The sequence below is a fragment of the Desulfosoma caldarium genome, from assembly GCF_003751385.1.
Classification (GTDB): domain Bacteria; phylum Desulfobacterota; class Syntrophobacteria; order Syntrophobacterales; family DSM-9756; genus Desulfosoma; species Desulfosoma caldarium.
On sequence record NZ_RJVA01000010.1, the window covers coordinates 400055 to 457596 of the forward strand.

The following is a 57542-nucleotide window of genomic DNA, read 5'->3' on the forward strand; positions in this document are numbered from 1 at the left end:
ATCCCATAGCTTATGGAGAATACGGCGCCGGCCGATATGCGGACGTGATCAACACCATGCAGTTCGAACGCATCCTCAGCGCCTCCGGTCCTTACGGCGGCCATATTCGGCGCCCTTCCGACGGACGGGAGCCTCGGGACATCGTCTTCGTGGGCTGCGTGGGATCCCGGGACAAGTCCGTGAACAGACCTTACTGTTCCGCCGTGTGCTGCATGGTCATGGCCAAGCAGGCCATTCTGGCGCGGGATCACATTCCCGAGGCGCGATGCTACGTGTTCTACATGGACATTCGAGCTCCCGGAAAAAATTACGATGAGTTCGTTCGCCGCGCCGTGGAAGACTATGGGGTTCAGTACATTCGAGGACGCGTGGGCAAGATTTATCCCTTGGGCGATCGGCTGGTAGTTCAAGGGGCCGACACGCTTCTTGGCGCGCAAGTGGAAGTGGAAGCCGATTTGGTGGTCCTGGCCACGGGCATGGAACCTTCTCACGGCGCGCAGGACTTGGCTGAAAAACTGCGTATTTCCTGCGATGCGCACGGCTTTTTCATGGAAGGCCATCCCAAGCTGAAGCCCGTGGAAACCAACACCGCCGGGATTTACCTGGCCGGCACGTGCCAAGGACCAAAGGACATTCCTGCTTCGGTGGCGCAAGGAAGCGCTGCCGCAGCCAAGGTCTTGGCTCTATTCGCCCGCGACAGCATCACCACCGACCCGCAAACCGCCGGCGTGCTGGAAAGGGCGTGCATCGGATGCGGCAAGTGCCTGAGCGTCTGCCCCTTTGGCGCCATAGAGTGGAAGTCGCTTCGGGACGGTTCCAGAAAAGCTCATGTGCTGGATACGGTCTGCCAAGGCTGCGGTCTGTGCAACGCCACGTGTCCCTCAAAGGCCGTGCAGCTCAAACACTTTACGGACGACCAAATCCTGGCCGAATTGGAGGCGTTGTGTGCGTGACGAGGCCCTGAACATCACAAACCAAACCGAGGCTTCCCTTCGCATCGTCGGATTCCTGTGCAATTGGTGCTCTTACGGTGGGGCGGACACGGCCGGCGTGTGCCGATTTCGCCAGCCGCCTCTGCTGCGCATCGTTCGCATTCCCTGCACAGGACGCATGGACCCTTTGTTCGTCATCAAGGCGCTGGCGCAGGGCGCCGACGGGGTTCTGGTCTCCGGCTGCCATCCCAAGGACTGCCATTACGCCGTGGGAAATTTATACGCACGGCGCCGGCTGGAAATGGTCGGACGCTTTTTGCCCTTCATCGGCATCGACCCGAGGCGGTTTCGCTTCACGTGGGTATCCGCCTCCGAAGGCCAACGCTGGCAGCAGGTGGTGACGGAGTTTTCTGAGGTCATCGAAAAACTTGGGCCCAACCCCGGCCTTCGGTCCCATGCCGGGTGATTTTCCCGAGAGGTTTCGAGAAGACATGAACACGCTCCAATCCATTGTGGAATCCATTTGGGATCAGGTGGATGTGGTCTTGGGCTGGCGCGTCGGTTACGATCCGCTACATCCGGTGCCGACCTTTGTTCGAGACCGCAAGGACATCGCGTCCCTCATCTGGAATCCTCTGTGCGCACCCAACCTTTCCGTGTTCTTGGCAAAATTTTTTCGCACCGCGTCTCAAAGGGATAAAAAAATCGGCATTCTGGCCAAGGGCTGTGACAGCCGCTCCCTGACGGCCCTCATTCAGGAAGGGCTCGTGGACCGAGATCGCCTGCTCATTGTGGGCCTGACCTGCCCGGGCACCGTGGACCCGGACGCCTTGGCGGCGGCCAGAACCCAATCCGGCCCCATCACCGCCGTCGCCTTTGCCAACGGCATGGTGGAAATCACCTCCGCCGACGGCGTGGAATGCGTGCCCCTGGACCGGGTTATCGAACGGCGCTGTCAGCGATGTCGCCACGCCCATCCCGTGCTCTACGATGTGGTACTGCACGATTTCGAGCCCAGACCCGTGCCAAAAGACCCCTTTGCTCACGTTGAAGCGCTGGAAAACCAGAGTCTAGAAGCTCGCAAGGCTTTTTGGCTCAAGGAACTGGAACGCTGCCTTCGCTGCTACGCCTGCCGCAATGCCTGCCCTTTGTGCGTGTGCCAAGATCATTGCCTTGCCGAATCGCGCACGCCCAAGTGGGTCACCCAAAAGGACACCGTAGCCGACAAATTCTTGTTTCACATGATCCATACCCTGCACCTGGCGGGCCGATGCACCGAATGCGGGGAGTGTGAACGGGCGTGTCCCATGAAAATCCCCGTTGGATTGCTGAAGGAAAAAACGGCCCAAATAGCCATGGATCTATGGCACTACGAATCCGGGACTGACCCGGGCGCTCGGCCGCCTTTGCTCAGCTACGACGCCTCGGTCACCGGCATCTGAAATCTTGTGTCCCCATGACGAACGGAATGTGAAACGGCTATGAACAACGCATCCTTTGTCTCCCATGCCGAGCTTGCCGATCTTCTCCGTCGCCTGTCGGAACAGGCCGAAGTGTGGGTCCCCACCCGGCAGGCCATGACCCCTCATCGGCCCATGTTCAGGCCTTTTCAGGCGGGCATGGACCTGGATTTTCAGCCCATGCCCGTCACGTCCGCCAAAGGCGTGCTTTTTCCCCAAGGGGAAGAGCTCCTGAAGTTTCGCAAGGAAAAATCACTTTCCGAGGCAACCGTCACAACACTGCTATGGGAAGATCCGGCCGTTTTCCGCCCGACTATCGTGTTCGGATGTCGGCCCTGTGATGCGCGGGGATTTTTGGTCTTTGATCGCGCCTTTCTTCAGGGTTCTTTTGTGGACCCGTTTTACAAGGCCCGGCGAGACAAGAACCTCGTGGTCTCCATGGTCTGTCCCGAGCCAGATGCGGCCTGCTTTTGCGGCGCCGTGGGCAGTCATCCGGCGGATACGGAGGGCAGTGACGTGCAGATGATTCCCGTCAAGGAAGGCTATGTGTTGCACGGTCTAACCGAAAAGGGGCAAGAATTTTTGAAAAATGTTGAAAACACTCCATCGCAAGCCCAGCAAGAGGAAGCGCGCCAGGTGTGGACATCGGCGCAGGGCTCAGTCGACTCAGGCGCGTCTTTAACAGACGATGCGCAGCATTTTTTCAAACGCTTTGCCGATACCGCCTTTTGGCGTTTCCACACGGAGCGATGCCTGAGCTGCGGTGTGTGCACGTATCTTTGCCCCACCTGTTATTGCTTTACCCTCACCGACGAAACCAACGGGGTGCACGGGGAGCGCCTTCGTTCCTGGGATGCCTGCATGTTTCATCACTTTACTCAAGAAGCCAGCGGCCATAATCCGCGGCCCACCAAGGCCGAACGGTTTCGCAATCGAGTGGGCCACAAGTTCAGCTATTTTCCCGAAAAGCACGGCCGGTTCGCCTGCTGCGGCTGTGGTCGCTGTCTCCGCCACTGCCCCGTGGGCATGGACATTCGCGCCATTGTGCGGGCCTTGGGTGAATCGGAGGAGGTTCATGACTAGAACGCAGCTCAAAGAACACCCCTATCGGCCGCACTTGGCCGTCATTAAGGAGATCATTCAAGAAACACCTACCATTCGCACTTTTCGTCTCACATGGAAAGACCCGGCAGTCTCGGCGCATTTTTCCTTTCAGCCGGGACAGGTGGGACAGCTTTCCGCCTTTGGTGTCGGCGAATCCACGTTCGTCATCAATTCTCCGCCCACCCGCAGAGAATACCTTCAGTTCAGCGTCATGCGCACGGGGGAAGTCACACGAGCCCTGCACCAGTTGAACGTGGGCGATACGGTGGGCGTGCGGGCCCCTCTGGGAAACAGCTTTCCGTACACCTCCATGAAAGGCCGGGACATTCTCTTCATCGGCGGCGGTATCGGTATGGCTCCTCTGCGCACGCTGCTTCTGACTATGATCGACAATCGAGCCGACTTCGGGGACATCACCGTCATTTACGGAGCTCGATCGCCCGAAGACCTCTGTTACCGCTACGAATTCGACGCATGGCGCGCGGCGCGCGTGAACCTTGTGCTCACCGTGGACCGCGAATTCCCCGGGTGGACAGAAAGGGTAGGATTCGTGCCGACCATTTTGGCCGAAGAGGCCCCTAATCCCTACAACCGGGTGGCCATCACCTGCGGTCCCCCCATCATGATCAAGTTCGTTTTGGCCGGCCTCAGGGAATTGGGCTACGAAGACGATCAGATCTACACCACTTTGGAGCGGCGCATGAAATGCGGCATCGGCTTGTGCGGCCGATGCAACATCGGCGGAACATATGTGTGCGTGGATGGCCCCGTCTTTTCAGGCACCGCCTTGCGCGCCATGCCTCCGGAACTGTAACGGGCACGGCCGACGCGGCAGCTTACAGCGTTCACTTTTCCGAAGGGAAAGCTTTGTCGGTGAAGGCGTCGGCTGCCCGCATGGAAGACTGAGAGGTTTTGAGAAGACACAGAGCCCTTTGGGCGGCGTCCAAAAGCTCAAAGGGTTTTTGCATGGTCGACGTCAACGTGGCCGTGCCGATGCGAGGTTTGATGAGAATGAGCGTTCGACCGTGGCGCAGAGGGGAACGCCGAATGAGGTCATGAAGCTTTGAGACCAGAATCTTCGCTTCCTGCGCGTCCGCGTAAGGGCACACCACAAGAAATTCCACACTGCCGTAGCGGCCGATAAATTTTTCGCCGTCCGGAAAGGTGCTGCGCAGCAGTTCCCCCACATGCCGCAGCACCGGATCCACCATGTCCTCGTGTTCCCCCGCCTCGTCCACGAATTCCAGATCCACGGCAAGCACGGACAGGGCCGCACCGCGTCTTTTGGCGCGTCGGAATTCCCTTTCCAACACGTTGTGAATCTGGAAAAAATTGAGCAGCCCCGTCGGCCCGTCTCGATCGGACAGGTCCTTCACACGCTCGTACGCCAGGCAGTTGTCCATACAAAGCGCAATCTTGATCCCCATTTGTTCAAGCAGTTCGGTGCCGTCCCCTGGACGGTAATGCGAAGGATCGGCACAGGCCAGAAGCAGAAAGCCGTAGTTGAGGTCGTGAATCCGCAAAGGCACCAGAGCCGCCGATCCCATGGGAAAAAACCTTTCGGACAACGATGGCATCCCACCTAAGAGGCACCGTAGAGGCTCTTCGCCCTGAAAGAGCACCGGCGCCAAAAGCTTCTCCGGAACGTCGCCAAACAATTGGTCTTGCTGAAGGGTCACAATGCACGTGCCCGTGTCGTCTTCCAGGGTCGAACCACTCCCGTTCATGAGTTCGGGAAAGAACCGATCTACAAGATCCGGATGGGTGAGGATGAGGGCCACGGCGTCCACAAGAAAGCGGGCTCGAATTTCCCTGAGCAGCTCGGAGGCCAGCCGATCAAAATCGCGCGTTCGAAACAGCACACGCTCGATTTCCACCATGTGCCGCCAGATCTTTTCGTTGGCCGCTGCCGTGTGAATCAGACGTTCCAGTTCTTCACGAAGACGTTGGTTTTCTTTGAGCACATCGGCTGAGGACCGCTCTTCTGTTGTCGCCCCGTTCATGTGCCACCCTTGATTTTCCTATTCTTCCCAGCCCCATTTGCCAATGAGATCCACGAAACGGCAGCCCCCTAGGCTGCTCTTGCGAATTCCTTCCGGAACCCGTTCCACCAGCACCAGATCCTGACTCAGCCGGTCCCCCACCGGCACCACAAGGCGACCTCCCATGACCAATTGATCCACTAAAGGCTGCGGAACCTTGGGCGCGCCCGCGGAAACCAAAATGGCATCAAAAGGTGCCTCCTCAGGCCAACCCATCGTGCCGTCCCCGACCTTCAGCACCACATTGCGGTACCCAAGCTTTTCCAGAATGTGGCGCGCCTTGTGCAACAAGCTCGGCAACCTCTCGATGCTAAACACCCTCTCGGCCAATTCCGCCAGAATAGCCGTCTGGTAGCCGGATCCCGTACCGATTTCCAAGACCTTTTCATGCCCTTGCAACTGCAAGGCTTCGGTCATGAGGGCCACGATGTAGGGCTGGCTGATGGTCTGCTTATCGCCGATGGGCAGCGGATGGTCCGCATAGGCCTGAGACTGCAGCGCCTCACTGACGAAAAGATGCCTGGGCACCTTGCGCATGGCAGCCAACACGCGGGGGTCATAAATCCCCCGGGTGACCAGCTGGGTGTCCACCATCCTGTCGCGAGCTTTTTGAAAATTATTGTTCATCATTCCACGAGTGTTATGTCAGGCTAAAAAAATACACGTTAACGCTTAGAACTAACTGAAAATTAAGTCAATTCCTTTTTCCATAGCCCTTCATAAAAGGTTGGCAAATCGAGCATAAAGCCGCACCCCGGCGTGCCGAAACAGGGCGCCGGAGCCACCCTGTAGAACCCGATCTCGAAGAACCCGCCGAAAAAACCATCCCAGCGGCCTTTGGACACCTTCGAAGACCACCCAAGCCGGCACAACGTCCACTTCCGTGGCAATAGACGTCAAGGGAGCCACCTGTGTGCCGGTATAGAAGGCGTAGGCGCCGTCTTTCCACGACGTGTCATAGAGAGAAAAGAAACTTTGCGGCGAAACCCCTCCCGTCAGCACGGCTTCCAGAGGCTGCGGGGCGTGGGTGTCGTCCAGGGGTCTGAGCACGTAAAGGCGGTTGGGTTCGGCTTCGCGAGTCAAAACACCCTCCGCATTGCTTCGTGTCCATGAGTCGTGCCCGAAGATGCCGAAACCTTGATACGTTCCGGGCTTCCAGTACTTTCTGAGGGCCAAAGCCAGGCTCGGCTCACACCCACGTGTCGTATCCTCCCACAAGAGAACGATGGGGGAAAGATGTTCCCGTTGAATCCACTCCATGAGCAAAGCCAGATAGGTCCAATCCTTTTCCCGTCGCGATGAGATAAAAAACTTGTCGATCCAGGGAACCACACAGGCTTCCAGACGCCCGTCCTTTAACCACGCTTGCCCTCTTTCCACACAGGCTCTCAAAAAGGCAAAACCTTTCGACCATAACCGCTGTTTTTCGCGACGCCACCGGCAAATGTTCTGCCAGTGAAATTGTTGATGCAGGCTGAGCCATCCGCTCCAGGCCAATGGGCTTTCTTCAGGGAAATCTTGAGGCAGGTCCCCATCGAGAAGGTCGCTCACGGCCCGAAAGGCGTCTTTAAAGACATGCTCACAACCCAAAGCCCTTCGAGCCCACGCTTCCCAGAGCGCGTGAAGGGCCTTGGGATGAACCAGGCGACGCTGCCACACGATCCAGAGCTGCTTCACCAAGTCACGGGGTTCGGCATGACGTTCGACCGCGGCACGCCGAGCCCCTTCCCTCGCCACTTCTTCAACAAAGGCATGGCCGTAGTGTGAGGCTGAGGTCAACACATCCACGGGTTCAAAGGCCCAGCCGCTGCAGGCTGCCGCCGAGGCATTGTGAAGGCTCAAAACCACATGGCGCCGAGCTCGACTGACCTCTAGAGCCAGACGGCGCACGTGGCGCAATTCCACCGCCGTGGCTTCCACAAGTCTTTCGAGAAACCGACTCCCATGGGATCCCAACCCGCCCCATGTAGCCCTCAACGCGCCTCGAACAGGGACCCTGTGAAACGCCGCCTTTTCAATCTCACGTTCTCTTAGAAACCCTGTGATCTGGCGACGGCGTCTCGGACCATTATGCCCTGGGGCGACTATCCGCCGACCGATGCGCAAGAAACGGCTCCGAGAAAAGCGCACGCGTTTTCTCTGCCAGTCGGAACGCCATAAAGAGGCTAGATCGCGTAGCGTCATATGGCTTGGTGTTTTCGTGCCCGCAGCGTCACGCCGCTGGCTGCGTTGCACGGCACGGTCGTGAGCCCGCAATCTTTGCCGCAGATGCCTGAGATGCCGTCGCCACAGAGCTCGAACCTGCGGTTCTCGAAACGGCACAGGCAGAGGGGCAGCCAGGGCCAAGACACGAATCAACGGATAGGTCTTGCTTTCTAAATACGCAGGAAGAACCGAAAACACCTTGCGCATTTTCTGTTGTGGAACGAGGCCGTCGTCAAGAAGGCGCTTTTCAGGAAAGGCCCAAGCATGGCACCAAAATAAAATGTCCAGGACAAGTTCCCATATGGGCGCACGCATCCTTGACCAGGATCGGGTTCCAAGGTGCCCGAGAAGGCACCGAACCTCCTCCCATGCGCCGTCGTCTACGGCTGCGATCAATTTTTCCTCCAGAGATGCCACACCGCACGGCGACATGTGAATCCCTCGATTTTTGCCAGCCCTTTCAACAACAGCAAGATCCGGTGCCGGGTCTGGGAATGCCAACGCCAAACACCTTACTTTCCAAAGGGCGGCCTGTCGGCCGTCTGTATATCCACGGCCCCCAAGGGGCGCGGCCCCTCCGCATTCTCGTCCAGCACAGATTCCTTTCAGCCACACCACAGCCTGTAGGAGCGGCGCACGGGGCGAAACTCTGTCGAGACTTGCGGCGCTTTTACAAAATCGAGAAACGGCCCCCAAAGGTCGATCGAATGGACACATCAGGGAAGCCCATGGCCAGCGGCACGCCACGCCCGCGGCTCATTATGGGAGCGCACCTCCTTTCAAGCAACCCCAACGGTTCATGAATCTTCTTGACAGGCAAGAAAGTTTGGCGTACCTAATAAATCGCTAACACAACAGGAGTAGCTATGCGGTGGTGGTCTATGACGATGCAATGTTGTTCTTCACACCCACGCGATGAATCGTTTCGAGGGTCAACGATTCCTCTGTCCATGGCCCCCTCGGGCACGCGGCTCTTGGTGCGACGCATCGAGGGCGGGCGAAAGCTGTGCGCCCGCATGGCGGCTTTGGGCATTTATCCCGGAGCGGAACTGGAAGTGCTATGCGCCGGATGCGACCGGCCATGCCTCGTCAAGGTTCACGGCAGCACGCTGAGTCTCGGCGCCGGCGTGAGCAGCAAGATTTTGGTGTGCGGCCCTTTGACCTGAAACGTACTGAGGTTTTTCCATTTTATGAAATGCAAAGCGGCCAAAGTGCCGCTCTTTTTGGGCCTTTAAAGTTAGGAAGCCCTAATTTAAGCCAAGCAGGTAAAGGATGTGTCCATGGCGACGATGCTTTTGCGCCACATGGCGCCCAATCAAGCCGGGGTCATCGTCAAGGTGAAGGCCACTGGGGAGTTGGGGCGTCGCATTCGAGACATGGGATTGGTTCCGGGAACCCCCATTCAGGTGCAAGGCCGAGCTCCCCTTAAAGATCCTGTGGCCGTTCGCGTGCGTCAGTTCACGCTCACTTTGCGCAACAATGAAGCGGACTACATTCTGGTAGATGTGGAGAAAATCCCGTGAAGCAAGCCTTTCACAAATCTCAGGAACACCTTTTCGCCCTGGCAGGCAATCCCAACTGCGGCAAGACGACGCTTTTCAACGCCATCACGGGCGCTCGACAACACGTGGGCAATTATCCGGGCATCACCGTGGAAAAGAAAGAGGGTTTTTATTCCCTCGACGGTCGGCAGATTCGCCTGGTAGATCTGCCCGGCACTTATTCCCTGACCGCTTACTCTTTGGAAGAACTGGTGGCTCGCGATTTTCTCGTCCATGAACGCCCGGAGGTGGTCATCAACATCGTGGACGCCTCAAACCTGGACCGCAACCTCTATTTGACGGTGCAGTTAATGGAACTGGGCGTGCCCGTGGTGGTGGCGCTCAACATGATGGATGTGGCCGAAGGTCGCGGCCTGCGAATTCATGCCGAAGAGCTTTCCAAGCGATTGGGAGTTCCGGTGGTGCCGACGGTGGCGCGGCGTGGCGAAGGCAAAGAAAACCTCCTTCGAGTCGCCGTGGAGATGGCGCAATCCGAGCGACATTGGGAGCCTCTTCACGTCTCCTACGGGCCCGACGTGGACCCCGTGCTCAAGGACATGGAAAAAATCATTGGAGAACATGGTTTCCTGACGGACCTTTATCCGGCCCGCTGGACGGCTTTGAAGTATCTGGAAGAAGACGAGCAGGTCAAGGCCAAGGGCCGCCAGGCGAACGCCACGGTTTCTGAGCATCTAGAAGCCTTGGCCGCCAAGCTCACCGAGCATCTTCAAAAAACCCTAGACAGCTATCCGGAAGCCATCATCGCGGACCATCGTTACGGATTCATTGCGGCTTTGCTCAAAGACGGTGTGGTCGAGCAGCGTCTCAAAGGCAATCGGATGCACCTTTCGGATCAGATCGATCGCGTTTTGACCAACCGCTTTTTCGGCCCCATAGTCATGGTGGCTGTCCTTTATGCCGTCTACGAATTCACGTTCACCTACAGTGAGCTTCCCGTCCAGTGGTTCGAAGCGGCCTTTGCGGCTTTGGGCCGTTGGGCCGAACAGGCGATACCCGAAGGGCCTCTGCGCTCTTTGCTGGTCTCAGGCATCATCGACGGTGTGGGCGGCGTCATGGGCTTTGTGCCTTTGATCTTTTTCATGTTCTTGGCCATCGCTTTTTTGGAAGATACGGGTTATTTGGCCCGAGCCGCCTACATGCTGGACCGGGTGTTTCGTGTGTTCGGCCTCCATGGGAGCTCTTTCATGGCCTTTATCATCTCCGGAGGCATCGCCGGCGGGTGTGCTGTGCCGGGGGTTTTGGCCACGCGAACCCTGCGCACGTCCCGCGAACGGCTTGCCACGTTGCTCACAGCCCCTTTCATGAATTGCGGCGCCAAGGTGCCCGTGTTGGCCATGCTGATCGCCGCCTTTTTCACCGAAAACCGCGCGCAGATGCTTTTTCTTCTCACCTTGCTGGCTTGGGTCTTTGCCCTGGTGCTGGCCAAAATCATTCGCCTCACCATCCTTCGCGGCCCCAGCAGTCCGTTTCTTTTGGAACTACCCCCTTATCGCATTCCCACCTTCAAGGGGCTCATGATTCATACTTGGGAGCGCATCTTTCAATATATTCGAAAGGCCGGCACCGTCATCGTTGCCATATCCGTGCTGCTCTGGGCCTTGATGACCTATCCGGGCCTGTCCGCTTCGGAAAAAGCCGCCTTCGATGTGGAGCGGCAAGCTGTTCTGGAAACCCTGTCCGAACACCACAAGGACCTGTTGACTTCGGAACAGAAAACAGACCTGCCGCCACAGGTCCAGGAAGCTCGGGAACAGCTCCGTGCCATTGATAAGCGCGAAGCGGCCACGGCGCTGCAATCCTCCCTTGCGGGTCGAATGGGCACGGCTCTGGAAAAGATCACGCGCTGGTGCGGCTTTGATTGGAGGACCAACGTGGCCTTGGTGGGAGGATTTGCCGCCAAGGAAGTGATCATATCCACCCTGGGCACGGCCTATTCACTGGGAGAACTGGATACGGAAGAGAACACGAGCTTGAGTGAACGGCTGCGCCAGGACCCTCACTGGAATCCTTTGGTGGCTTTTGCGGCCATGGTGTTCATCATGTTGTACTCACCGTGTTTTGTCACCGTAACGTGTATCGTCAAGGAATCCGGGTCCTGGAAATGGGGTGTGTTTTCCATGGTCTTTAACACGACGGTGGCCTTCATCGTCGCCACGGCCGTCTACCAAGCCGGCCGATTGCTGGGCCTCGGCTCATAGTCTCAGGTCAGAAGGAGCATCTTCCATGTGGCAGCACCTTGTGGTGGGTATTCTCGTTGTCGCGGGCCTCGTGGTGGTGGTGCGTTATTTTATCAAGACGTTTCGGGGCGAAACCTCCCATTGTTCCGGTTGTTCCGGCGCTTGTTCCCTCAGGACGGCACGGGAGCTTCAGGGTCTCGAATCGTCGGGACCACCTCCGACGTGCGAGCAATCTTCTTCGCCACCGTGATAAAACCCGTGTGGCCGATCATGCGGTCTTCGGGCCTGGCGCGCCGCGCATCGATCTTCCAATTGCGCTTGAGCAGCTCAAAGGTGGTCACATTGGCATAGCCGTGCCGTTTCAACTCCTGGCACACCATTTGAGCCTGCCCCACCTGTGGGCTCAGTGACAGCAGAAGCCCTCCGGTGCGCAGGCAGGCCGAGACGGCCTCCACGGCGAGCCACGGCTCGGGAAGGTCTAATACCACCCGGTCCACGGTCACCTTCAAAGGCAAGGCTGTGACGTCCGCCACGAGAAGCGTGTGGTTGTCCGGCGTCTTTCCGAAAAAGACCTCGATGTTCTTTCGGGCCAATTGGGCAAATTCAGGACGAACTTCCACGGAAATCAGGCGCCCTTTAGGCCCAACCGCTCGAAGCAGGGCCAGGCTGAGCGCTCCGGATCCCACACCGGTCTCCAACACCACATCACCCGGGCGAATGTCGCCGTAGATCCAAAAGGCCCCCATGTCCTTGGGATAAATCACCTGAGTGCGCCGCTTGAGCTTGTGAACGTAATCGCCGAGGGACGGTCGAAAGAGAAAAACCTTGGCCCCCCGGTGCGTCTCAAGCCATTCGCCTTCCTGCCGACCCACCACATCCTGCAGATCCACGTTGCCCAGATGACAAGAAAAGGATCCCGATCCCGCCCGCACAAGCCAAGTCTTTCCCTTTTGGGATGTGAGAAGCACCAGTTCTCCGGGCTGAAATGCGTTCATGGTTTCGTGCCTTTCCTTTCTATAGAGAAGCTCACTACTGCCCTTCAGATTGCTGAGGTGAGAGTCAAAAAGAACATGGTAGCGTGAAGAAGGCTGCAGTCGGCGCTACAGATCCGCCACTCATGGAATCTTCCGAAAGCTTTCCGAAGGCTTACCGCAGTTGGGGCATTTTTCCGGGGCCGCGTCCTCGGCTACCCAGCCGCAGTTTTGACACACCAGGTACACGGGCATGCGGTCGGAAATCATGTGTTGCAAGGCCATCTTATAGAGCCTGGCGTGGCGCTCTTCGGCGTTTCGGGCCGAAGTGAGAAACCAGATGGCAGCTTTGTCCTCCAGGGCCCAAGCTTCCTGAAGCAGTTTCGGGTAAGCCACCTGGTTCACAAAGGATTCGGACGCAAAAGCCGCCTGCAGGTTTTCTTCGGTCGATCCCACTTTTTCCAAAAGCGATGCATGATTCTGAGCATGCACCCTTTCGGCTTCGGCAATGGCGCGAAACAGCCGGGCTATCTGAGGGTACCCTTCTTCGTCCGCCTTCCGTGCGTAAGCCAGAAGCCGAAAATGGGCCCTGGCCTCCCCAAGGAACGCTTCCAGCATCAATGCTTTGCGCTGCCGAGGCATCGTCTTCAATCCTCGTGTCGTCTCACGGTCACTTCCCGAAACTCGCTTCGCCTCAGCCCACAGTAACGGCCATCTCTCGAGGCGCCGGAGGTTTCTGAAACAGGACCAGCACATGGCGCCACACGGCGCTCGGGAGCGTCGGCGCCCGAAGGTTTATGGGCACAAGATGCGTCTTATACCCCAAGGACGGCGGCGGCGCGAGTTCTTTCAATGTGCGGCGAAAGGTTTCGGTGCCAAGCCCTTGGTGCACGTAAAAAACCGCAAAGCCTTTCGGAAAAAGAACGCGATGCATGTCCTTCCACAAGGACTCCATGGCCTTTCGAAAAGCGCCGAGGCCGAAGTGCATGCCGAGAAAGGATCGCACGTACTCCACCACGTTTGACGTGTAAATAACATGAAAGCTGTCGCCGGTGCCGGCAAGAAAATCTTCCAGCAACGAGCAGACAATGGGAAAGTGGCGTCGAGCCCCTTCAGCCCATGCGCCATAGGCGTCGTCACAGAGCAGGAAAGGTAGCAGCCCCAGATGCACCCTGTCCGTTGGGCGCAAGAAGGCTTCAAAGGGGTTGGTCTCGCCGCCGTGCGCGGCCATGATTGGATCAAAAAACCGGCGAGCCTCGGGGCCGAGGTCGTCTCGAAGTAGAGCATACACGGCGCTTCGCGAAGAAAATGCAGGGTGCTTCGGATCCCGAGCGGTCATCCACAAATCCTTGGCCTCGCCAATGCCTTCAAAGAAGAAGCGGCAAAAGGCCTGACGGTCCAAGCCCCTGTAGGCGGCTCGTTTGAGTTCCGCCATGGCGCATGCGCCCACCGACACGTCCACCGCCACAAGAGAGCCCGCGCCGCACGACAAAAAATAGATGGGAATGTCACCGCTTCCTGCCACGCACAGGATTCTTAGGCCTTGGACAGGAAGCGGCGCAGGGGCCGCCCACGGATGTTCGGTGGGCACAAGATAAGGCGTGGAGGCTTCGTGAAAAGCCTTTTCTTCAAATGGCTTTGCTTTCATGGCTACGTGCAGCTCACCTGATAAGGCCGTTCTGCCCTAATGCTTTTGGATCCACGCTCGGTGCAACACCCTTCTTTTGCCGAAGGCCTTTCGCCACGCCAGCGCTTCTGTCGCGGCTCGCGCGCGGCTCCCTCTTAAGCTTAATTCATCGAGCGCCTTTTAGAGCTTGATGCGGAGCCTGTCCAGCATCCCGTCGGCGTACTCGATGATGTAGTCGCGCTGGGCCTGCGTGGCGTAGCCGATGCACGCACAGCGCAGGGTGTTTCGGCTGCGAATGAGCCATTCAAAACCCACCTGTTTTCGGGTGAGGTTCACCGCAAAATAGTAAGGTTGGCAATGGTTGTGGGTTTTTTGCACGTCCGTGTACAAGGCATGGGGAAGGTCCACGTAATAAATGCCTTCCATGGCCGCCGATTCCGCGTGGGCGGCGAGATAGTCTCGAATGCGATCGTAGTCGGATTCTCGAAGCTGGTCGATGACGTATTGTTTCATGTGCACCTCCCAAACACCCAGCGGGTACGCCGGGTTCTTGTCGCTCGAACCAGGCCAGGGTTATAAATGGATCAAAGCCTCGACAGCACGGGCGACCTTTCCCACATCCTTCAAATCCTTGTCAATGTTCAAGCAGAACCGAGGCTTTTTCCCGCCAAGGCCAAAGGCTCCTGCGCCGTGGCTTCAGCGGCTGTTCGTTCACCGATCAGACAAGGAGGTGTCATCATGAAAGCTGGAATCGTTTTTACAGGAACAGGCCCGATTTTGATTCTGACCAGCTATGATTCATTTGAAGATCCCAAATTCATTGAAAAAGTCAGCGCCAAAGGAATCAAAAAATTCATCGCTCGAGAACTCCCTCTGGAAAAGGTCAAAGAAAAATACGGCCACCAATTTAGCGTCGTGCTGGGCGATCTTCACCAGACGGATGATTTGCGCGTCCTCGATTACAACGGGCACAATGTCTTCTACAACTTTTCCTTTAAGGAAATGGGCGATCCCATCTATTACGAACCCTGAGACGAAGCCGCAACACGGCCTTTAAGATGCGAGGAGACGCCATCACCCGCCCACGACGGCAAGGGCAAGGGAACGCACGGAGGCGTTCCCCTTAAGGCCTTATCTCCTTCGTTTTTTCTTCGGGCCAAATTTTTTGACCCCCCCCACTCAACAAAGGCACGCTTCACCCGAAAACTTTGCGCCCCATGTGCGTTTTCACAATCGTCACCGGATTGTCATTCATGGGACGTTGGGCTGTCACACAACCCGTGTTGAATGGCCGTGAACCAAGAGGCCCATACAAGGTGAAAGGGTCCATGCTGGGAAAAACCGTGCACACTGAAGTGCATGGCACGGAGAGTGACTCGAAAGCCTTCTTTCGTGGGGTCACAGCCCGCGACGTGAGGGCCGTGGGAGAACTGCTGCACGAGCTGGGCTATGCCGTTTCGTGGCGCAGGATCAAAAGCGTGCTCACACGTCTTCTTTAGAATCCCAAAGATCACTGCCTCCTTGCGCTCTGTCCCGTCCGCAGGTCCATCGTGGGCATGATGACGCTTCGAGTCCTCGAATGCCTTCGCCTCGGGGGACGACAGGTGTCCATCGAGGAACTGGTCGTCAACGCGGAATGGCGAGGCCAAGGGATTGGGCAGGCCTTAACGGCTTATGCCCTGGCCTTTGCCAAGCGTTGGCACGCTGTCAGAATCGAAGTGCTAACCAGTGAAAGTCGACAGAACACCCAAAGGGGATTCTACGTCAAGGCGAGATTTGATCAAGTACCGTCCCGCGTCTATCGCAAACGGCTCGGCGACGAAGGCACCACCGCGTCGTCGCAAACCCGAAACACCTCGCAAGACTAGTGAGGAACCAAGCCATGAAAACATGCCTTGATGACGGCTCCCTATTTGATGAAAAGCATGTCATGACCCCAAGGAATAAAGACCAAAATTTGCATTATGGTGACCACGCTGCCCTTGGCTTCTTTGTCTGGATCATGTAGGGGCAGCCCTTGTGGCTGCCCCTAATTTGGGAAGGCACGGGGTCTACAAGGTACGCGTGGGGGCCTGCCCCACGTCGTGTCCTCGGTATCGACGGGCATACCTCAAAGGCAAGGGGGCAAAGGGCATCAAGGGCAGGCGACATTTTCACGCCGCGCCCATGCCGACGGGTAGAGATCGTTTTAAACCGCTGCACCTCGTCTGGCAGCGACGTCTGCTTCCTCCATCTCGCACCCCTTTTTGCATACCAAATCCAACGCTTATGGCTGGTCCACTCCAGTGCGGGGTCACTATAATTCCATGTGACGCCAAAAGTCTTCGTCTTTTTCCCCTTCCGTTGACAACGCAGCATGCAAGCTTATGTTTGATTCAAACAGTGGCTTTTGGTGTTTATGAACCTCAACTAAGGAGAGAGACGATGAGCGATGTGAATGCACCGAGCAAGAGGCAACAGTTTGTTTGGGTCAAGGACAAGGCCGGTAACGAATTTGTGTGCCCTGTCGATGTCCTCAAAAAGCCTTCTGAAATGAGTCCGGACGAACTCAAAGACTGCATTGACGACGCAACGAAGCCGCAACCCTATGCTGGAGGTTAGTTTAAGTCGATATTCTGCTTAGAATATATTGTTTATGACGAGTAGACCCACCCTTTGAGGTGGGTCTTAGCTTTCCATAGTGCCCTAAGTATGGAAAAGGCCATGCATGACTGAACTCCGATAGACTTCTAAGCCACGGCTTCCAGGTGGGATACGGAAAGGCTCACAGCCCCAAAGGATGCGTCTACGGTGCCTCGCAAAGCATAGGGCCGCTCCCATCCCAGGCTCTGGCAGAATCGGCGGTAGGCGTCGGGGAAGAAAACCGTTTCATAAATGGCCGTCTCGTCTTCAAAGGACACGAAGGCCATTGGATCCCCATGCTGTGTGACCACCTCCTTGCGCGTGATGGGCCATCCTTTGACCCAAACTGTTCTGCCCACCCATTGCGCCAGATCTTGGGCTCGAACCCACGGTCGAGGTCGCTTGCGGTAAGCTTCTTCATGGCACACCAACGGATGCGTGGAAAGGACGAAACCCAACGCTTCCTGTTCCTGGCGCCATAGCATGGCCGCTTCAGGCGGCGGCAAATCGGGCACACCGGTTTTCCCTTTCCTCAAGGTCCGGCCTTCAACGGCATCGAATAGCTTGTTTCCCAAAGGCGCGGCCCTTGAACCCGCAAAAACCGAGGGAGAGGCGACCGCCAGGGGGGCCACCCTGGGGTTCTTCGACACATCGCCATAGGGATGCGGAAAGGGCACGGGCCGATGCCGATCCTCACGCCCCAAAGTCTCGCCCCTGGCCCCCTGCGGTCGAGGGATCCAGGAATTCGGAGAAAACATGTTTGAGCCCCCGTCGTTTGACGGCGAACGCGCCGACCCACATCGAGCATAGATCCACCACAAAAGCTGGGCCCGGTTTAAAGGCCTGGCCACGCTGTCCAGGGCGCCGCTCTTGGCCAGCACCACCGCGTCCGAAGCGGTCAAAGGCACGCGACGCCACAGGTCGTCCAGAGATGCAAAGGGACCGTTTCGAACCCGCTCTTCCAGAAGTCGATCCACGGTATCCCGGCGAATTCCCTGAAGCATCTGCAACCCCAATCGCACCGTCCGATCCTTGCCCCAACACTTCCATCGGCTTGCGTTCACATCGGGCCCCAAGACCTTCAGGCCCATGCGTCGCGCTTCCGAAATGTAGGCAAAGCTCGTGTAGTAGCCCCCTCCATTGGCCAGCACCGCCGCCATGAATTCGGCGGGGTAATGCACCTTGAGCCACGCCGATTTGAAACTCACCAGTGCATAGGACGCCGAATGAGGCTTGCAAAAGGAATATCCGGCAAAGGAGGTGAACATCTCCCAAAGGCTTTGCACCACGTCCTCGGCCACGCCACGGCGCCGGCACCCATCTTCAAAACGCCGCCGATAATCCTCGATCTGTTCCCGGCTTTTCTTGCTCAACACCTTGCGCAATCCATCAGCTTCCGCCCACTGAAACCCGGCCAGGGCCATGGCACACAGGACCACATGTTCCTGGTACACCAGGATGCCGTAGGTTTCTTCCAGCAGATCCTTGAGGTCGGGATGGAGGGGTTCCCAGGGCTTGCCGTGAAGGCGTTCGATGTAAGCATGAATATAGCGGTTGGCAGCAGGCCGAATAATGGATGAATGAATCACCAGGTGGGCAAAATCTCCACGGCGCGTCTTTTGCTGAAGCTGGCGCATGGCGGGTGATTCCACGTAAAAAACGCCCATGGTGTCACCTCGAGCCAAAAGCCCTTGGGTTTGGGGATCGTCCAAGGGATTCAAGGAAGCATAATCGATCCGACGGCCCGTGTTTTCCGCCACCATGTTCAAAGCGTCCCGAATGACGCCCAAGGAACGGTTCCCCAAAAGATCAATCTTGACCAAGCCTCCTTCTTCTGCCTGATCCTTATCCCACTGAATGATCCTCACCCCTTTGGCGGCCCGCTGCACGGGCACTCGACGATCCACACGATCCGGAGCCAGCACTATGCCTCCGCAGTGCACGGAAACATGGCGAGGCAGCCCTTCCAGTCGAGCAGCAAGGCGAAGAATTTCCGGCCACGGCGGATTCAGAGAAAAACCGCGAAAAGCCGGATGCGATCGCACCCGCGCCTCGATGCGCTCCGGTCGCGTCCACCCACTCAAGCGTCGGCTCACTTCCGCAATGTCCGCCGCAGGCACGCCGTAGACCTTGGCCGTTTCCCGCACGGCCGCGCGCGCCCCAAATCCCACGTGGTTCGCCACCATGGCAAACCGTTCGGCACCGTAGATCTGTTCCACTTCTTTTAGAAGCTCATCCCGTTCATCCCATGGAAAATCCACATCGATGTCCGGATGGTCTTGCCGATGGGGGTTGAGAAACCTTTCGAAAACCAACTGGTGCTCCAGAGGATCCACATGCGTGATACCCAAAAGATAGCTCACCAGGCTCGCTGCCGCGCTGCCTCGGCCGCAATGCATGGGACGACGCCCCACAATGTCGGCCACCACAAGAAAGTAATCCACATAACCTTTGGCATGAATGAGCTCCAGTTCCGCGGCAAGTCTTTGTTCCAGTTCAGGAAAACTTCGCCCATAGCGCCACCGCACGCCTTTTCGACAGCGCCGAACCAGCACATCAAAGCCATCTTCCGATCCGTTGCCATAGGCGGGAAAAACGGTTTCAAAACGGCTCCAATCCGTGAAACATTGGCGCAGGAGTGTTTCCGCATTACTCACGGCTTCAGGGCAATGGGGAAAATGGCGGGCCGCCGCCTCCACAGGCTTCAACCACGCTTCCGAAGACGCCAGTTCCCGAGGATCCAAGGTGCTCAAAGTCCTGTTGGTGTCAATGGCGCGCACCAGCCGATGCAGGGAAAAATCTTCCGGATCGGCAAAATAGACCGGATGCACGGCCACCGCGGGGACTTTCATCTCCTTAGCCATGCGCAACGTTCGACGCCCCGCGGGGCCCGGAAGCACCGCCGCGTAGGTTTCTACACGAGAACGAACGGCTTTAAGAAATGCCTCATCGGCACTGACCATCGCCACATGAGCCCCTCCATGGGCGCAATCCCTTTCCAAGGAAAAGCCGGAATCCAGATGAAGCCGGGTCACCAGAGCGCAGAGCCTTTCATAGCCCGTGAAATCCTTAGCCAGTGCCAGCACGTGCCGCCCTTCATGGACCAGGTGCACACCCACCACCGGAGCCAGGCCCTCACGGCGCGCTGCGCTGAGAAAGCGCATCAGGCCGTAAAAACCGTTGCGATCGGCGCACAGCACCGCCTTGTGTCCCCGTTCCGCGGCACGCCGACACAACATCTCGGGAGAACTCACCCCTCGCATGAACGAATAAAAGGTATGAACAACCCAGAGCATGGCGCCTCGTTACCCAACACTGCTCGGGTTATTTTTGCGCTCCGTACCCCACTGCCCACATAAGGGCGTTATGCCCGTAGCGGCTTCGCACGGTATCCAAAGCGTGCTGAATCCGTTGCTCTCGAGCCTCCGAAAGCCCTGTTTCGGGAAACAACGCCAGCTGCCGCACAGGCAGCTGAAACCGGCTCCATGTGACGGCGATTCGACGCAGCGCCACCCGCCTCTGGCATACCGATCGAGCCAGAGCGCGCACCGCGTGAAAAAGGGCTCGATCCAGCACCTGCGCCTCCGGGCGCACGTGCCGAGTTCCCTGCACTTCCATCCCGTCGGCGTAGCGCACTTCCAAAAGAAGGCGACCGGGCAGGCGGTTGCGGCGCCTGAGCGTCCAGCCGGCTTCTTCCACGAGCCGCAGAAGCACGGCATCGATTTCATGCCAATCTATGGTTTCCCGTGCCAACTCATGGACCAGCCGCAAAGCCGCGTCCTTTTCAAAAGGGACCACCGGCGAAGGGTCTTCGCCACGGGCAAGCTGCACAAGGCGTGAGGCGTGATGGCCCACAACGGGCACGAGATCTTCGGGATTTAAAGCCGCCAACTGACCGATGCGGCGAATGTTCACATCCGCGAGTCGATCCGCCGTCTTGGGCCCAAGGCCGGGAAGCGCTTCGACGGAAAGGCCCTGAAGAAAGGTGCGTTCTCCGCCCGGAAACACCCGGCTCACGTCGCCCACATCCACGCAGTCGGCAGCCACCTGGCTGACGAGTTTGTTGCTCGCAAGGCCCGCTCGCGTGGGCAGTCGACGGCGATGCAGCATCTCCTCTTCCAGCCGACAGGCCGTGTCCGTAAAAGGGCCCCAAAGGCGCCGGGTTCCCGACAGATCCACGAAATAGCGCCCCAAAGCCCCGGCTTCCACTACAGGAGAAAAGGCCATGAGGTCCCGAACGATGGTTTCATGGACGTTCCGGTAAAAAGACCGATCCGGAGGCACCACCTGCAGAGCTCGACAACGCCGCACGGCCACCGCCCACGGCATTCCTTCTCGAATCCCCTCTCGACGCGCCAAAGCGTTCGCCGCCAACACCACAGCCCGTCCGCCGGCATCGGCCACCGCCAAAGGACGTCGCCTTCGAGACGGATCCCGCAGCTCTTCCAGCACCGCACAAAAATCGGGCACATGAAGATGCACCACAGCCCGTTCCATAAGGCATGCGCTCCCGGCGCCTTTTCACGGCGCGTCCCCACAAGGGGTCAAGTTCGTCGGCACCCTATGATGGTAAAGTGAACAAAAGGTGAAAGTCAAGGGGAACTGCTTACAGAGGGGCGTCAAAGGGGCGAGCGTAGCCGGTGAGTTCCACGTAGCCCAAGCCTTGCACGCTGTGGCCCTGCCGCGTGCCTCGACACGACACGGACCCCTCCCAGTACGTGACCCCGGTGCTGGACCCGGTTTCCAGTTCCTGATCCGCAAGGTTGGGACGGATTTCCAATTCCAGCGCCAACTTGGGCACCTTTAGGCGCCATTGGGCCGGATACGTCGCCTTGGATCGAGGACTTTTCCATGTCGCAATGACATCTAGAAGGATTTCGTCGCGACCAAGATGATGCGTGGTCCCCGAGGCCTGCACAAAGGTACCACTGGATGCGGGGTGCCATGAACCGTCCTTTTGGCGCAGGCCAAACACCATGAGTTCCGTGGTGTCGTCCAGCTGCAGACCGAACCAGTCCCAACCTTGCAGCCCGGGTTCCAGGGGTTCCGAACTGTATTCGTGATCCATCCAAGCAAAGCCCGTCACGTCATAAGTCTCGTCTTTTACCCGCACCGTTCCCTGAGCTTTCAGGCGGGTCAGAGAATAGTAGCAGCTGGCCCTTTCAGGGTCGGAGCCTTTAAGGCTGTAGCCTTCGATGCCGTGCAGCACCACAGGCTTTTGGGGCTCGAGGCGAAGATCCAAAGCAAAATGCCGAGCCTCCGCTCGCAGTCCGTGGTGCTTCGGCCCAATGTGCGCCCTCCAGGGATGAACCCAGACGGCGACGGTCTTCTGGGTCGCCTCGACACCCGCGACGCCGGCGGCTCCCCGCAGGGCTTTCTCCTCGTAACGAAAGCGCCCTTCCAACACATCGCTTAAAGCCGCATGGGCAAAAAAGATCTGGTTTGTGCGCCACGGAGACGATGGTCCGGCCTGTTTGGCCTGTGTGGTGTGGTCCTTTTCTGAAGACAACTGGTGGCGAAAAAAGGTCAATTGAAAGCCGAAGAGCCGTCCGGTTTCCGTCCGCACATTGCCCGTATAGTACCACCATTCGGTGCGATAGCCTTCGTGAGCTCCATGGTCCTTGGGGAATCGCATACCGCACGGGCCCCGCACCTTGAAGAATCCGGACGCCGTGTCCTGAGCCCACACCCAGTTTTCCAAAAAACCACAAAGCACTAGCAGCAGCGCGAAGGCCTCGAGCATGGCGCGCAGTTGACTGAACCTCCGCATGATCGGCTCCACAACGTTTTCGCATGATGTTCCATGGACACGTTTCGCTCGTTAGTATACCTTTGTTGTGAGATCATGGGAAAAGCGTTTAAATCACGTAAGGGAAAGGCAACTCCAGTGAAGAGGACATTGGACCCCCCTCCCTTGCCTAAAAATGTTCTTCGAGCCCTTCAAGACATCGTCGGTCATGAACACGTGCTGACGACCCTGGAAGACCGCACGACCTACAGTTATGATGCCAGCAAACTCTCCGCCCTTCCCCAGGCTGTGGTCTTTCCCGCCGATGTGCAGCAAGTCAGCCACGTGGTTCGATTGGCTAACCGGTGGCGTTTTCCCATTTATCCGCGCGGCGCCGGAAGCGGCATGGTCGGCGGCGTGGTGCCTGAGCGGGGGGGCGTGGTGCTATCCTTGGCCCGGTTCAATCGCATTTTAGAAATTCATGCCGAAGACATGATCGCCGTGGTGGAACCCGCGGTGGTCACAGGTGTCTTTCAAAAAACGGTGGCCCAATATGGGTTGTTCTATCCGCCGGATCCGGCCAGCCTGGAATTTTCCACCCTTGGCGGCAACGTGGCCACCTGTGCCGGAGGGCCTCGAGCGGTCAAGTACGGCGTGACTCGCGATTATGTGCTGGGCTTGGAAGTCGTGCTGCCCACGGGGGAGCGGATCACCACGGGCACACGAACCATGAAAGGGGTGGTGGGGTATGACCTGACCAGGCTTTTCGTGGGATCGGAAGGCACCCTGGGAGTGATCACCAAGATCGTCGTGCGCCTTATTCCAGCCCCTGAAGCCGTCATGACGGTTTCGGCCGTCTTTTCCTCCATCGAACAGGCGAGCCAGGCCGTGTGTGCCGTGCTGCAGGCCCGCATCATTCCCACATGTCTTGAACTGCTTGACGGCGCGACGCTGCGCGCTGTGGAGCCCTATTGCCCTCTGGGTCTTTCCGAAAGGGCCGATGGCATGCTCATTGCCGAAGTTGACGGCCCCCCGGAAGTCTTGCCGCGACACGTCGCCATCATGGAAGAGGTCTTTCGCCGGCACGGCGCCTTTGAGGTCTTTCGCGCGGAAACACCCCAGGACAGAGAAAAGCTTTGGGCCGCTCGGCGCGCCATTTCTCCGGCCTTGGGCCGCATTCGCTCCGGAAAGATCAACGAGGACGTCACTGTTCCCCGATCCCGCATCGCCGACCTGATCAAGTTCAACCAGGCCCTCGCACGCAAATACGACCTGGTCATCGTCAGCTTTGGCCATGCCGGAGACGGCAACATTCACACGAATATCATGGTGGATCGGTCCGACGCCCGGGAAATGGCCCGCGCCGAAAAGGCTGTGGAGGAACTCTTTCGCGAGGTACTTCGCCTTCAAGGGACCATTTCCGGAGAACACGGCATTGGCCTCACCAAGAGTTGTTTCTTCCAGTGGGAAGTGCATCCGGAAGCCTTTGACGCCATGGTGCGCATCAAGCGCGCTCTCGATCCCCACGACATCATGAACCCAGGAAAAATGTTCCTTCCCAACCGCGCCTTCTTTGGAACGGCGGCCGTCACCGGCCCAAAACGCTCCCTCAGACCATGACCGCTCCTTTGGCAAACAAAACCCCCAAAGGCACACCGCCGAGCGCCCTTGGGGGTCCCTCGATAGCTTGGGAACCTCTGATGCCGCGAGCTAGAGACACCTACGCTTTAGCGCCAGCAGCTTCTGTCGCCGACGCTTGAGGTCCCTGGTTCTTCAATTCGGCAAAGTACTTTTCCTTGACCCCTTTGAGATACGCTGCCATGGGCCGGTAGGCCAGGTGCGACCATTTGGAGAAGGGCACTTCCAGGACCAGCATGGGGACGGCGATCATCAAATGGAGTATGTACAGCGCATACGTGGCAAAAGGAATATTCATAATCCTCAGAATATGCACAGCGATGCCCGTGATGACAGTCAACTCCAAAAGCACAAGAAACATCCAGTCGGTCCCATGGGAATTCTTATAAGGTGCCTTACTCTTACGAGAACGTCCGATGAGCGCATAAGTGGCGCCGATAAGAATGGCGATGGTGGCATAGTAGCCCAGTAGACGAATGGGATGGAATACAGAGTAGATGGCGTCTCTTCCCGTCAACGGATCAAATGGTCTTTGGAATCGCAGCGGTTCCCATGTGAGCCCCAGCACGGCGAGCCCTCCCGCCAGAAGCACAGCAACCAGAATAAACGCCGTGGTGTAACCCGTCATGATGAGCAGGTGAATAATCCACTGGGTGCGGTCTTCGCACTTGGCCCATCGTTTCTGGGTCAGGAAGTGCAGAACCAGTTCCTTCGCCTCGCTGGCATAGATGCGCAGGGGAATCTTGGTTAAAAGGTCTCCCATGGTGAATTTCACGAACCTGTATACGTTGGTCAGCAGGAAAAAGGAGAGGATGGACGCCATGATGAGATCGGCGATTTCCATCCCGTGAGCGGGCCAGGCTTTTTCCAAAGAGGCGTTTTGCCAGTCGAATTCGCCATGAATGAGCAGCATCAGCAGCCCGACGATAAGCCCTGTAACGATGACAGCCATGATTTCGAATTTTTCCGACGTGTAAAACTTGCGTGAAAACCCCGTCCAGTCGTATTGGCTCGTGAGGTATCGGCGCATGACCATCATGGTCTCGCCCGGGTCCGCTCCTCGAGGGCAATTGTCGGAGCAGGTGCCGCAGTAGTAGCACAGCCATGGCTCGCTGGATCGAAGAATCTTGTCCTTGAGCCCCATCTGAGCGTACTTGACCAGTTTACGCGGAAAGGGTGTACCTGTTTCCGACATCGGGCACACGGCAGTACAATTCCCGCAATGGAAGCACTTGCTGGCGTCTTTTAGGCCGAAGTGCTTCAGATCCTTCATCAAATTCGGATCCACCTTGATACTCATTCTCTGGCCTCCTCGCTATTCTCGTGCTTACGGCGTTCCATCTAGAATCCTTTGTAGGGGTTCGGCCCCACGCCTTCCAAAGTTTCCGCAAAATCATCTAAAATTTTAGGTAGCTTGTCGTAGTCGGAGATGGCCACCGTCTCAAAACGAACGCGGTCGGATTCCAACACGAGGCGATCCAGCGTTTCCTTGACCTTGCCCAAACGAATGTTGGCCAGTTCGGATCCCTTGATGAAGTGGCACTGGTAGTCGTCCCCGTACTTGCAGCCCAGAAGCAGCACCCCGTCGATGCCTTTGGACAGGGCATCGGCGATAAAGATCAGGTTCATGGACCCCAAGCAGCGCATGGGTATGACGCGAACCCAGGCATTGTACGTCATGCGGCGTAGCCCCGCCATGTCCAGAGCGGGATAGGCGTCGTTTTCACAGGCAAGAACAAGGATCCTTGGCTTTTCTTCATCCTCCTCTGGCACTTCAATGGACTTGATCATGTCGCCGATCATGCCCACGGAGTAGTTCTTGAACGAGATGATGCGTTCCGGGCAGGCTCCCATGCACACACCACAGCGACGGCATCGTGTGGGCTGCGGCAGCGGGTTGGCTTTTTCATCTTCGTTAATGGCCCCAAACGGACACTCTTCCGTACACCGCTTGCATTGGGTACAGCGTTGCATGAAAAACTCGGGAAAACTCATGTCCCCGGCTCGAGGATGCACGGCTTTGCCCTGGCTGACCAGTTCCACGCACTGAATAGCCTTCATGGCCGCTCCAGCGCCGTCTTCAAAGGCCGCCGCCACACCCATGGGGCGGCGCACGCATCCGGCGGCGTAGATTCCGGTTCGCCTCGTTTCATAGGGAAAACAAATGAAATGGGAATCGGGAAAACCGTAGCGAAGGCCGGGCAGTTCCGGTCCCTGACGGTATTCTAGGTTGAGAATGTCGGATACCAGAATGGCGTCCTGTGGAACCTCTAGCTCTTCCTCTTCCTTCTTTTGCTCGGTTTCCGCCCCTGACATTCGGGCTCGCACCTGGGCGTAGTCTTCTCCAAACGCCGTCACAGGAACCATGCCCGTCGCCAGAACCACCAGATCCAGGTCTTCGATCAGGACGGTTTCCCCCAGCAGCTCGTCGAGAGCTTCCACCGTGACACTGGCTCCGGACGCCTTCACCTCAGGATCCTGGGATCGAATGAAAATCACGCCCTCTTCCTGAGCCTTGCGGTAGAGGTCCTCGGCTTGGCCAGGAGTTCTCATTTCCTTGAACACAATGTAAACATTGGCGTCGGGGTCATTTTCCTTGATGTAGATGGCCTGCTTGAGGCTTGTGATGCAGCACACCGAAGAACAGTAGGGGAGTTTTTCCGGATCGCGCTGGCCAGCACACTGCAAAAAGGCCACATTCCGCACGCTGCCACCGTCGCTCGGCCGCTTCACGCCACCGGCCTGAACCATTTCTTCAAACTGAACATTGGTGATGACGTTGGGCGATTGTCCGTAGCCCAACTTGGCATCCAATTGCGTCGGATCATAGGCTTTCCACCCGGCGGCCATGACAATGGCACCCACCCTGTGTTCCTTGGTGGCCCCGTTTTGCGCAATGGTTACCTTGAAAACACCGGGCCCTCCGACCGTCTTTTGAACCTTGGCCCCCGTATAGACGGTCACGTTGTCGTCTTTGGTCACGTCCTGAATGAGGCTCTCCAGGTCGTTATCTTTAATGCCCTTGTATGGAAAGGTGGCGATCTTGGTCACCGACTTCTGAAACCCACCCAGGTGCTTTTCCCTTTCCACCAAGACGGCCTTGTAGCCGGCCCTGGACACTTCCTTGGCCGCGGTCAAACCGGCCACGCCGCCGCCCACAATGAGAATGTCCTTGGAAATCTCTTCGTCGGGTTGATAAGGTTCTGGAGGGTCCATCTTGCCGATCTTGGCCGCAGACATCCGAAGGTAATCTTCCGCCATCATCTGCGTGTCCTCATCCCCCGGCTTTTGACTCCAGACCACCTGCTCCCGCAGATTCACACGATCCACGAGACACCCGGGAAAGCGAAACACGTCGTACATGACGCGGGGAGAACAGGCGGCAATCATCAGACAGTTGACACCTTGGCCGTCGATGTCCGCCTTGATCATGTCGACGCCTTCCTGTCCGCACAGGCAGGCATGGGTTTTCACCAAGGCGGCCTTGCACTCCTTTTGAGCCACCTTGGACAATTGCTCTATGTCCAAGGCATCGCCGATGCCGCATCCGGTACAAATATACGTGGCAAGCTTCTTATCCATTGAGCTACCTCCTCACGACGGATTGAATGGCTTTGAGAGCGGCTGCCGTGCCGTCGGCGACGGATTCGGCCACATTGCACGGGGTTCGAGTCGTGCCCGCGGCATAGATGCCCGGCATGGCGTCCATGGACGCCACAAAACCGTACTCGTCGTAGGGTACCGGCGTGGGCAGCGGACTTTCAGACGTATTGGGCTGCATGCCCGTGGCCAGCACCACCAAATCCACGGGAATTTCGTGCAGCTCTTCGGTCATGGTGTTTTCCACTCGGCACACCAGGTTTTTCGTGGCCCCATCCTCGGTGATCTTGGCCACTTTGCCCTTGAAAAAGATGAGCTTGTCATCAGCCTTGACGCGTTGCACAAAGTCTTCCAGCCGGTCCGTGGCCCGCACGTCGATGTAGAAAAAGTAAACTGTCGCCTCGGGAAGCTGCTCTCGAACATAGGTGGCTTGCTTCAAGGAAGCCAAACAGCAAATGCCCGAACAGAAAGGCAGATGGTTCTCATCCCGGGATCCGGCACATTGCACGAAAGCCACCGTTTTTGGCGGCTGCCCATCGGAGGGACGAAGAATCTTGCCCTGGGTCGGACCGTTCCACGCCGCCAGCCTCTCCATCTGTACATTGGTAATGACGTTGGCGTAGGCGCCGGCCCCGTAGTTTTCCAGCTTCTTGATGTCGTAAGGCTTCCAACCCGTGGCCCACACGATGCTACCCACCTTGAGCTCCATCGTCTTTTCCGCCATGTCCAATTCAATGGCGTCATAAGGACAGGCGTCCTTGACCTTTTGGGCTTCGGCACTGCCAACCAGGCTGGGATCGAGCACATAGCGCATGGGAAAGGCCATTTCGTGAGGCAGGTAAGCCGCCTTGACGGTGTCCATGTTGTAGTTGAACGGGTTCTGAATTTCCAGGGAGCAGGCCTCGGCGCATTTGCCGCATGCCGTGCATTTCTCGTTGACATAGCGAGGGCTGATTTTCACCGTAACGTCAAAATCGCCTTCCACCCCGCGAATGTGCGTCACCTCGGCCATGGTGAACACCTTGACCTTGGGATTGTCTTTGATCCGACGAAAATTGATTTCCAGGCCGCAGTACGGCGGGCATAGTTTTGGAAAATATTGGTGCAGCTGCGCCACACGCCCTCCCAGGTAGGGGTTCTTTTCCACCAGAAAAACTTCGTACCCCGCCTCGGCGGCTTCAATGGCGGCACTCATGCCGCTCATGCCACCTCCGACCACCATGATGCTTTGTGTCACCGTGTTTGCCATGCTCGTCCTCCTCGGTATATGAACGATGTCCCGTAGACCCTCGAGAGCGTGGGCTGGGAATGCCTCCGCAGAAAGGAGCGACCCACAGGGATCCGGTCGCATCATGTGCAACTATACACAAACTTAGGGCCACGAGCAAACAAAAACTTGGGAAGTGTCAACAGCTTGTCTTATGTGCGACGGGCCTTTTTCCCCAGAGCCGTTGAGCCAAAGTCCACAGTCTGGATGATGTTGTGAAAAAAAGGTCGAACACACCCTCCTTGGGCCTTGAAAAAAGGGCCACCCTCGGGTAATAGGACAGAGAACGAAATCGACAGGAAAAACGGACACGGTGTCCCCTTCACTACACAATACCCAGCGATGGAGTGGACTCATGGATGAAAGACAAGAAACCAGCAGATGGATCGAAATCGGGGCAAAGATTGCGGTCTCCCTGGCCGTGCTTTTTCCGGTGTATGCGCTTCTTTACTTGACGTTTCCCGCATCCATCATTGCCTTTTACCTTATATCGGCAGGGCTTCTCGCCGCCTTTGCGCCGTGGGACAAAATCAAGCAAAAGTTCCTTTCATGACCATTGGCCACGGGGTTTTTTTGTCCAGCACATCCTTTCCCCACTCTTCAAAAGCACGGCGCCCACGAGCCCGTGCTTCTTTTGTACGCACGCTCAAATTTTTCTCGATTCCCCGGACGTGGATAAAAGCGCCGTGGCCCAAGACAGCCCTCTTCTGGACTTGCGCTCCGAATCCCTAAGGTTTTTCTTGAAACCCATGTTTTTCCGTCGGCCTTTTCCGCTTGGCCTGCCCCGCTCCCCCCTGGCCCTCTTGCGGCACATCGAGGCGTTCTGGCTAACCCGGTGCCTCATTTCCATGGATAATCCGCCCAGTAGCGTGCGCAAAGATTGTTGGAAACGCCTTCCACACCTTCTGTTTATGAAAGCGCGACCTTTTGAACCATATATGAGGCTCCCGCAACGCCCTCACTCTTGTGAAAGTCTTTATCGAATCTCACTCGTTTGCCCGGTGCCAGAACGAGGCGCCTTCACTTCCAGGGCACGTCCAACCGTGGGTCGCCGGTGTCTTGACCGCACCCTGCGTTCGGGCGAGAATTCGGTAAAGGTATAATTGGCTTCTCGATGCCGTGGGTTCTCGCAAAGCCACGGTTCGCCACTCACAAACCTTCAGGCAAGGAGGTTCTCCATGAAGGCGTTGCATCCCAGTTCCCTGGAAAGCTTGGCCCGCCGTCATGCTCCCGAAGGTTCCTGGATTCTCAGTGTTTACCTCAACCTGGATCCCCAAGTGCGCGCCAACCGTCGAGGCGCCCACAAACTGGTCCTGGAACAGATGCTCAAGGACCTCGAAGCGACCTTAGAAGAGGATCCGCAAACGCTGGATCATTTTCGAGAGGATGCCGAGTGGGTTCGAAGCCAGGTCGGGCTTCACATCCCCAAGGGTCGAAGCCTGGTGCTGTTTTGCGACGTCTCGGAAGGGTACACCTACCAGGAGGATGTTCCGGTTCGACTTCCCAATGGCGCGTGGTATGAACGCCGCCCCTACATCCGTCCCCTACTGGACGCCTGGAAGGAGTACGAGCGCACCGGCATCGTCGTGGTGGATCGTGAAAAGGCCCGCTTTCTGGTGGCTTCCATGGGGCAAGTGGAAGAAGTGGAGGAGGCCTTTCAAACGCCGGCCGTTCGTCATCGGGCCACCTCCGGCACGGACCACATGCGCTCCCAGATGGTTTTTCAGCGCCGAGCCGCGACCTGGAGCCATTGGTTCCTAAAGGAAGTGGCCGACTCCTTGCACGACATGATCGAGGACCATGGTATTGACCGCGTGGTCTTGGCGGGCCCGGAAGACGTCACCGCCGAACTTAAGCGCATCCTTCCCAAAGGGGTTCAGGCACGCGTTGCCGCTCGAGTGCGCGCCTCCGTCACCGCAAAACCCAAGGAACTTTTGGAGGCCGTGACCCCAGTGCTTCGTGAAATGGATGCAGCCCAGGAAAGGGACCTGGTTTTCGACTGCATCACCGCGGCACGCAAGGCGCAGAGCGAATCGCCCAAAGCGGTTTTGGGACTGGATGCGGTCCTCAATGCCGTGAACCAAGGCCGTGTCTATCAAATACTCGTTCCAGCGGGCTTTACGGCCCGCGGCTTCCACTGCCCAGCCTGTGACGTGCTCATGGATCACGCCCCGTCCGCCAACGCGTGCCCCTATTGCTCCGGCGCCTTGAACGACATGGACGATGTGGTTTGGGCGGCCTGCGACCGCGTGCTGGCCATGGGCGGCAAGGTGGAAGAAATCGGCACGAACGGAGCCAAAGAAAGCCTAAAAAAAGAAGGCCCACTGGGAGCCTTTTTGCGCTAGCTTATCGGGAGCAGGGACCCCCTGACCCTAGAGTTTTTACGAACGCGGACGGCCCCGCTCTATAACTTCCACGAAGTCGTCTAAGTTGGCCACCGCAAGGAATACATGCCGCCACATTCGAAATCCACAGCCGTGGCCGAAGAGGCCACGGCCAAAGCCCACACACCTGAAAACCATCCGCACCCGACCCGCCGCCTCCATATGCACTTCACGTGTTGCGGCGGGTTCCCCGCCAGCCGAAAAGTCATCTACGCCAGGAAAAAGAGGCGCCCGGGATGGCCAGGCATCCCGGGCGCCGGCAGTCATCTTTATTTTCGAACCGACGTGAAGTCCTGCGCTAGAAGCTCCATTGCAGCACGGCACCCACCTCGTAGGCGTCGTCATCGTCTTTGAAGGTGGTGTAAGCATCATCCGCAAAGAGGTAGGCGCCCACAAGAGTCAGCTTCAAGTTGTCCACGACATTTTGGGTAATGTAGAGGTTCACTTCGTGCCCGATCTTCTTGGCCGTGTCGCCAGTTTCGGCATCGGCCAAAACGCTTTCCACCGTCGCCACGTAGTAATAGTTAAAGGTCACCTTGGTCTGGGGCAACGCCTGCCAAATGACGCCGGCGTTCAGAGCCCACAAGTTAGAGGGAGCATCCGCCGCCCGATACGCGCCCTGATAGTTCCGGTTCACGTGGTCAAAGCCAGCCACGCTCACGTCAAACAGGCCCAGGCCCAAAATTTCCGACCAGTAGTAGGACGCGCCGCGGGGATAGGCAAACGCATCATAATCGTTCTTATAATCGAAGTCCGCCGGGTCGTCATCGTCGCCGGTGGTGTAAAAAGCACCCAGATGGAACGTGAAATCATTCCACATGAAGTCGGCGGTGCCTTCCAACATCCAGCCGGTGTAGTCCTGGCTTTTGCCACCCACAAGGTCATAACTTCCGAAGTTCTTGATGCCGGTCAGGCCCAGAACCATCATGTCCGTCTTATAACCTAGGCTCACACCCAGATTGAACAAATTGTTGTCAGTTACCGCGAAGTTCTCGTTGTTATAATATAGGCCCGTGGACATATCCGGGTAGGCGCTCCAATTGGTGTTGTGAGCGTATTGGTACCAACCGACCAAGCTTGCCGTGAAGGGGCCATTGGCATAGTCCAAGGCCAAGAAGAAATCGTCCACGTTATCGTCACTTGTGGTCACGTCGGTATTCTGCGCGGCCACATATCCAAAGGTCAGCTTGACGGGATCGAGCTTGGTGGAAAACACGGCGCCCGAAAAGTCATCAAAGAACATCCAACCCTTGAGGAAACCGGCACCCTGGACACCCAACTTGGCGCGCACCGGAGTGTTCGGAATATTGAACTCAAGGTACACATTCTTCATTTCAAGGTTGGTTGCATCCGCGCCGATGTCACCACCGCCGTGACGACCGGCACCAGGTGATTCACGGCCCCACAACGTGTCCGCTTCCCATTTGGTCACCAGCTGGAGGTTTTCGCTGGCAACAAAAGTAAAGTACAGCCGGATCCTCTGATCGAACCAGTTGCCGTTGTCGTCGATGTCGTCGTTTCCATCGCTCAAGTTGTCGTTGGACTGCCACCGCAGGCGATACATGCCGCCGTACTTGAAATCCACGGCAAATGCCGGCATGGCCAGCGCCACCGCCGCCAAGACCGCGACCATCACGATGAAGTTCTTCTTCATCTCTTTCCTCCCTGCCAAAATGCGTTAAAGATGTTGTGAAACCTTTTGATCAGCCCCTTCTCATTGAACCCTGCGCCTCGGCATCACCTCCTTTTTCTTTAAGATGGCCCCGCGCCGTTTTTCAGGCGCTGCCATGGTCTTTATAATGGGGCTGTGCTTCATGTCAAACAAAAATTCTCGCGTATGATGTCCAAAATTCTTATTGCACGAAGGTCACGTTTATCGCTAGTCTTTCCGGGAAGCTGGTGCGCCGATTTTGGCGCATGCATCGCTTGGAACATTCCGGCAAAGGAAGGTGGTTCATGGTTCTTTACGCTCGTTTAGGAAAATGTTGTGTGGTGGCGTCGCTTGTGGCCTCGGTCCTTTGGGGCGTGCACGTTGGCTCCGTGACGGCGCAGGAGTCTTCGGACAAGACGGTGGCCGTGGTGCCGTTTCAGATGAACACCCCTAAGGATCTTTTCTACCTACAAGACGGCATTTGGGACATGCTCCGGTCCCGTCTTTCTTGGCCCGGCAAGGTCCGCGTCCTGGACAAGGCCACCGTGCAGGCTGTGGCAAAAACGCCAGCTGACGTCCAAACCCCCGACGCTGCCCGTGCCCTGGCGCATCAGATCAAGGCCGATTACGTGCTCTACGGCAGCGTCACCGCTCTGGGGGAATCCGTGAGCCTTGATGCCACGGTTGTCCCCACGGCCACCCAAGAACCACCCAAGCATTTTCCTTATCAAAGTCCCAGCCTGAGTCAGCTTATTCCCACAGTGAACCGACTCGCGGAAGATGTTAACCGCCAGATCTTTAACCGAACGGCCCATGCGGCGGCCACTGCCTCTACGGCAGAGTCCCCTTCCACACGGCATCCCGAACTTCTTTTTCTCGAATCGACCATGCCGGGTCAAGCCGTTTCCTACCTGAACCCTAATTTCATCGAGGTCACCCCTGAAGGTTCGTTGCGTCAGCCCGGGCTATGGCGCAGTCAGACGTTTTCCGAAGCGGTTCTTTCCATCGATGTCGGTGACGTGGACGGTGACGGCCGTGAGGAACTTGTCGCCCTCACGGCCTCTCGGGTCACAGTGTACCGGCGAGTCGCTCAAGGGCTGCAAAACGTCGCCGAATACCGCGCAGGCAAGCTCGATTCGTTCAAATGGCTCGCCCTGGCCGATGTGGACGGCGACGGCCGCTTGGATATTTTGGTCACCAACATTTATCAAAGGAACAGGGGGCACCATCCCGGCTTTGAAAGCATCAACGTTTCCGACACGGAATGGGAACCCGCATCCCTGGTGCTCAAATTCGATGCCAAAACCAAAAACCTCACCGTGGCTGCGCAAAGGCTTCCCTACTTTATCAATGCCGTTTCTTTTCCCAGCCGAGGCCGTGTGGCTCTGGCTCAAGCGCGAGGCCGCTACGGGGATCTGTTTGAACCCGAAATCTTCGAGTGGCGCCTTCACGACGGCAAATTCACCACGACGGCTCCCGTCCCCTTGCCTCCCCGATGCAACCTCATAAACTTTGCGGTCGGTGACTTCACAGGGGACGGCGCCGTGGAATACGCCGTGATCACCGCCGACCATCGACTGCTTCTGGTGGACGCTGCCGGAAATCGCCTGTGGCGCAGTCGGCAGCAGCAGTTTGGAGCCACGACCAATTACCTGCTGGGAAAAGTGGAGGACCTTCGATACAATGACGTTGAGTACTATTATATTCCTTCGCCCGTGCTGGTCATGGACCTCAATAAGGACGGCATTCAGGAAATCGTCGTCAATCGAAGCCCGGATACCACGAGCCGCTTTCTGCCGCAGGGCCTTAAGTACTATGAAGCTGGAGAAGTGGTGAGTTTCTCCTGGGATCAACTGGGGCTTGTGGAAAACTGGAAAACCCGCCAAGTCGACGGTATGGTGACGTCCATTCGATTGGGCGACTTGAACGGTGACGGCACACCGGAACTCATTGCCAGCCTGGTTGCGGGAAAGGATTTGCTGAAACTTTGGAAAACCCGAAGCACGATTTTTTCCTACGATCTTCGTGTGGGCCGAAAAGGCAAGGCGGAGACGGCTCGCAAGCCCTAAGATAACCCACTGTGATGACGCTGAAAAACCAGAAAAAACGCAGAAGAATCCAGGCGCCGGGGTGTTCTCAGAACCCACCCCGGCAGGTTTTTCACACCGCCGGGACTCCACATCTCATGACAATGCCCATCTTGAACGATTCTTTTTGTGCATGCCGACGTTAAGAACTGGGCTCCCAAGGCGAGGAGAGCGTAGCTTTGCTGTTTTTGGGAATGTTATGGTATGCGCTCGATACCGAGCATCGCAAGACGGCCGAGGCGAATATTCGGCTCGCTCTGCGGGTGAGTCAGGAGGAGGCCCGACGCTTGACCAGGCAGAATTTTCAGCACCTGGTGCGGGTCTTTAGTGAATTCCCGCGCATGACGCGGATGAGCCGCGAAAATTTCCGGCAATTCGTGGATCCCCGCGGCGAAGAACACCTGATGCGATCACTAAAACGGGGCCGCGGCGTGCTGATTCTCACAGCCCACCTGGGCAATTGGGAGTGGATGGCCTACTGCGCCCCCTTCTTCCTTCCGGCACGGTTGCACATTGTCGCCCGGCCTTTACGCCCACGAATCCTCAACCAGTGGGTTACCACAGTTCGTCAACGGTCCGGAAACCGGGTCATTCCCAAGCAGCGCGCCCTCCTTCATGCCCTGAAGGCTCTTAAAAGAAACGAAATGGTGGGATTCCTGCTCGACCAAAATGCAGGAAAAAAGACGGGAATTTGGGCTCCTTTTTTTGGCATGGAGGTGCTCACCCACAAGACCCTGGCCCACATCGCCCTTCGCACCGGAGCGCCCGTTCATCCGGTTTTTAATCACCGGCTTGCCGACGGCCGCTACCAGATCGATATCGGCCCCGAAATTCCCACACCGCAGCACGGAACCCTGAATGACAAGGCGGCGGCTTTCACCGCCGCCTTTAACCGCATCCTTGAAGATCAGATTCGACAATATCCCGACCAGTGGTACTGGGTCCACCGGCGCTTTCGGCGCTTTCGGGCCCAACGGTCTTTCTAAGATCGTGTTGGAGGACTTCCTACAGCCTCCTAGAGTTCGTAGTCGCCTTCGATGTCCAAGATGTATTCGCGCTCCTCCTTTCCTGGTTTTACGGTAAAGGTTCCACTGCCCTTGATGGTGGCCAGCTTGCCGATACCCCGATAGATGGTCCAGGTTCCCTTGGTCAGCTTGCTCTCCGCATCTCGCTCCCCTTCATACTTGCTGTAGATGGACCCTTCCTCGAAATGGGTCACGGCATAGCCCATCATCTTACCGGCTCCCCGCACACGGTCATGAAAGGTGACGCTTCGCCTGGAGACGAACTTTCCGGCCACGCCCACCTGGTATTCTATGGGCTCCCCTTCCATCTCCACCAACATCAGGGTGTGATCAAATTCATCGTGAACGTAAAGCATTTCTCGGCGGGTAACCATCAGTCGATACGTCGCTTTGCGCTTCATGAAAACCTCCTTTGGCAAGGGTTTCGACAGCTCGGGCCTCACAGCCTCACGACTCCCGTGGATGATTTACCTCCCTGTGTAGCACAGGCCGAGCCCTCTGGCTAGAGAGAAGACCCCTGCGCTGTCCGCACGGCCAGCACCTGAGCCGCGGCATTTTCCTTGACAGTCGTCTTTTTTTCGGTTAACTGGGCCACTCAACTTATGGTTAACATTAAAAGGAGGAGCCTGGAAATGCCGCTGGAATCCATTCGACGCATGGTCCTCGTGTGCCTCATGACCGCCCTCATTGCCTTGGGTGCGCAAATGGCCGTTCCCATCGGCCCCGTCCCTGTGGTTTTGACAAACCTGTTTGTTCTTCTTGCCGGCCTTCTTTTGGGACCCAGGCAAGGGACCGCGGCCGTCGCCCTGTATCTTTTTCTTGGTGCCCTAGGCTTGCCGGTGTTTGCCCATTTCAAGGGTGGGTTGGCCCACCTGGCAGGACCAACGGGAGGTTACTTGCTGGGGTTTTTAGCGGCCGCCGCGATCGTCGGTCTTTTGACACATAAGCGATCAAGTCGCCTGACGGATATTATGGCGGTGGTTGTGGGGTCGTTGGTGGTGTATGTTTTGGGCGTGCCTTGGCTGAAGGTGGTGACGGGCCTGAGCTGGTCCAAGGCGGTGAGCGTGGGGCTGTTGCCCTTTCTTGTGGGGGACGCCGTCAAGGCGGGGGTAGCCGTGGTGCTGGCCTGGTCTCTTCGCCCGGCTCTGATCCGCCACATGCGGGCCGCCTCCGCTTGAAATTTTTAAACGGAATTCATGATCGAAGCCAAAGACCTACATTTCACCTACCCGGACGGAACCCGTGCCCTGTGCGGTGTCAACTTTCGGCTGGATACACCGGTTTTTGTGCTGCTGTGCGGAGCCAACGGTCAGGGAAAGACGACGCTGCTTTACATCCTCTCGGGGCTTTACGAGCCTACGGCGGGATCCGTGCGTGTGCTGGGCCTCGATGCCGCTAGGGAGGCTCGAGCCGTGCGCCGTCGCGTTGGGCTGGTCTTTCAAGACCCGGATCATCAGATCCTCGGTGAGACCGTGGCGGAGGATGTGGCCTTCGGTCTGGAAAACCTAGGCCTTTCCAGGCAAGAAATTCGCCAACGCCTGAATGTGGTTCTGGCCCAGTTCGGTCTCGAGGCTCTCCGAGACAAACCCTGTTATGCCTTGTCCGGCGGAGAAAAGCGACGGGTGGCTCTGGCCGGCGTTCTGGCCATGAACCCTGAAGTTGTTTTGTTTGATGAACCCTTCACCCATTTGGATTGGGCAGGAAGCCAGGCGGCACTAAAAGCGATGCTGTCGCTACGCGCTGAAGGGCGCACGGTGGTGGTTTCCACGCACGATGTGGAAAAGGTGATGGCTCACGTGGAGGACGTGCTTGTCCTTGAAAAAGGAGTTGTTGCGGATCATGGCCCACCGCCGAATGTGGCCCCTCGTCTGGCCCAATATGGCGTGCGCCCGCCGTGTTCCGTCTTTTTCGGAAAAGGCCTGCAGCCGTGGCTCGCCGATTAGCCCTTCACTACGTACCCCGATCTTCTTTCGTTCACGCTCTGGATGCGCGCACAAAGTTGTTTGCTGTGTTGCTGTTGTCCAGTGCACTCCTTAGGCCCAACCGCCTCGCCTTGGCCGTGGTCACCCTGGGACTCGTGGTGGCGACGGCGGCGGCTCGTCTTCCTTGGGCTCTGCTGTGGCGAACCTATCGAGGATGGCTGCCCTTTTTCTTGCTCGTCTTTCTCGTTCAGGCTTTTTCCCTGAATCATGTTCCTTCAAAAAGTGCAATGTACGAGATTTTCAAGAGTTTTAACCCTTTGGGGGCATGGCGCGCTGTGTCCAGCTTGTTCCCTCACCGTGAGGTGTTCCGAGCCCTGGACACCGTCTGGCGCTTGGGGCTTATGGTGTCGTGGGCCGTAGTGTTCACGGCGGTGACGCCGCCTCGAGACCTGCAGCACGCCGTACTGTGGCTGCTGAGGCCTTTACCTTTTTTTTCTTCACGGCGCATCGCCGTCATGGTCGCCCTATCCCTTCGCTTTTTTGCGCAACTGCTGGACGATGCGGAACACATTCGACTAGCGGAACGGGCCCGATCGGGAGACAGGCCCTTTCGCCCTTTTCGCCGGCTTCGAACGACCCTCTCCGCCCTTTTTCGAAAGGCGCTGGCGCACAGCGAAACCACGGCCCTGGCCATGGCGGCCCGGGGCTACCGTGAAGACGTCGCCGTGGACATTCCCCCGTGGCCTACACGCCACGGTGCCGCTTTGGGCCTTTGGGCCATCGGGCTTGCCGCTCTGCAGCTTTTTTGACACAACCTATCCCTGCGATTTTCGCAGTAAGGCCATGCCGCCAGAACCTTTGCCGCAACCGTGAACACGGCCCTTGCTCCCGGCCTAGAATTTCCTTTCGAGAAGGCTCAACTTGAATTACGGCCCGGCATTGGATCTGGTGAAGGCGTTTGCGAGGGACGTTAGGGCGGGGCCATTGTGGGCCTTTCAGAACGAGGCGGAACACCGCCGAAGGCGCTGTGATCTTTGGCGGGCCTTGAGCGCCCTTTTGGTCTGGCACAGACCCAACCTGGAGGCCGAACTCGGCCTCAATTTTCCCTATGAAGTGCTTCGAGAAACGGCCGGCCTCATGCCTGATGCCGCCACATAAGGCCACACGCAATGCACTGGGCATCAGGCGAACTGTCCTTGACCCTTCTGCCTTTCCCAGGCCAATGGCGCCACCTCAATGCCTCGAAGCCTGCGGCCAAAAAAGACGCTGAAGTCCTGGATTTTCTTGGGCATGAAAAGACGAAGGTCGCTGAAAAATTCTGGAAAAAAACCGAAGAACCGGGCACGTTTGCCACTTTCTACCGGTGCTCTAACGTCCTCAAGGCTCCCGTGAAAAGGGCGTGCATTGCCTCCTTTTCCCTTCCCCGCCTCCTGCCTCACACCCTCGACTCGTGGACCTGAGTCATCGGTTGGTTTTTATTGTCGAACCGCCCATGGGGATCGGGCGGTGCCACGGCTGGTGGTGGCGATGCTACGCTCTGGAAGCCTCCTGCCTTTTCGGAATAACGGGGGACAAAGACCGTCAATTCGTGGCCACGCAGGACCACGCCCGACCCCTTTTATGGGGCTCATGGGAAATTTTTGGAAGACCTAAAAGACTCCTCCTGCGGGGGAAGAGGTCAAAACGGTCGATCACGTTTTTAATGGCACATTTGACGATATGCCACGAAAGCGGCATTTTTTTATGTTGGACTTGCTGACACGCAAGGAATTTTCCAAGAAAACGGCGCTTTTTCTCGATTGAGGACACCCCGAAAACGTCGAAACTTTTGACCGGGCCATCACAGAGCGCGGCTTGGTGGCTCGCGTCTCGGTGCGACCCAATGTGCCCCGCCGCGACGTGCCCGCCCTCTTGTGTCGATGCCGGCTCGGCGTTCACCTTTCCCTTTATGAAAATGCCTGTCGCGCCGTCATAGAATACTTCCGGTCCAACATTCCCTGTGGGGTCAGTGCCTCTATGGCGGGTATAAACCTGGACATGTTCACCAACGAGACCGGAGCTGCCGTCCCCGACAGTCGGATCGTGGACACCCTCTCTAGGGTTTTACAGAACGCGTAACAATATGCTTCCCGACGCTGGTTTCTGAGAAAGCGGAAGCCTGGTCTCCACGCGCCGCCTCAATAACGCTTTGAAAACATTTTTTTGGATCGAGGCATGGCCCGGACCGAAGACATCGTGACCCTAACAGGCAGTGGGGCCAGTCGGTACATCTCGAGAAGCAACGAACAGCGCTTTCACCGAGAACACCTCTGGATCGCCTAAAGTCTTCAGCACGCCCTGCTCTCTGGCTTTCAGGTTCTTCCATGAACCACGTCGGCCGCGGCCCCTTGTGTGCGTGGGATCAGGGGCCCGCCGCAATGGCTTCCAGGCGCTGCTGAAGCGCTGCGGATCTGGGATGACTCGCCGCCCTTCGAATGATGATGTCCGCGGGCCCAACGGCCTTGCCGTAGTAGAGTTGATTCCAGTCATTGCGAACCTTGATCACGGCTCCTTCCAGAGACAAGCCGGCATAGAGACCCTTGGCCCTGGAAAAGGACAAAATATCTGCACTGAGGTTGTGAGGCGTGGATCCTTCCATGCTCATGCCCACGGGCCCTACGGCAACCGCGGCATCGCCGCCTAACTTAAAAGTGGATGAATAGAAGGCTTTGACGCCGCGTTCGGTGCGGACCATCAGAATCACTTCGGCGGCACTGGCGCCGATTTGCAACCCGACACTGCCCCCTCCTAAAGTGTAGAACACCGGCTCGCTCCACCGGCCTGATTGCGGATCACGGGCCAGAAAAACGCCCGAGCCGCCGGACCCTCCGATAATGAATCCCCCTTTGAGAAACTGAGGAATAATGAGCACGCCTCGAGCATACTTTAGGTAGTTTTTCAGCCAGGAGAAGTTTGGATCGGAAGTCATACGGTCCAGAGTCACCCGTGCCCGCTCCACGAGGGCTTCTGGAGCGCTCATGGCCAGACTTTCCGAGACCACCGAAACATTCAGCCAGACGGCCGCCATCATGGCCACAATCAGGATCGTAAGTGTTCTTTTCATTCCAACCTCCCAAAAAGCGGGATTCCGTGTCCGTTCGTTAGCGAATCGGGGCGGTTCTTTTCCAGCACCCCCTATGTCCATTCATGGGGTGCCTTTTTATGCCATGAGCCGCCAAGGGCTCCAAGCTTTTTCACCGAAAGTTCTAATCGTTGAAGCGAACACCGTAGGTCTTTCACACCTTGTCAGAAAACACGGTTCGACAATCTGCGAGAATCTTGCATTTCCCAGGCTCTTTCGTTAGGATGATGTGCAACTGTCAAATCCATCTCATTCTGTTGTGAGCGGCAGCCAAGGATCAAAGGAGGCGCCCCATGAACGAACTGCTCGCCCCGGGTGGCAGTCTTGAAATGGTGGAAGGTGTGTTGCGAAGCGGAGCTGATGCGGTCTATGTGGGTTCAAAAGGTTTCAGTCGGCGCAAGTGCGCTTGGGAACTGGAAGATTCCCAAATTCGAGAAGCCATCGAGGTGGCCAAATCTTTTGGCGGTAAAATTCGAGTCGCCTTGAACGCCGAAATTCCCGAAGACAGGCGTATGCTTGCCTTGAAAAAGATCGCCAAGTATGCCGCATGGGGTGCCGAAGGTGTCATCGTCAAGACCCCGGCAGTCATGGAGATGGTGTCAGAAAATTTTCCTCAGCTGGTGATTCATGCCAGTGTGGGCTGCAACATTCAAACACGTTCTCAGATCGCTCAGTATAAAGCATACGGCGTGCACCAGATCGTGGCCAGCACGGAAATTAACACTGTGGAAAAACTGCGCCGATTCAAGGCCGAAGCCGATGCGGAAGGTCTGGGCACGGAAGTCCTCATTCACGGCAATCGCTGTGTGGGCGGCGTGGGCAACTGCAGCTTTCATGAGCTCATTAGCGACTCCTATATTAAAAAGATCTACTACGATGAAGACGGCAATGAAATCGTGGAATACGAAGGCTGGCCCGATCGAAGCGGCAGCTGTTTTCGGCTGTGCCTTTTGACCGACGAACAGAGGGAAAAGGTGCTCAAGAAACGCGGCCGAAGTGACCAGGAAATTCAAAGCATCAACGAGCGCATTCGCCGTCACCCCAACGTGGCTTTTGCCATCAACGGCAAGGAGCTGTGGGACTACATGGACCTAGGCCTCACCACCCTCAAGGTTCAAGGCCGAGAATACGCCGTGAGCCTGATCTGCCGCATGATCGCCCTATACCGCGCCATGATCGATGCCCATCGCACCGGAAAACCGCACAACGACCCACATCTTCTTCCATTGCAGGAAGAACTGGACGCCATCGCCCTGGACCGAGACCGAGCCCGCATGGAAAAGACACGAGAACTCCATCGAAACATCAAAGGCCTTTACGCTTGAGAACTTGTTACGAGCAGGGCCTTTTATCGCCTTTTTTGAAGCCCGCACGCAAGGGCAGCGTATCGCGGAGCACTGTGAAAGCACCCGGCGCCATGGGGCGCTTCGACACACCGAAGCGATGAGGCCACCTGCCAACAATAGCCCTGGCCGTCCTGATGGAGCGCCCCTTTGGTCCTGCCGTGCTCGTGCCTCCAAAGGCGCCGGGCCTGCTCGCCGTGTCCACATCACCTCTGACTTCGCCCCACAGAGATCGTCAATTCATTGACACCATGGCGTCCCCCACTTTTTGCCAAAATCCTGACATTTTTGTTCCGATGAACGAAAGGAAACCGGTAGGAGCTGGTTCGAGCCGGCACAGCGTCACGCAATCTTTCCATCCTTTTGCGGAAGAAAACCCCACTGAAGCTGCGAAACCCTTTCATGTGATCGTGCTGCGCGCGGCACGGTGAAATACTTTGATTTTTCACTCAGCCCGCCGGACTTTTTCCGCCTTTTCTGCACTTCAAACACCCGCGCTCATCCAAAAAGCGCCGTCAAAGCCCGCTGCCCAGGGCACGGCGCTTGACCGCGCCACCTACGACCCGCCTTGTGTTTGCTTCGCCTCTCATGAAGCCATGGCACCTTATCTCGCTGGTATGCCCGTTGCTAAATTCAGGTACGGGACGTTCCATGATAAATGGCGAATCGCTCTGATACGTCAATCAGAGCTTTCGTGCGTTCGTCGCCGGTGTGTTCCTCACGTGTTTGCGAGCATGCGCTTAGGAAGGGGCCCTTGAGAGGACAGATCCTCATGAGACAACAGACGTTGTGCGCCATGATTTTTCTTTTCTTGTTGATCCTTGGCGTTCCGGCGTGGAGTGCCACCGTTGTGCATGGCGTTCGTATCGGGCTTCATCCGACACACACGCGACTTGTGCTGGACTGTCAGGGGGATCGCTCTTTGAGGGTGGAGCGCCAATCGCCCCAAGAATGGGTTGTGACCTTTGATAGCATAGAAACGCCTCAAGGGAAAAACAGGCTTTCGCCGCAGCCTCGAGGGCGAATTCAAAAACTTCAGTGGGTTTCCAAAGGCTCGTCCGCTTTTTTGAAGGTTTTTCTTAAGGCTCCGCACACCGAAGCCAAAATTTTTACCCTGGAGGACTCTCTTCGACCGCCTGACGGCTATCGCCTGGTGATCGACTTTGGATTGCCCGGCGTGTCTTCTTGGGCCTGGGAACAAAACAAAACGTCACAGCCCCAGGAAGCCTTGAAAACGGAAAAGGCTGAAGGACCTTTGCCCATCCTTGAATCATCGTCTACGGCTCAGAATGGCGCGTCGATAGCCCGCACGAGCTCAAGCGCCGCACCGGCATCCTCGAGCCCTCAACCCATAACGGGCGCACCCTCGGCGCGAATCACCCGTCCCATTGAGCCTCAATCCCTTTACGACATGGCAGACTTGGTCTACGAGGAACTTCGAAGCGGCCTGCCCCAGACGGCGGAAGAGATTGTGGCCGCCTATCAGAGAGCGCTTCACACCGACCCCCAGAATCCTCGGCGGGCTTCCGCCTTGCTGCGCTTGGCACAGACTCTGGATGGGGCCGGAGATGTCAAAAAATCGGAACGCTTCTACCAGCGGATCATCGACGAGCATCCTCAGGATTACGCCGCAGCCTTGGCGTGGCTTCGCCTGGGAGAAATCCAGGCGAGCCGGGGCAATGTCCTCGAAGCCCTCAAAGCTTATCACGAGGCGGAAAGATTTTCATTGACAACCCCCGAACTCCTTCGAGTGCGATGGGGTTTGGCGCAGGTGTACCTGCAATCCGGCAAGGCGGCCGAAGCCCTGAATCTGCTCAAACGCCTGCTCGAAGAGCAGCCGGAAGCTTACATGGAAAAACCGGAAATCTATCGAACTCTTGGTGAGGCCGCCTTTGCCCAAAAGGAATGGGCCGCCAGTCGGTCCTATCTCATGCACTACATCAATTTGGTTTCCGACATTCCAGACAAGGATATTGTGCTGGCCCGCATCGCTGAAAGTTATCTTTATGAAGGCAACCGCACGCAGGCGGAGAAGCTCTATGCTTACATTCAAGTCCATTACCCCGATTCCGAAGGGGACCTCATCGGTCGGCTACGCAAAGCCGAATATTACGAAACGCAAGGCCCTGAGCTGCAGCAAGAAGCCTTCAAAATCTACAAAGACCTTGAACTTCAACAGATCTCTGCGCCATTGAAACACTTTGTCCAGTTCAAGCTGGCCTATGGAGACTTCGTGGAGGGGCGCCATGAAAAAAGTCTGGAACGCATCAATGCTGTCCTCAAACCGGCGGAAAAGGCGCCTGTCTACGATGACCTTCGCGTTCTTCGCCGCAAGGTTTTGCAGGCCCTTGTGAAAAAGCGTTTTGAAGCGGCAGATGCCAAGGGCGTACTGTCTTTGTATGCGGAAGATCCCTTTGCGTTTCAAGAGGGGGAAGGGTTGGAGGCGCTGGCGTGTGTGGCCGAGGCCTATGAATCGCTGGGCTTCTATGCGGAAGCCATGGCCCTTTACGAGAATCTCGTCCACAAAGATCCCAAGCCGAAATGGCAACTGGCCGTCGCCCGCATGGCCTACGAGATGGAAAATCTGGAAAAAGCCCAAACCTTGTGCCTTGCCCTGAGTGATCCCAGCGTTGTGGACGCCAAGGAAAAGCTCTTGGTCCGCATCGCCTTTGCTCGAAAAGACTTCTCGACCGTCATTCAGGTCGGCAAATCTATTGCCAAGCGCCACGGTGGCGTGGCCCAATCCCCGCCTGAGGTGGCGGCCATGGTCGCTCTTAGCTTGTTTGAGATGGGAAAGGATGAGGCGGCTATAACGTGGGCTGAACCCTGCTTTGGCAACTCGGATTGGCAGGATTCTTCACTGCTGGTGGCCCTGAGCCTAAAGGCGAGTCGTTACAAGCAGAAAAACCGTATGTACGATCAAGCTCTTCAGTTGCTTGACCAAGGGATAGATAAGGTCCACTCAGAGGATCTGCGCAACCAACTGCTCTATGAAAAGGCATCGCTCTTACTCGAACAAGACAGGCGGGAAGAAGCTGAAAAAGTCCTGACCACGCTTTTGCAATCGTCGAAAGAGTTGTGGAAAACCGCAGCAAAACAGAAACTCGATTACCTTCAGCTGCGCCCATGGAATTCCTGGATCCCGGAAAAGGACACGAACGCGTCATGATTCTCCACGACATGGACGACTTGATCACGTAAGAGGAACGCTCAAAACGATGCACGTCGCCTTGTTAGAAAGCCAGCCCACTCTCGGGGAATCACTGCGCACCGTCGTGGAAAATCTGGGGCACCGGTGCACCACGGTGCGGACCCTTTCCCACGCCTTGACTCTTGTGGAGAAAGATCCACCCCACGTGGCTTTTGTCACCCTGAACGGCCCACGGAAGGAATCTCTACATTTTCTTGAAAAAGTTCAGGCCCTGAACGATCCTTTTCCCATCATCGTGCTCAGCCCTCAGCCTTGCTTGGAAGACGCCGTGCAGGCCATGCAGCGGGGCGCTCAAGATTTTTGGGTGCTTCCGGTGGACCAGGAGCGGTTGCGCCAAACCCTTCTGTGGCTTGAAGAGCGCCGCAAAGCGGACGGTCTTGGGGAAAGAGCGCCGTCGGCGGCTCCCGGTGACGAAATTGTCACCCGAAATCCTGCCATGTTGAATTTGAAGAGAATCGCCCTGAAGGTGGCCGCCAGCAATGCCACGGTTTTCATTCAGGGGGAAAGCGGGACGGGCAAGGAACTTTTCGCCCGCTTTATCCACCGCAACAGTCGCCGAGCGCGTGGCCCGTTTTTGGCGGTCAATTGCGCCGCGCTTCCCGAAAACCTCTTGGAAAGCGAACTGTTTGGCTACGAAAAAGGGGCCTTTACGGGAGCCAACCGCCAGAGAAAAGGAAAATTTGAACTGGCCCATCAGGGAACGCTTCTTCTGGATGAAATCACAGAGATTCCCGTCCATCTTCAAGCCAAACTGCTGCGCGTTCTTCAAGAAGGGGAAATCGACCGGCTGGGGGGACGCTACCCCGTGCCCGTCGACGTCCGTGTCCTCAGCACCACGAACGTGGATGTGGCCGCCGCCGTTAGAGAACAACGCTTTCGCAAAGACCTTTACTACCGCCTGAACGTCATTCCACTGAAGATTCCTCCATTGCGCGAACGCTTAGACGATATTCCCGTCTTGGTTGATCACTTCTTGCATCGGTTTCAAAAGACCCTTGGTGCCTCCACGGTCAAGGTTTCACCGCAGACCCTGAAAAAACTTCAAAGCTACCCGTGGCCCGGCAACGTTCGAGAACTGGAAAACGTTTTGCAAAGGGCCGTGCTGCTTGCCGAAAAACCTGTCCTGGACCCCGAAGACCTGGAATTCGACCCCGTGGAAACCCACCACAACGCCCCGCTACCCCTCATGAGCCTTGAGGAAATGGAGCGGCGCATGATTCAAAAAGCCCTGACCAAGACCGACGGCAACCGCACGCGAGCCGCGGAAATTCTGGGCATCAGCGTCCGCACACTTCGAAACAAACTTCACGAATACGCCAAAGACTTCTCCGACAGGACGTGACACGCCCAGCCATTTTATTGACACTCTTACGGGGCCGGAAGATCGTCACTGTGGTGGCGCATCCTCCTGACCAGCCGGCTATGGACTCGGCGGCATGCTTGCGCCACGGGTTGATGAGCTTTTTTTATTTTCGATAAGGGTCCAGTCCCATGACTTTCAAGGGGTGGCCTTTGCCCGTCGCCCCAGGTGTGGACCACGAGGACGCGATCCCTTCGACGGGATAGGTCTTTGGAACCCCTTTCAACAAAGCCCTTTCTTCGTCGCTTCAGTAAGGGCGCAGGCGCTTTGGGGATTGTCGTGTCTGGTACGCACCTTGCTTACTTGGTGAGTGAGCGTTTTGGGGCAAATATAAAAGGAGGACGTTGCATGGCACAAGGACATCCCATTGATCGTACGGTGAGCCTCATGCAGGATCGGCTCAACCTGAACGCCCTCACCCAAAAGGTGGTGGCGGCCAACCTGGCGAACATCAACACGCCTCGGTATGTGGCCAAGCGCCTTTCCTTTGAAGACATGCTCAAGGAATCACTGGAAGAGAATGCCCTCTCCCTGGTGAAAACCTCCGCCGGGCATCGGGATCCCACGTCGGTGGAAGAGATCATGAGGGAACCCGAAATGGTGGAAGTAGGACCTGTGGATCTGGACGCCGAAATGGTGCTTTTGGCCCATAACAGTGTCGAATACCAGTTCATTTTGACCATGCTCAACAAAAAATTCAGTCTGTTACGCACGGCGATTGAAGGAGGCCGTTGATGGATTTTGAAACCGCCATGAGAATCAGCGCTTCGGGGCTTCGCGCGCATCGAGCGTGGATCAATACGCTGTCGGCCAATTTGGCCAACATTAACACAACGCGAACGCCTGAAGGCACCCCTTACTTGCGCCGAACCCTCATCTTTGAGAGTGTCCCTTCGGACGAAAGCTTTGAAGCCGCCTTGCGGGAGGCCGTGGAAGGGGAACTGGACCGCGTGGAGGTGTCGGCTGTGGTTCCCGATGGACGGGACTTCAATTTGGTCTATGACCCCAACCATCCGGATGCCGACGCCGATGGCATGGTCCGGTTGCCCAACATCAATCCGGTGGAAGAAATGGCCAACATGCTTAACGCCGCCCGTTCTTATGAAGCCAACCTGGCAGCCCTCAATACGGCCAAGACCTTGGCCCTTCGGGCTTTGGAACTGGGTCGCTGAGGCCCTTTAGGAGGCCGAGTTCATGCGTATCGAACAAACTTGGAGCCCGATCAGAAACCCTCAAGAGCCGCTCCACGGCAAGGCCGCATCGGGGCAAGGGCCTTCCTTTGTGGAAGAACTTAAGGCCGCCGTTCATAGAACCAACGAGCTGCAAAACCAAGCTGAAAAGGCCATGATAGATGGCGCGCTTCGCGGCGCGAAAAACATTCACGAAACCATGATCGCACTACAAGAAGCCGAGATCGGTCTCAAGATGCTGGTGCGGTTTCGGGACAAGGCTCTGGAAGCTTATCAGGAAATCATGCGGATGCAGTTCTAGTCGCCGGACAAGGAGGCCTGTGATCCATGGATAGACTTCGGCTCCTTTTCGCCCAAGCGCGCCAAAGCTTTACAAGCCTTTCTTTACCTCAGAAGATCCTTTCCATTGGTTCCGTTGTGCTTCTTGCGGCAAGTCTGGTGTACCTGGCCTACTCCATCAATCGGGTGGACTATGTGCCTTTGATCTCCGATCTCTCCGAAACGGATCTGGCCTCCATCGTCAATGTGCTTAAAGAAAAAAAGATCACCTACAAGCTCACAGGATCCAACGCCGTATCGGTCCCCAGGGAAAAGCTCTACGAAACTCGCCTACTTTTGGCCTCACAAGGGCTGCCTCGAGGATCCGGAATGGGTTTTGAGATCTTCGACCAGCAGCGCTTAGGTAGCACAGAATTTGTGCAGCAGATCAATTATCAGAGAGCACTTCAAGGGGAGTTGGGCCGAACCATTGCCCAGATGGAGGAAGTTCAGGAGTGCCGGGTGCATTTGACTCTACCGGAGGAAGCACTTTTCAAGGAAGACCAGAAGCCGGCTCGAGCCTCCGTCTTTTTGAAGCTCAAACCGGGAGCCAAGCTGGGCGTCAAACAGTTGCACGCCGTAGCCCATTTGGTCTCCAGCGCCGTTAAAGGACTTGACCCAGAAAACGTCACCATTATGAGCACCGACGGCAAGGTGTTTTTTCGCAAGGAGGGATCCTCGGACGATCAGTTCATGAGCCCCACGCAACTGGAGATTAAGAACCGGCTAGAAGACGACCTGCGAACCAAGGTGGAAAGCATGTTGGCCCGCGTGGTGGGGGCAGACAAAGTCACGGCGCAGGTTTCCGTCGAGCTGGATTTCAGCCGCCTGGAGATGGCTGAAGACATCTATGATCCAGACAGTGCCGTGGTGCGCAGTCAGCAAAGAGTCCTAGAAAACTCACAGGGTGCGGCGTCGAAGGCGCGAGGTAATCCGGACGCCCCCATCAACATTGAAGGCAGGTTATTGCAAACCGATAACACGCAGCCCAAAAGCTTCAGCAGGCAAAAAGAAACGGTAAACTACGAGATCAATCGCGTGAGCCGTCAAATTCTGCGCGCTCCAGGGACCATTAAGAAGCTTTCGGTGGCCGTCATCGTGGACGGCCCCTACCAGACACAGCCGGGGCCAAACGGAGGTACGGAAAGGGTTTTCGTGGGCCGAAGTCCTCAAGAGCTGAGGACTTTGGAGGATCTCGTGAAAAAGGCCGTGGGATTTGACGACGCTCGAGGTGACCAGGTGAGCGTTTCCAACGTGGCTTTTGCGGTGGAATCTGAAAGCTTCGCCTCGGTTCCCATGGAGAACAAATATCTTGCGTTCCTGAGAAAACACCAGCAGCTTCTTTTCAACGTGCTGTTGACCGTGCTGGTTTTTGTCTTTGTCGTTCGCCCCTTTATGAAGCGCTTTCAAAGAATGGGACAAGAAGAAGAGAGTGCCGAAACACCCCCCGCCCTTCCGGAAGGGGCTTCAGAAGAACTGATCGAAGGGCCACGCGCTCTACCCCTACGCGATCAGGTAACAGCTTTGATTCAGGAAAATCCCCTGCAGGCCGCGCAGGTCATTCGAGCCTGGATGCGAGAGGAGGGCTAAGCCATGGCCAAGTTGACAGGAATGCAGAAAGCGGCGGTCGTGCTTCTGGCCCTCGGCGAGGCCGGCTCAGCTCCAATACTCAGGAACCTGACACCTCAGGAAATCCAAAAGCTCGGATTGCACATGGCCCGAATGGACGATGTGGACAAGGAAACCGTGGACGCACTGCTTAAGGACTTCCTGCAACACATGGAAAAAGAACCCGCGGTTCAAATTCCAGGAAACGTGCTACTCAAAAAGCTTTTGCCAGCCGTCTTGCCACCGGAAGAAGCCGGAGCGGTGCTGAGTAAGATTGAAGAAGAAAACCAAAAAGTGCCCTTCAAGAACCTTCAGGATGTGGATAGTCGCGTTCTGGCCAATTTCATTCGCAATGAACATCCGCAGACCATCTCGGTTATTCTGGTGCACCTGGATCACGAAAAGGCCAGCGAAGTGTTGTCGCTTCTTCCGGAAAATCTGCAATTTGAAGTGATTAATCGCATCGCCACGCTGGAAACGGTTCCGCCGGATTTATTGCGCGAAGTGGACGAGGTGCTGGAAAAGGAACTGCTGTCCATGGCCGATGAAGGCTACAAGGTGGTGGGCGGCGTGCAAACCGTGGCGGAACTACTCAACCGCTGTGATCGCCGCACCAGCGACGGCATCCTTCAAGCTCTAGAAGACTACGACGCGGAACTGGCCGACAGTGTTCGTAACCTCATGTTTGTCTTCGATGATCTCGTGAACGTCAATGACCAGGGCATTCGAGAGCTGCTCAAAGAGATCACCAACGAAGACCTCACCCTGGCCCTCAAGACGGCCTCAGATGAAGTCAAGAACAAGATTTTCAAGAACCTGTCTCAGCGTGCGGCCCAAATGCTCATGGAAGATATGGAAGTCATGGGACCGGTGCGGCTCAGCGACGTGGAAGCGGCGCAGCGTAACATCCTCAATGTGGCCCGAAAACTGGAAAAAGAGGGCCGGCTCATCCTAGCCAGAGGAGACGGCGGCGATGCCCTCGTTTAAGGTGCTCAAGGGAACCGACCGTGCCGGCGTGTCCCGTTTTGCCTTTGAACCCCTTGACCCCAAATCTCTGCAGGAAGGGGGATCAAGGTCTTCCGAAGGCTCGGTGCCTTCGAAAGAGTCCATGGAAGTTTCAGGCCACAATCCATTGGATGATCTGGAAGAATTGGTGCGACAACGCTTACTCGAAGCCGAAAGGCGCGCCGAAGAACTGGAAAGGGAAGCCTATCAAAAGGGGTATGAACAGGGACAAAAGGACGGTTACGCCTTTGGAGCCAGCGGCATCGAAAAAATCCGTGAACGGTTAAACTCTCTGGCCGCCTCTCTGGAGCAAATTCCCCAGCAGGTGCTCCACGAGTACCGCGACTGGCTCATTGAAGCGGCCCTGACCCTGAGCCGGCATCTGTTGACGGAGGCTGTTTCCATCAATCCCACGGTTTTGGAAAGCCTGGTCGATCACATTCTTGAGCACATGGATCGATCCCATGCCATCACCATCGTCCTTCACCCTAACGACCGAGATCTTCTACAGAAACACGGCGTGCTAGAACGATGGCTGTCGCCTCCGCCAAAAGGTCAGGCAAGCCTTCAAGTGACGGTCGATCCCAGCATTCAGCGAGGCGGCTGCCGCTTCGAAAGTGCGATGCAGGACATCGATGCACTGGTGGAAACCCGCTTAAGAAACCTTCGGGAGATTCTCTTCAGCCATGCCCTCTGAGAACGCAGCCTCCGTCCAACACCACGATAAACTCGGCCTTTACGATGTGCTCTCCCGTGTCTCTCAAGCGCCGCGCTGGACAACCTACGGCAAAGTGTCCGCCGTGGTGGGAAACCTCATCGAGGTCGTGGGACTGGAAGCCACAGTGGGGGACATCTGCCGCATCTTTCCCAAAGACAACGCCGAGCCCGTGGTGGCCGAAACCGTGGGCTTTGTGGGACGACGCCTTAAGTTGAGCCCTCTCTCTCCCCTTCGAAATCTGGCCCCGGGAGATCGCGTGGCCCTGGACGCCAGGTCCTCTTCTTGCCTCGTCTCGTTTCAGCTGCTGGGCCGTGTCATCGACGGCATGGCCCAACCTTTGGATGGTGCCGGCCCCATTGTGGACGGCGTGCCTTATCTTCTGCGCCCCAGCACCCCCAATCCCCTCAGTCGTCCCATCATCTCGCAACAATTGGATGTGGGCATTCGCGCCATCAACGCCTTGCTGCCCATCGGCAAAGGACAACGCATGGGCATTTTTGCCGGATCGGGTGTGGGGAAAAGCACCCTGCTGGGGATGATGGCCCGCTACACGTCGGCCCCTGTCAACGTCATCGCGCTCATTGGGGAACGGGGCCGCGAAGTCAATGAATTTCTAGACTCGGAACTGGGCGAGGAGGGACGGCGTCGTTCCGTGGTGGTCGTGGCCACATCGGATCAGCCGGCCACTCTAAGAGTTCGTGCGGCGTATGTGGCCTGCGCCGTGGCGGAATTCTTTCGAGATCAGGGAATGGATGTTCTTCTTATGATGGATTCCGTGACACGGTTTGCCATGGCTGCTCGGGAAATCGGCCTGGCCGCAGGAGAACCGCCGGCCACCAAAGGGTATCCTCCAAGCGTCTTCGGCCTACTGCCTCAGCTTCTGGAGCGAGCAGGAAGCTTTGACACGGCCTCTATCACGGGAATCTACACGGTGCTCGTGGAAGGAGACGACCTGGATGATCCCATCGCCGACACCGTGCGCTCCATTCTCGATGGCCACATCGTGCTGGACCGCGATCTGGCGCACCGTCGCCACTACCCGGCCATCGATCCCTTAAAGAGCGTTAGTCGTTTGACGGATCGCATACTGAATCCCGAAATCAAGAATCTGGCCAGGCGGTTTATTGAGATTCTGGCAGACTACAAGCGCAGTGAAGACATGATTCAAATCGGCGCATATGTGCGAGGGAGCCATCCGCCCACGGACTATGCCATTCAAATGATAGACAAGCTAAACGATTTTCTTAAACAACCCGTCGAAGAACGCTGCACCATAGAGGAGGCGCATCAAACCTTGCAGGCCCTTTTTGAACCACAGTAGGAAAAAGCGCCGTGGCTTTCGTTTATCGATTTTTCAAATTTCTGGAACACCGCCGGTTGCAGCGTCGCGAAGCCCAGGTGGCCCTGGCGCGGGCCGTAGAGCAAGCATTCCGTGTGGACCGACTTCTGGCCGACACGGAAAAAGCTCTCGAAAATTGTCGACAACGCTGGGAACAGCGCACCTCGGAAGGACTGCCTGTGGGAGAACATCTGGCTTTTGAACGCTACCTCGCAGAGCTGGAACAGCGATTGCAAGAACTAAAAAAAGCCAGGGAACATGCCTGGCTAGTTGTTCAAGAAAAGCAAAAGCGGCTCATGGAACAGGACCAAGAGGTGAAAAAACTGGAGCGCCTGCAAGAGGTCGATTATGATAGGTATCGAAGGGATCAAAAGAAACGCGAACAAAAGGAACTCGATGAATACGGCACACGGCTCGATCTCGACCCCTTCGTGCGGGACCTCCTCTAACCCTTCAAACCACGTGGATTGCTCCCGTAAGGACCGCGAAAAACGTTCCTTCATGAAAGTCGCTTTGGGGCTTCTGGTGCTTGTGGCCGCCGGCAAAATGGTCGTCACGGCGGTTCGTCTATTTCCCGACAATTTTATCAACTTCGCGGGCGCTTCCCAGACCATTAGTGTTTCGGAAGTGCATGCCCAGCAACCTCCCGGCGCCACCTCTCCACCGCCCGTTTCTGCATCGACCGCTGCAGGCTCTGAAGCGACAGGGATGGATGGAGATGATAATCTCGTGACTCCTGAGACGTGGGCAGCCCTTCGAGAACAAAAGAAGATTCTGGAAATCAAAGAAATGGAGCTCAGAGAAAGGGAAGCGCGTCTTCGAGAAATGGAACAGGAAATCGAAAACCGCTTGAAAGAACTTATTGCCGTTCAAGACAAAATCAAGCAAGCTCAGAAAGAAATTCAAGCCTTTCGAGAAGAACGGGAACAAGCTCGAAACGCTCAAGTTCAAGCGCTGGCTAGAATCTATGGCAACATGAAGCCAAAAGACGCCAGCCAGCTTTTGGAAACCCTGGATGAACCCCTTGCGGTCAAGGTCATTGGCCTCATGAGCCCGGATCAGGTGGCCAAGATTTTATCCTCCATGGACAAAAAGAAAGCCGCCAAGCTCTCCCGGGCCCTGACCGGACGCTGACGGAAGGCCATGGCAACTTTGCTCTGCCAACAGCCCCAAAGCGCAATTTCTTTTCTTACGCAAAGCAACCCGCCGGTCGAAAAAGAAACCTTGGGTAACCGGATGAACGCCGGACGGCGACATAGGGTTTCTATTACGCGAAGACCCTTGGTGTGCCGCCAATCCTTGTCTCGGCTGGCGCCGCTCCAACGGCTTGCCTTTTCCTACGACATCGTGGCTTAGCGGCCCCTTGCGTTAGAAAGGCGGGTGTCTTGCTTTTTGCAAGCCAGAGACTCACGCTTCCAAAAAATGCTTTCTGCTCGCTCTCGCCTGGGCGCGCAATCGCGTATCCATGCACTTGGATTCCGCTATTAAAGCTCGGACCGCGAGAACAAGGTGCCATGCATGAGAGACTTCACGTTCATGCTTTACGAGGTAATGCCATGGGCGCCTGCTTGCCAGGCAACTCTTGCTGACCGCGAAAGAAAAATTTTCCCCCCATCATGGCCCTTTCCCAAAAGCACACCTTTTAACATATTGTCTCTACTAATTTTTTATCTCGCTTTCTTCCTGGCATCGACCTTGCTCTGAGCCACTTGTGGAATGCTTGAAAAACTCAGCCCTTCGGTCCCGATGGGTTTTTGTGCGGCTCTCTAAGTTTCCTTTTGCCGGAGCCCCCCGGGGTTCGCCACGGGTTTGAGGATCAAAAGACTATTAGATGCGGCTGGATCAAAGAAGCCACCAAGAATCAAGGATCTTGACGCATTTTAAATCTAAACCTCGAAAGAGAGGACTCTCATGAAGGGACTGCCCGTCGGTCGAGCAGAGTTTGTCAGTCGCTTTCTTTCCAAGGAAAGACAAAGGCTAAGTCGTTCCATTGAGTCTTCATCTTTTGCTGCCGAAATGCAGCTACAAAAGCGGCGGATGAGCATGCCTTTATTCCACGCCGCGCAGCTCCCCTTGAAGGTGCGTCACAAACCAGCGGCCTCCCAAGAACTCCGTGGAGGGTCTTCGGTGAATGCGCGGCGCATCATCGGCGCGGATACAGCCGAAAAGCCGCATTTGGAAATCGCCGATCCTCTGTTCCTTCAGGAAATACTTGCCCTTTTTCACGTCAGGGCGGATCAAACCAAAAAGGCCGCCACTCTCACGGGCGACGAAGGCGCCTTGGCGCTTGAGGAGCTCATTAAGATGCTCGAGCAGGGCACCAGCAACGGCCTTGATAACCTCGGGGAAGAGCAGGTGAGCGCCGACGAGTTTCGAAAGCTTCTTCAAGCCCTTCGCTGGTCTGACAATAAACACAAAGCGGTACCCCATGCGGATCATCTCACCCTGAATGCCGTCTATGACCGAAACGCTCTGGTGGAAACCTTGAAAGAACTTCTGGCAGAGGCAGAAGCGCAACAGGCTGCTCTCCACAACGCTCAAGAGCAGTCCACAAGTCTTTCACCGACAAACGACCGAGGAAATTTGGTGAACGTCTTCGGTCCCGGCGGCATGGTCAATGCCACGGAAGAAGATTTCATGCCGATTTCCGAACACACACCTTTCAGCCTGTGGGGCACTTCCCAAGACTCGGAAACAACTCGTGCGTCCAATCCGGAAACCTCTCGTGAACGAGAGGCGGCCGATGGCCAGGACAAACCGCGCAGCGCAGCGCTCCATTTCAGCGACCCCAAGAGCCTCCAAAACCGCGAAGCTAATGGCCTAGAGGTTTCCCAATATGATTTCGTGGCTGCGGAAGCGATGCCGCCTGCCGCGCCGGCATGGTTCAGCGAAATCAAATCACAGGCTCCTCAGGCCTCTACTCAAAACCTCGGTTTAGCACAACACGGCTCATCGCACCCCCGAAACGCCCTTTTCAACGTCGCCAATTCGCTGAACACTGAGGTTTTTTCAGTGCCTGAAACCTTCTCCATCCCATTCAAACCGGTGCTGAGAAAGCAAGTCAACGAGCACGTTTTCGCGGCCCAGGGGTTAAGCATTAACGAAAGGTCTTCGGAAATCCTGGAAAACACGACCACTTTCCAGGGACACCAATCGACCGCCTGGCCTATCATTTCCTCTAATACCTTGGGTGAGTCGTGGAAAGATGCTTTGCAACCACTAGACATGCTTCCCGAAGAAGCGGTTCAAGACCTTTTTGAGGCAAAGCTCGTTTCCATGGGCACGGATTTCAATAGCCCGCATTCTTCAAGCGGCGACTCTCCCCCGTTTGGTAATTCTTCACAGGCTTTTCAGCAGAATTTCCCTCATTCATCGGCGCAAGGATCTTTTGGCCCGGCGGTCTTTTCACCTTTCTCGGTTCCCTCGACGGCTCTCGATCAGGCCGCCGAACCCGCGGCAACCTTATCCTTGGAACAGGCGCAGTGGCCCCTGGAATTGGCTGAAAAGCTCTCGCTTCTTTCACGCAGCGGCAAAAACTTCATGACCTTAAAATTGCAGCCCGAAAGCTTTGGTAAGATCACCGTCAGGGTCGAAACTCAAGGTACCCACGTTAGCACCCTGGTCCAAACCGAACATCCGGTGGTGCGGGAAATGTTGCAGAGCAATATAAGCTCTCTGCGGGATCTCCTGGCCGACCAAGGGTTGCAGTTGAGCCACTTTTCCGTAGATGTTCGCCACAGCAACACGCCTTTTTCTCATGAAGACAACACCCTTTGGGAGCCAAAGGCTCAATCGGCTTCCGTGACGGTTTCTTTACACGAAAAACCCGAGGAAACCCTTAACTCGCTGGATGTGCTGGACGGCGATCTCGCCGGGATTCTGAGCGTCCGTGTGTAGACAATAAAGGAGAAAGATCATGGCCGTGGCATCCGTCCCCGCCTTGACCCAAAAGGCCTTGGCCGCATCGGCCGCCAACTCGGTGGGTGGGCAAAATCTTTCGGACATGAATGCCTTTTTGATGCTGTTCACCACGCAGTTGCAGCATCAGGATCCCACCAACCCCATGGCGGCTTATGAAATGGCGGCCCAACTGGCCCAGTTCAGCACCGTGGAAAAACTCACTCAGGTGCACACTCTACTGCGAGAGCAAAAGGATTACTTGATATCCATCAATAACAGCCTGGGCGTGCAACTCCTTGGAAAAAACGTCGTGGCGCAAGACGACCAGCTTTACGTGAAAGACGGGACGGTTTCTCGAGCCGGTTTTGATTTGGAAGCTCCGGCTCGCGTGCAAGTAACTATCACCGATAGTGCCGGCAAATCGG

At 56.6% G+C, this 57542-nt stretch carries 51 protein-coding genes and 2 pseudogenes (2 of these 53 running past the window's edge); 36 read left to right on the top strand and 17 right to left on the bottom strand.

All coding sequences use genetic code 11. The features are described from left to right. The 5 genes in view from EDC27_RS05095 to EDC27_RS05115 are tightly spaced (at most 39 nt apart) and all read left to right on the top strand, a layout consistent with a single transcriptional unit that may run on beyond the window. A protein-coding gene (locus EDC27_RS05095; protein WP_123289513.1) for a CoB--CoM heterodisulfide reductase iron-sulfur subunit A family protein crosses the window boundary here: on the top strand, nt 1–953 show its end. Its footprint begins 1006 nt before the window's first position; 953 of the gene's 1959 nt are visible here — the last part of the coding sequence; its start codon lies beyond the left edge, outside the window; the stop codon is at nt 951–953. Then, nucleotides 946–1398 (top strand): hydrogenase iron-sulfur subunit, encoded by a 453-nt coding sequence (locus EDC27_RS05100; RefSeq protein ID WP_170161544.1) that lies wholly within the window; start codon nt 946–948, stop codon nt 1396–1398. The genes EDC27_RS05095 and EDC27_RS05100 overlap by 8 nt, the downstream gene beginning before the upstream one ends. A gap of 25 nt (nt 1399–1423) precedes the next feature. Beyond that, nucleotides 1424–2374 carry a Coenzyme F420 hydrogenase/dehydrogenase, beta subunit C-terminal domain gene (locus tag EDC27_RS05105; RefSeq protein ID WP_170161601.1) on the top strand — a complete coding sequence of 317 codons (951 nt, stop codon included), beginning with the start codon at nt 1424–1426 and terminating at the stop codon, nt 2372–2374. A 39-nt stretch (nt 2375–2413) separates the two neighbouring features. Beyond that, nucleotides 2414–3475, top strand: a complete 1062-nt coding sequence (locus tag EDC27_RS05110; RefSeq protein WP_123289516.1) for a 4Fe-4S dicluster domain-containing protein — start codon at nt 2414–2416, stop codon at nt 3473–3475. Then, on the top strand, nt 3468–4310 hold the full coding sequence (locus tag EDC27_RS05115; RefSeq protein WP_123289517.1) for an FAD/NAD(P)-binding protein: 843 nt from the start codon (nt 3468–3470) through the stop codon (nt 4308–4310). The genes EDC27_RS05110 and EDC27_RS05115 overlap by 8 nt, the downstream gene beginning before the upstream one ends. Nucleotides 4311–4341: 31 nt before the next feature. Here EDC27_RS05115 and EDC27_RS05120 read toward each other — a convergent pair whose 3' ends face one another. The 3 genes from EDC27_RS05120 to EDC27_RS05130 form a co-directional block, all read right to left on the bottom strand. Next, entirely contained in the window at nt 4342–5499 is a 1158-nt protein-coding gene (locus tag EDC27_RS05120) for a DUF484 family protein (RefSeq protein ID WP_123289518.1), read from the bottom strand. A gap of 18 nt (nt 5500–5517) precedes the next feature. Next, the gene (locus EDC27_RS05125; protein WP_123289519.1) at nt 5518–6165 is read right to left on the bottom strand and encodes a protein-L-isoaspartate(D-aspartate) O-methyltransferase; all 648 of its coding nucleotides are present in this window, start codon (nt 6163–6165) and stop codon (nt 5518–5520) included. Nucleotides 6166–6255: 90 nt separating this feature from the next. Beyond that, the gene (locus EDC27_RS05130) at nt 6256–8175 is read right to left on the bottom strand and encodes a hypothetical protein (RefSeq protein ID WP_123289520.1); all 1920 of its coding nucleotides are present in this window, start codon (nt 8173–8175) and stop codon (nt 6256–6258) included. A gap of 434 nt (nt 8176–8609) precedes the next feature. On the opposite strand from EDC27_RS05130, the gene EDC27_RS05135 reads away from it, so the two are divergent. The 3 genes from EDC27_RS05135 to feoB all read left to right on the top strand — a co-directional run bounded on the left by EDC27_RS05135 (nt 8610) and on the right by feoB (nt 11503). Next, nucleotides 8610–8909 carry a FeoA family protein gene (locus EDC27_RS05135; RefSeq protein WP_123289521.1) on the top strand — a complete coding sequence of 100 codons (300 nt, stop codon included), beginning with the start codon at nt 8610–8612 and terminating at the stop codon, nt 8907–8909. A 114-nt stretch (nt 8910–9023) separates the two neighbouring features. Further along, complete coding sequence (locus tag EDC27_RS05140) at nt 9024–9266, top strand: FeoA family protein (RefSeq protein ID WP_123289522.1); 243 nt, start codon at nt 9024–9026, stop codon at nt 9264–9266. Then, a complete protein-coding gene (feoB, locus tag EDC27_RS05145) occupies nt 9263–11503 on the top strand; it encodes a ferrous iron transport protein B (RefSeq protein WP_123289523.1) in 2241 nt (746 codons plus the stop codon). Before EDC27_RS05140 ends, feoB begins: the two co-directional genes overlap by 4 nt. 149 nt (nt 11504–11652) lie before the next feature. Here the strand turns inward: feoB and EDC27_RS05150 are convergent, their stop codons facing one another. The 4 genes from EDC27_RS05150 to EDC27_RS05165 all read right to left on the bottom strand — a co-directional run bounded on the left by EDC27_RS05150 (nt 11653) and on the right by EDC27_RS05165 (nt 14593). Next, nucleotides 11653–12477: a tRNA (adenine-N1)-methyltransferase gene (locus EDC27_RS05150; protein ID WP_123289524.1), complete on the bottom strand. Its 825-nt coding sequence runs from the start codon at nt 12475–12477 to the stop codon at nt 11653–11655. A gap of 120 nt (nt 12478–12597) precedes the next feature. Continuing rightward, nucleotides 12598–13095, bottom strand: coding sequence for a rubrerythrin family protein (locus EDC27_RS05155; protein WP_170161602.1), 498 nt, complete (start codon nt 13093–13095; stop codon nt 12598–12600). A gap of 52 nt (nt 13096–13147) precedes the next feature. Then, entirely contained in the window at nt 13148–14101 is a 954-nt protein-coding gene (locus tag EDC27_RS05160) for a DUF3419 family protein (RefSeq protein WP_123289526.1), read from the bottom strand. 159 nt (nt 14102–14260) lie between these two features. Then, nucleotides 14261–14593, bottom strand: coding sequence for a hypothetical protein (locus tag EDC27_RS05165; RefSeq protein WP_123289527.1), 333 nt, complete (start codon nt 14591–14593; stop codon nt 14261–14263). A 225-nt stretch (nt 14594–14818) separates the two neighbouring features. Between EDC27_RS05165 and EDC27_RS05170 the strand changes: the two genes are divergently transcribed. From EDC27_RS05170 to EDC27_RS15935, 4 genes and pseudogenes are all read left to right on the top strand, one after another. Continuing rightward, complete coding sequence (locus EDC27_RS05170) at nt 14819–15112, top strand: hypothetical protein (protein ID WP_123289689.1); 294 nt, start codon at nt 14819–14821, stop codon at nt 15110–15112. 296 nt (nt 15113–15408) lie between these two features. Further along, on the top strand, nt 15409–15579 hold the full coding sequence (locus tag EDC27_RS15930) for a hypothetical protein (protein WP_170161603.1): 171 nt from the start codon (nt 15409–15411) through the stop codon (nt 15577–15579). 33 nt (nt 15580–15612) lie between these two features. Next, nucleotides 15613–15948 (top strand): annotated as a pseudogene (locus EDC27_RS05175) (GNAT family N-acetyltransferase); the annotation flags it as partial. Between the two features lie 556 nt (nt 15949–16504). Then, a complete protein-coding gene (locus EDC27_RS15935; RefSeq protein WP_170161604.1) occupies nt 16505–16681 on the top strand; it encodes a hypothetical protein in 177 nt (58 codons plus the stop codon). A gap of 128 nt (nt 16682–16809) precedes the next feature. Here the strand turns inward: EDC27_RS15935 and EDC27_RS05180 are convergent, their stop codons facing one another. The 3 genes from EDC27_RS05180 to EDC27_RS05190 all read right to left on the bottom strand — a co-directional run bounded on the left by EDC27_RS05180 (nt 16810) and on the right by EDC27_RS05190 (nt 22472). Next, complete coding sequence (locus EDC27_RS05180) at nt 16810–19998, bottom strand: DNA polymerase III subunit alpha (protein WP_123289529.1); 3189 nt, start codon at nt 19996–19998, stop codon at nt 16810–16812. A gap of 28 nt (nt 19999–20026) precedes the next feature. Next, the gene (locus tag EDC27_RS05185; protein ID WP_123289530.1) at nt 20027–21199 is read right to left on the bottom strand and encodes a DNA polymerase Y family protein; all 1173 of its coding nucleotides are present in this window, start codon (nt 21197–21199) and stop codon (nt 20027–20029) included. Nucleotides 21200–21308: 109 nt separating this feature from the next. Next, on the bottom strand, nt 21309–22472 hold the full coding sequence (locus EDC27_RS05190) for a lipocalin-like domain-containing protein (protein WP_211334779.1): 1164 nt from the start codon (nt 22470–22472) through the stop codon (nt 21309–21311). 117 nt (nt 22473–22589) lie between these two features. On the opposite strand from EDC27_RS05190, the gene EDC27_RS05195 reads away from it, so the two are divergent. Next, complete coding sequence (locus EDC27_RS05195) at nt 22590–24050, top strand: FAD-binding oxidoreductase (RefSeq protein ID WP_245994276.1); 1461 nt, start codon at nt 22590–22592, stop codon at nt 24048–24050. Nucleotides 24051–24150: 100 nt separating this feature from the next. On the opposite strand, the gene EDC27_RS05200 is transcribed toward EDC27_RS05195, so the two are convergent. From EDC27_RS05200 to EDC27_RS05210, 3 genes are read right to left on the bottom strand one after another with little or no spacing between them, the layout of a single operon-like run. Then, on the bottom strand, nt 24151–25368 hold the full coding sequence (locus EDC27_RS05200) for a 4Fe-4S dicluster domain-containing protein (RefSeq protein ID WP_123289532.1): 1218 nt from the start codon (nt 25366–25368) through the stop codon (nt 24151–24153). A gap of 41 nt (nt 25369–25409) precedes the next feature. Continuing rightward, nucleotides 25410–27650 (bottom strand): hydrogenase iron-sulfur subunit, encoded by a 2241-nt coding sequence (locus EDC27_RS05205; RefSeq protein ID WP_123289533.1) that lies wholly within the window; start codon nt 27648–27650, stop codon nt 25410–25412. Nucleotides 27651–27654: 4 nt separating this feature from the next. Continuing rightward, a complete protein-coding gene (locus EDC27_RS05210) occupies nt 27655–28917 on the bottom strand; it encodes a CoB--CoM heterodisulfide reductase iron-sulfur subunit A family protein (protein ID WP_123289534.1) in 1263 nt (420 codons plus the stop codon). 373 nt (nt 28918–29290) lie between these two features. Here EDC27_RS05210 and EDC27_RS05215 point away from each other — a divergent pair, with 373 nt between their 5' ends. Continuing rightward, the gene (locus EDC27_RS05215; RefSeq protein WP_123289535.1) at nt 29291–29488 is read left to right on the top strand and encodes a hypothetical protein; all 198 of its coding nucleotides are present in this window, start codon (nt 29291–29293) and stop codon (nt 29486–29488) included. A 625-nt stretch (nt 29489–30113) separates the two neighbouring features. After that, nucleotides 30114–31280: a VLRF1 family aeRF1-type release factor gene (locus EDC27_RS05220; RefSeq protein WP_123289536.1), complete on the top strand. Its 1167-nt coding sequence runs from the start codon at nt 30114–30116 to the stop codon at nt 31278–31280. A 337-nt stretch (nt 31281–31617) separates the two neighbouring features. Here EDC27_RS05220 and EDC27_RS05225 read toward each other — a convergent pair whose 3' ends face one another. Next, complete coding sequence (locus EDC27_RS05225) at nt 31618–32973, bottom strand: alginate export family protein (RefSeq protein WP_123289537.1); 1356 nt, start codon at nt 32971–32973, stop codon at nt 31618–31620. Between the two features lie 302 nt (nt 32974–33275). Here EDC27_RS05225 and EDC27_RS05230 point away from each other — a divergent pair, with 302 nt between their 5' ends. Both EDC27_RS05230 and EDC27_RS05235 read left to right on the top strand, forming a co-directional pair. Beyond that, entirely contained in the window at nt 33276–35039 is a 1764-nt protein-coding gene (locus EDC27_RS05230) for an FG-GAP-like repeat-containing protein (protein ID WP_170161605.1), read from the top strand. Nucleotides 35040–35236: 197 nt separating this feature from the next. Further along, nucleotides 35237–36043 carry a lysophospholipid acyltransferase family protein gene (locus EDC27_RS05235; RefSeq protein ID WP_148045685.1) on the top strand — a complete coding sequence of 269 codons (807 nt, stop codon included), beginning with the start codon at nt 35237–35239 and terminating at the stop codon, nt 36041–36043. A gap of 29 nt (nt 36044–36072) precedes the next feature. On the opposite strand, the gene EDC27_RS05240 is transcribed toward EDC27_RS05235, so the two are convergent. After that, nucleotides 36073–36483 (bottom strand): hypothetical protein, encoded by a 411-nt coding sequence (locus EDC27_RS05240; RefSeq protein WP_123289540.1) that lies wholly within the window; start codon nt 36481–36483, stop codon nt 36073–36075. 231 nt (nt 36484–36714) lie between these two features. On the opposite strand from EDC27_RS05240, the gene EDC27_RS05245 reads away from it, so the two are divergent. From EDC27_RS05245 to EDC27_RS05270, 5 genes and pseudogenes are all read left to right on the top strand, one after another. Beyond that, nucleotides 36715–37260, top strand: a complete 546-nt coding sequence (locus tag EDC27_RS05245) for a biotin transporter BioY (protein ID WP_123289541.1) — start codon at nt 36715–36717, stop codon at nt 37258–37260. Between the two features lie 18 nt (nt 37261–37278). After that, nucleotides 37279–38025: an energy-coupling factor ABC transporter ATP-binding protein gene (locus tag EDC27_RS05250; protein WP_123289542.1), complete on the top strand. Its 747-nt coding sequence runs from the start codon at nt 37279–37281 to the stop codon at nt 38023–38025. Next, a complete protein-coding gene (locus tag EDC27_RS05255) occupies nt 38010–38813 on the top strand; it encodes an energy-coupling factor transporter transmembrane component T family protein (protein WP_170161606.1) in 804 nt (267 codons plus the stop codon). Before EDC27_RS05250 ends, EDC27_RS05255 begins: the two co-directional genes overlap by 16 nt. Before the next feature lie 112 nt (nt 38814–38925). Then, entirely contained in the window at nt 38926–39162 is a 237-nt protein-coding gene (locus tag EDC27_RS05260) for a hypothetical protein (protein ID WP_123289544.1), read from the top strand. A gap of 660 nt (nt 39163–39822) precedes the next feature. Next, nucleotides 39823–40122, top strand: a pseudogene (locus EDC27_RS05270) (glycosyltransferase); the annotation flags it as partial. A gap of 283 nt (nt 40123–40405) precedes the next feature. Here EDC27_RS05270 and EDC27_RS05275 read toward each other — a convergent pair. Further along, entirely contained in the window at nt 40406–41107 is a 702-nt protein-coding gene (locus tag EDC27_RS05275) for a lipid-binding SYLF domain-containing protein (protein ID WP_170161608.1), read from the bottom strand. A gap of 311 nt (nt 41108–41418) precedes the next feature. Here EDC27_RS05275 and EDC27_RS05280 point away from each other — a divergent pair, with 311 nt between their 5' ends. The 12 genes from EDC27_RS05280 to EDC27_RS05340 all read left to right on the top strand — a co-directional run bounded on the left by EDC27_RS05280 (nt 41419) and on the right by EDC27_RS05340 (nt 54351). Continuing rightward, a complete protein-coding gene (locus EDC27_RS05280; protein ID WP_123289548.1) occupies nt 41419–42450 on the top strand; it encodes a peptidase U32 family protein in 1032 nt (343 codons plus the stop codon). Between the two features lie 790 nt (nt 42451–43240). Continuing rightward, a complete protein-coding gene (locus EDC27_RS05290) occupies nt 43241–45637 on the top strand; it encodes a tetratricopeptide repeat protein (protein WP_170161609.1) in 2397 nt (798 codons plus the stop codon). Between the two features lie 49 nt (nt 45638–45686). Then, nucleotides 45687–47021 (top strand): sigma-54-dependent transcriptional regulator, encoded by a 1335-nt coding sequence (locus EDC27_RS05295; protein ID WP_123289551.1) that lies wholly within the window; start codon nt 45687–45689, stop codon nt 47019–47021. A gap of 366 nt (nt 47022–47387) precedes the next feature. Further along, complete coding sequence (gene flgB, locus EDC27_RS05300; protein WP_123289552.1) at nt 47388–47774, top strand: flagellar basal body rod protein FlgB; 387 nt, start codon at nt 47388–47390, stop codon at nt 47772–47774. Beyond that, nucleotides 47774–48211, top strand: coding sequence for a flagellar basal body rod protein FlgC (gene flgC, locus EDC27_RS05305; protein ID WP_123289553.1), 438 nt, complete (start codon nt 47774–47776; stop codon nt 48209–48211). Before flgB ends, flgC begins: the two co-directional genes overlap by 1 nt. A 22-nt stretch (nt 48212–48233) precedes the next feature. Next, the gene (gene fliE, locus EDC27_RS05310) at nt 48234–48530 is read left to right on the top strand and encodes a flagellar hook-basal body complex protein FliE (RefSeq protein WP_123289554.1); all 297 of its coding nucleotides are present in this window, start codon (nt 48234–48236) and stop codon (nt 48528–48530) included. A 26-nt stretch (nt 48531–48556) separates the two neighbouring features. Beyond that, a complete protein-coding gene (fliF, locus tag EDC27_RS05315) occupies nt 48557–50137 on the top strand; it encodes a flagellar basal-body MS-ring/collar protein FliF (protein ID WP_123289555.1) in 1581 nt (526 codons plus the stop codon). 3 nt (nt 50138–50140) lie between these two features. Then, a complete protein-coding gene (fliG, locus tag EDC27_RS05320) occupies nt 50141–51142 on the top strand; it encodes a flagellar motor switch protein FliG (RefSeq protein WP_123289556.1) in 1002 nt (333 codons plus the stop codon). Next, entirely contained in the window at nt 51129–51857 is a 729-nt protein-coding gene (locus EDC27_RS05325; protein ID WP_123289557.1) for a FliH/SctL family protein, read from the top strand. The genes fliG and EDC27_RS05325 overlap by 14 nt, the downstream gene beginning before the upstream one ends. Further along, nucleotides 51847–53199: a FliI/YscN family ATPase gene (locus EDC27_RS05330; protein ID WP_123289558.1), complete on the top strand. Its 1353-nt coding sequence runs from the start codon at nt 51847–51849 to the stop codon at nt 53197–53199. The genes EDC27_RS05325 and EDC27_RS05330 overlap by 11 nt, the downstream gene beginning before the upstream one ends. An 11-nt stretch (nt 53200–53210) precedes the next feature. After that, on the top strand, nt 53211–53666 hold the full coding sequence (gene fliJ / locus EDC27_RS05335) for a flagellar export protein FliJ (protein ID WP_123289559.1): 456 nt from the start codon (nt 53211–53213) through the stop codon (nt 53664–53666). Between the two features lie 52 nt (nt 53667–53718). Further along, nucleotides 53719–54351, top strand: a complete 633-nt coding sequence (locus EDC27_RS05340; RefSeq protein ID WP_170161610.1) for a MotE family protein — start codon at nt 53719–53721, stop codon at nt 54349–54351. Nucleotides 54352–55266: 915 nt separating this feature from the next. On the opposite strand, the gene EDC27_RS15940 is transcribed toward EDC27_RS05340, so the two are convergent. Further along, on the bottom strand, nt 55267–55758 hold the full coding sequence (locus EDC27_RS15940) for a hypothetical protein (RefSeq protein WP_170161611.1): 492 nt from the start codon (nt 55756–55758) through the stop codon (nt 55267–55269). A 303-nt stretch (nt 55759–56061) separates the two neighbouring features. On the opposite strand from EDC27_RS15940, the gene EDC27_RS15945 reads away from it, so the two are divergent. Beyond that, nucleotides 56062–57114, top strand: coding sequence for a flagellar hook-length control protein FliK (locus EDC27_RS15945; protein WP_170161612.1), 1053 nt, complete (start codon nt 56062–56064; stop codon nt 57112–57114). Between the two features lie 19 nt (nt 57115–57133). Then, on the top strand, nt 57134–57542 hold the 5' portion of the coding sequence (locus EDC27_RS05350) for a flagellar hook assembly protein FlgD (RefSeq protein ID WP_123289562.1). The gene runs 308 nt beyond the window's last position; only the first 409 of its 717 coding nucleotides appear in the window; the start codon lies at nt 57134–57136; the stop codon falls past the right edge of the window.

Coding starts and splice junctions, on each gene's coding strand:
- EDC27_RS05225 (WP_123289537.1), bottom strand. CDS start 32,973: ATGAAGAAGAACTTCATCGTGATGGTCGCGGTCTTGGCGGCGGTGGCG.
- EDC27_RS05280 (WP_123289548.1), top strand. CDS start 41,419: ATGAACGAACTGCTCGCCCCGGGTGGCAGTCTTGAAATGGTGGAAGGT.
- EDC27_RS05185 (WP_123289530.1), bottom strand. CDS start 21,199: ATGGAACGGGCTGTGGTGCATCTTCATGTGCCCGATTTTTGTGCGGTG.
- EDC27_RS05215 (WP_123289535.1), top strand. CDS start 29,291: ATGGATGAAAGACAAGAAACCAGCAGATGGATCGAAATCGGGGCAAAG.
- EDC27_RS05105 (WP_170161601.1), top strand. CDS start 1,424: ATGAACACGCTCCAATCCATTGTGGAATCCATTTGGGATCAGGTGGAT.
- EDC27_RS05125 (WP_123289519.1), bottom strand. CDS start 6,165: ATGAACAATAATTTTCAAAAAGCTCGCGACAGGATGGTGGACACCCAG.
- EDC27_RS05220 (WP_123289536.1), top strand. CDS start 30,114: ATGAAGGCGTTGCATCCCAGTTCCCTGGAAAGCTTGGCCCGCCGTCAT.
- EDC27_RS05170 (WP_123289689.1), top strand. CDS start 14,819: ATGAAAGCTGGAATCGTTTTTACAGGAACAGGCCCGATTTTGATTCTG.
- EDC27_RS05135 (WP_123289521.1), top strand. CDS start 8,610: ATGCGGTGGTGGTCTATGACGATGCAATGTTGTTCTTCACACCCACGC.
- EDC27_RS05190 (WP_211334779.1), bottom strand. CDS start 22,472: ATGCGGAGGTTCAGTCAACTGCGCGCCATGCTCGAGGCCTTCGCGCTG.
- EDC27_RS05290 (WP_170161609.1), top strand. CDS start 43,241: ATGAGACAACAGACGTTGTGCGCCATGATTTTTCTTTTCTTGTTGATC.
- EDC27_RS05250 (WP_123289542.1), top strand. CDS start 37,279: ATGATCGAAGCCAAAGACCTACATTTCACCTACCCGGACGGAACCCGT.
- EDC27_RS05110 (WP_123289516.1), top strand. CDS start 2,414: ATGAACAACGCATCCTTTGTCTCCCATGCCGAGCTTGCCGATCTTCTC.
- fliF (WP_123289555.1), top strand. CDS start 48,557: ATGGATAGACTTCGGCTCCTTTTCGCCCAAGCGCGCCAAAGCTTTACA.
- fliE (WP_123289554.1), top strand. CDS start 48,234: ATGCGTATCGAACAAACTTGGAGCCCGATCAGAAACCCTCAAGAGCCG.
- EDC27_RS15935 (WP_170161604.1), top strand. CDS start 16,505: ATGAGCGATGTGAATGCACCGAGCAAGAGGCAACAGTTTGTTTGGGTC.
- EDC27_RS05275 (WP_170161608.1), bottom strand. CDS start 41,107: ATGAAAAGAACACTTACGATCCTGATTGTGGCCATGATGGCGGCCGTC.
- EDC27_RS05130 (WP_123289520.1), bottom strand. CDS start 8,175: ATGTCGCCGTGCGGTGTGGCATCTCTGGAGGAAAAATTGATCGCAGCC.
- EDC27_RS05165 (WP_123289527.1), bottom strand. CDS start 14,593: ATGAAACAATACGTCATCGACCAGCTTCGAGAATCCGACTACGATCGC.
- EDC27_RS05115 (WP_123289517.1), top strand. CDS start 3,468: ATGACTAGAACGCAGCTCAAAGAACACCCCTATCGGCCGCACTTGGCC.
- EDC27_RS05120 (WP_123289518.1), bottom strand. CDS start 5,499: ATGAACGGGGCGACAACAGAAGAGCGGTCCTCAGCCGATGTGCTCAAA.
- flgB (WP_123289552.1), top strand. CDS start 47,388: ATGGCACAAGGACATCCCATTGATCGTACGGTGAGCCTCATGCAGGAT.
- EDC27_RS05295 (WP_123289551.1), top strand. CDS start 45,687: ATGCACGTCGCCTTGTTAGAAAGCCAGCCCACTCTCGGGGAATCACTG.
- EDC27_RS15930 (WP_170161603.1), top strand. CDS start 15,409: ATGCTGGGAAAAACCGTGCACACTGAAGTGCATGGCACGGAGAGTGAC.
- EDC27_RS05340 (WP_170161610.1), top strand. CDS start 53,719: ATGAAAGTCGCTTTGGGGCTTCTGGTGCTTGTGGCCGCCGGCAAAATG.
- EDC27_RS05230 (WP_170161605.1), top strand. CDS start 33,276: ATGGTTCTTTACGCTCGTTTAGGAAAATGTTGTGTGGTGGCGTCGCTT.
- EDC27_RS05330 (WP_123289558.1), top strand. CDS start 51,847: ATGCCCTCTGAGAACGCAGCCTCCGTCCAACACCACGATAAACTCGGC.
- EDC27_RS05245 (WP_123289541.1), top strand. CDS start 36,715: ATGCCGCTGGAATCCATTCGACGCATGGTCCTCGTGTGCCTCATGACC.
- EDC27_RS05210 (WP_123289534.1), bottom strand. CDS start 28,917: ATGGCAAACACGGTGACACAAAGCATCATGGTGGTCGGAGGTGGCATG.
- EDC27_RS05160 (WP_123289526.1), bottom strand. CDS start 14,101: ATGAAAGCAAAGCCATTTGAAGAAAAGGCTTTTCACGAAGCCTCCACG.
- EDC27_RS05155 (WP_170161602.1), bottom strand. CDS start 13,095: ATGCCTCGGCAGCGCAAAGCATTGATGCTGGAAGCGTTCCTTGGGGAG.
- EDC27_RS05180 (WP_123289529.1), bottom strand. CDS start 19,998: ATGCTCTGGGTTGTTCATACCTTTTATTCGTTCATGCGAGGGGTGAGT.
- EDC27_RS05150 (WP_123289524.1), bottom strand. CDS start 12,477: ATGAACGCATTTCAGCCCGGAGAACTGGTGCTTCTCACATCCCAAAAG.
- EDC27_RS05325 (WP_123289557.1), top strand. CDS start 51,129: ATGCCCTCGTTTAAGGTGCTCAAGGGAACCGACCGTGCCGGCGTGTCC.
- flgC (WP_123289553.1), top strand. CDS start 47,774: ATGGATTTTGAAACCGCCATGAGAATCAGCGCTTCGGGGCTTCGCGCG.
- EDC27_RS05205 (WP_123289533.1), bottom strand. CDS start 27,650: ATGGATAAGAAGCTTGCCACGTATATTTGTACCGGATGCGGCATCGGC.
- EDC27_RS05240 (WP_123289540.1), bottom strand. CDS start 36,483: ATGAAGCGCAAAGCGACGTATCGACTGATGGTTACCCGCCGAGAAATG.
- fliG (WP_123289556.1), top strand. CDS start 50,141: ATGGCCAAGTTGACAGGAATGCAGAAAGCGGCGGTCGTGCTTCTGGCC.
- EDC27_RS05200 (WP_123289532.1), bottom strand. CDS start 25,368: ATGAGTATCAAGGTGGATCCGAATTTGATGAAGGATCTGAAGCACTTC.
- EDC27_RS05140 (WP_123289522.1), top strand. CDS start 9,024: ATGGCGACGATGCTTTTGCGCCACATGGCGCCCAATCAAGCCGGGGTC.